The 56,962-nt window shown below is 73.6% G+C and carries 46 protein-coding genes, 1 tRNA gene and 1 pseudogene (2 of these 48 running past the window's edge); 24 read left to right on the forward strand and 24 right to left on the reverse strand.

From position 1 onward, the window contains the following. The 4 genes and pseudogenes from ABTY40_RS07730 to ABTY40_RS07745 form a co-directional block, all read right to left on the reverse strand. Nucleotides 1-572, reverse strand: partial view of a TolB-like translocation protein gene (locus ABTY40_RS07730; protein WP_352058679.1) — the 5' portion only. The gene continues 454 nt to the left of window position 1, outside the view; the window shows 572 of its 1,026 coding nt (coding positions 1-572); the start codon lies at nucleotides 570-572; its stop codon lies beyond the left edge, outside the window. Nucleotides 573-799: 227 nt separating this feature from the next. Continuing rightward, nucleotides 800-2,104, reverse strand: a pseudogene (locus ABTY40_RS07735) (MFS transporter); the annotation flags it as partial. Continuing rightward, nucleotides 2,104-3,474 (reverse strand): discoidin domain-containing protein, encoded by a 1,371-nt coding sequence (locus tag ABTY40_RS07740; RefSeq protein WP_352058680.1) that lies wholly within the window; start codon nucleotides 3,472-3,474, stop codon nucleotides 2,104-2,106. The gene ABTY40_RS07740 and the pseudogene ABTY40_RS07735, both read right to left, overlap by 1 nt. Before the next feature lie 399 nt (nucleotides 3,475-3,873). Continuing rightward, nucleotides 3,874-4,233: a cupin domain-containing protein gene (locus tag ABTY40_RS07745; RefSeq protein WP_345280887.1), complete on the reverse strand. Its 360-nt coding sequence runs from the start codon at nucleotides 4,231-4,233 to the stop codon at nucleotides 3,874-3,876. 97 nt (nucleotides 4,234-4,330) lie between these two features. On the opposite strand from ABTY40_RS07745, the gene ABTY40_RS07750 reads away from it, so the two are divergent. Further along, nucleotides 4,331-5,245, forward strand: coding sequence for a pseudouridine-5'-phosphate glycosidase (locus ABTY40_RS07750; RefSeq protein WP_352058681.1), 915 nt, complete (start codon nucleotides 4,331-4,333; stop codon nucleotides 5,243-5,245). Continuing rightward, nucleotides 5,242-6,186, forward strand: coding sequence for a carbohydrate kinase family protein (locus ABTY40_RS07755; RefSeq protein ID WP_352058682.1), 945 nt, complete (start codon nucleotides 5,242-5,244; stop codon nucleotides 6,184-6,186). The genes ABTY40_RS07750 and ABTY40_RS07755 overlap by 4 nt, the downstream gene beginning before the upstream one ends. A 94-nt stretch (nucleotides 6,187-6,280) precedes the next feature. Here ABTY40_RS07755 and ABTY40_RS07760 read toward each other — a convergent pair whose 3' ends face one another. Then, entirely contained in the window at nucleotides 6,281-6,916 is a 636-nt protein-coding gene (locus ABTY40_RS07760) for a nucleoside/nucleotide kinase family protein (protein WP_352058683.1), read from the reverse strand. Between the two features lie 149 nt (nucleotides 6,917-7,065). Here ABTY40_RS07760 and ABTY40_RS07765 point away from each other — a divergent pair, with 149 nt between their 5' ends. Further along, entirely contained in the window at nucleotides 7,066-7,818 is a 753-nt protein-coding gene (locus tag ABTY40_RS07765) for an SDR family NAD(P)-dependent oxidoreductase (RefSeq protein WP_352058684.1), read from the forward strand. Between the two features lie 95 nt (nucleotides 7,819-7,913). Next, a complete protein-coding gene (locus ABTY40_RS07770) occupies nucleotides 7,914-8,261 on the forward strand; it encodes a MerR family transcriptional regulator (protein ID WP_352058685.1) in 348 nt (115 codons plus the stop codon). A gap of 108 nt (nucleotides 8,262-8,369) precedes the next feature. Here the strand turns inward: ABTY40_RS07770 and ABTY40_RS07775 are convergent, their stop codons facing one another. Further along, nucleotides 8,370-9,014 (reverse strand): winged helix-turn-helix transcriptional regulator, encoded by a 645-nt coding sequence (locus tag ABTY40_RS07775; RefSeq protein WP_352058686.1) that lies wholly within the window; start codon nucleotides 9,012-9,014, stop codon nucleotides 8,370-8,372. A gap of 92 nt (nucleotides 9,015-9,106) precedes the next feature. Between ABTY40_RS07775 and ABTY40_RS07780 the strand changes: the two genes are divergently transcribed. From ABTY40_RS07780 to ABTY40_RS07790, 3 genes are all read left to right on the forward strand, one after another. Further along, a complete protein-coding gene (locus ABTY40_RS07780; protein WP_352058687.1) occupies nucleotides 9,107-10,318 on the forward strand; it encodes a pyridoxal phosphate-dependent aminotransferase in 1,212 nt (403 codons plus the stop codon). 121 nt (nucleotides 10,319-10,439) lie between these two features. Next, nucleotides 10,440-10,856, forward strand: coding sequence for a plasmid transfer protein KilB (gene kilB, locus ABTY40_RS07785; RefSeq protein ID WP_352058688.1), 417 nt, complete (start codon nucleotides 10,440-10,442; stop codon nucleotides 10,854-10,856). A 12-nt stretch (nucleotides 10,857-10,868) separates the two neighbouring features. Then, entirely contained in the window at nucleotides 10,869-11,558 is a 690-nt protein-coding gene (locus tag ABTY40_RS07790) for a DUF2293 domain-containing protein (RefSeq protein ID WP_352058689.1), read from the forward strand. Nucleotides 11,559-11,605: 47 nt separating this feature from the next. On the opposite strand, the gene ABTY40_RS07795 is transcribed toward ABTY40_RS07790, so the two are convergent. The 3 genes from ABTY40_RS07795 to ABTY40_RS07805 form a co-directional block, all read right to left on the reverse strand. Continuing rightward, nucleotides 11,606-12,424 carry a chaplin family protein gene (locus ABTY40_RS07795; RefSeq protein ID WP_352058690.1) on the reverse strand — a complete coding sequence of 273 codons (819 nt, stop codon included), beginning with the start codon at nucleotides 12,422-12,424 and terminating at the stop codon, nucleotides 11,606-11,608. A gap of 127 nt (nucleotides 12,425-12,551) precedes the next feature. Then, entirely contained in the window at nucleotides 12,552-13,850 is a 1,299-nt protein-coding gene (locus ABTY40_RS07800) for an SWIM zinc finger family protein (RefSeq protein WP_502990512.1), read from the reverse strand. Further along, nucleotides 13,847-16,720, reverse strand: a complete 2,874-nt coding sequence (locus ABTY40_RS07805; RefSeq protein WP_352058691.1) for an SCO1167/SCO6262 family helicase — start codon at nucleotides 16,718-16,720, stop codon at nucleotides 13,847-13,849. Before ABTY40_RS07805 ends, ABTY40_RS07800 begins: the two co-directional genes overlap by 4 nt. Before the next feature lie 253 nt (nucleotides 16,721-16,973). Between ABTY40_RS07805 and ABTY40_RS07810 the strand changes: the two genes are divergently transcribed. Both ABTY40_RS07810 and ABTY40_RS07815 read left to right on the forward strand, forming a co-directional pair. Continuing rightward, nucleotides 16,974-17,309, forward strand: a complete 336-nt coding sequence (locus ABTY40_RS07810; protein ID WP_352058692.1) for a hypothetical protein — start codon at nucleotides 16,974-16,976, stop codon at nucleotides 17,307-17,309. A gap of 109 nt (nucleotides 17,310-17,418) precedes the next feature. Then, the gene (locus ABTY40_RS07815; RefSeq protein WP_352058693.1) at nucleotides 17,419-17,697 is read left to right on the forward strand and encodes a DUF6343 family protein; all 279 of its coding nucleotides are present in this window, start codon (nucleotides 17,419-17,421) and stop codon (nucleotides 17,695-17,697) included. Nucleotides 17,698-17,716: 19 nt separating this feature from the next. Here the strand turns inward: ABTY40_RS07815 and ABTY40_RS07820 are convergent, their stop codons facing one another. The 3 genes from ABTY40_RS07820 to ABTY40_RS07830 form a co-directional block, all read right to left on the reverse strand. Continuing rightward, a complete protein-coding gene (locus ABTY40_RS07820; protein ID WP_345280915.1) occupies nucleotides 17,717-18,091 on the reverse strand; it encodes a tetratricopeptide repeat protein in 375 nt (124 codons plus the stop codon). Between the two features lie 82 nt (nucleotides 18,092-18,173). After that, nucleotides 18,174-18,782, reverse strand: coding sequence for a dephospho-CoA kinase (coaE, locus tag ABTY40_RS07825; protein WP_352058694.1), 609 nt, complete (start codon nucleotides 18,780-18,782; stop codon nucleotides 18,174-18,176). A gap of 31 nt (nucleotides 18,783-18,813) precedes the next feature. Beyond that, nucleotides 18,814-19,752 (reverse strand): PAC2 family protein, encoded by a 939-nt coding sequence (locus ABTY40_RS07830; RefSeq protein WP_345280919.1) that lies wholly within the window; start codon nucleotides 19,750-19,752, stop codon nucleotides 18,814-18,816. A 248-nt stretch (nucleotides 19,753-20,000) separates the two neighbouring features. Between ABTY40_RS07830 and ABTY40_RS07835 the strand changes: the two genes are divergently transcribed. After that, the gene (locus ABTY40_RS07835; protein WP_352058695.1) at nucleotides 20,001-20,951 is read left to right on the forward strand and encodes a right-handed parallel beta-helix repeat-containing protein; all 951 of its coding nucleotides are present in this window, start codon (nucleotides 20,001-20,003) and stop codon (nucleotides 20,949-20,951) included. A gap of 151 nt (nucleotides 20,952-21,102) precedes the next feature. Here the strand turns inward: ABTY40_RS07835 and rpsA are convergent, their stop codons facing one another. Further along, nucleotides 21,103-22,605 (reverse strand): 30S ribosomal protein S1, encoded by a 1,503-nt coding sequence (gene rpsA / locus ABTY40_RS07840; protein WP_030205288.1) that lies wholly within the window; start codon nucleotides 22,603-22,605, stop codon nucleotides 21,103-21,105. A gap of 342 nt (nucleotides 22,606-22,947) precedes the next feature. Here rpsA and ABTY40_RS07845 point away from each other — a divergent pair, with 342 nt between their 5' ends. After that, entirely contained in the window at nucleotides 22,948-23,793 is an 846-nt protein-coding gene (locus ABTY40_RS07845) for a class I SAM-dependent methyltransferase (protein ID WP_352058696.1), read from the forward strand. 84 nt (nucleotides 23,794-23,877) lie between these two features. Beyond that, nucleotides 23,878-26,439 (forward strand): ATP-dependent helicase HrpB, encoded by a 2,562-nt coding sequence (gene hrpB, locus ABTY40_RS07850; protein WP_352058697.1) that lies wholly within the window; start codon nucleotides 23,878-23,880, stop codon nucleotides 26,437-26,439. 86 nt (nucleotides 26,440-26,525) lie between these two features. Here hrpB and ABTY40_RS07855 read toward each other — a convergent pair whose 3' ends face one another. Further along, nucleotides 26,526-28,427, reverse strand: a complete 1,902-nt coding sequence (locus tag ABTY40_RS07855; protein WP_352058698.1) for a lytic transglycosylase domain-containing protein — start codon at nucleotides 28,425-28,427, stop codon at nucleotides 26,526-26,528. A 254-nt stretch (nucleotides 28,428-28,681) separates the two neighbouring features. Between ABTY40_RS07855 and ABTY40_RS07860 the strand changes: the two genes are divergently transcribed. Next, complete coding sequence (locus tag ABTY40_RS07860; protein WP_352058699.1) at nucleotides 28,682-29,596, forward strand: DUF4184 family protein; 915 nt, start codon at nucleotides 28,682-28,684, stop codon at nucleotides 29,594-29,596. 69 nt (nucleotides 29,597-29,665) lie between these two features. Here the strand turns inward: ABTY40_RS07860 and polA are convergent, their stop codons facing one another. Continuing rightward, nucleotides 29,666-32,386 carry a DNA polymerase I gene (gene polA / locus ABTY40_RS07865; protein ID WP_352058700.1) on the reverse strand — a complete coding sequence of 907 codons (2,721 nt, stop codon included), beginning with the start codon at nucleotides 32,384-32,386 and terminating at the stop codon, nucleotides 29,666-29,668. A 132-nt stretch (nucleotides 32,387-32,518) separates the two neighbouring features. Between polA and ABTY40_RS07870 the strand changes: the two genes are divergently transcribed. The 8 genes from ABTY40_RS07870 (at nucleotide 32,519) to ABTY40_RS07905 (ending at nucleotide 42,979) form a co-directional block, all read left to right on the forward strand. After that, the gene (locus ABTY40_RS07870) at nucleotides 32,519-34,801 is read left to right on the forward strand and encodes an FdhF/YdeP family oxidoreductase (RefSeq protein WP_352058701.1); all 2,283 of its coding nucleotides are present in this window, start codon (nucleotides 32,519-32,521) and stop codon (nucleotides 34,799-34,801) included. A gap of 48 nt (nucleotides 34,802-34,849) precedes the next feature. Continuing rightward, entirely contained in the window at nucleotides 34,850-35,344 is a 495-nt protein-coding gene (locus tag ABTY40_RS07875; protein WP_352058702.1) for a PaaI family thioesterase, read from the forward strand. A gap of 245 nt (nucleotides 35,345-35,589) precedes the next feature. Further along, the gene (locus ABTY40_RS07880) at nucleotides 35,590-36,474 is read left to right on the forward strand and encodes a trypsin-like serine protease (RefSeq protein ID WP_352058703.1); all 885 of its coding nucleotides are present in this window, start codon (nucleotides 35,590-35,592) and stop codon (nucleotides 36,472-36,474) included. Between the two features lie 699 nt (nucleotides 36,475-37,173). Then, complete coding sequence (locus tag ABTY40_RS07885) at nucleotides 37,174-38,418, forward strand: branched-chain amino acid ABC transporter substrate-binding protein (RefSeq protein ID WP_352058704.1); 1,245 nt, start codon at nucleotides 37,174-37,176, stop codon at nucleotides 38,416-38,418. A gap of 112 nt (nucleotides 38,419-38,530) precedes the next feature. Next, entirely contained in the window at nucleotides 38,531-39,463 is a 933-nt protein-coding gene (locus tag ABTY40_RS07890) for a branched-chain amino acid ABC transporter permease (RefSeq protein WP_345280941.1), read from the forward strand. 5 nt (nucleotides 39,464-39,468) lie between these two features. After that, complete coding sequence (locus tag ABTY40_RS07895) at nucleotides 39,469-41,241, forward strand: branched-chain amino acid ABC transporter permease (RefSeq protein WP_352058705.1); 1,773 nt, start codon at nucleotides 39,469-39,471, stop codon at nucleotides 41,239-41,241. Between the two features lie 5 nt (nucleotides 41,242-41,246). Continuing rightward, nucleotides 41,247-42,266, forward strand: coding sequence for an ABC transporter ATP-binding protein (locus ABTY40_RS07900; RefSeq protein WP_352058824.1), 1,020 nt, complete (start codon nucleotides 41,247-41,249; stop codon nucleotides 42,264-42,266). Then, the gene (locus ABTY40_RS07905) at nucleotides 42,263-42,979 is read left to right on the forward strand and encodes an ABC transporter ATP-binding protein (protein ID WP_352058706.1); all 717 of its coding nucleotides are present in this window, start codon (nucleotides 42,263-42,265) and stop codon (nucleotides 42,977-42,979) included. Before ABTY40_RS07900 ends, ABTY40_RS07905 begins: the two co-directional genes overlap by 4 nt. Before the next feature lie 86 nt (nucleotides 42,980-43,065). Here ABTY40_RS07905 and ABTY40_RS07910 read toward each other — a convergent pair whose 3' ends face one another. Further along, entirely contained in the window at nucleotides 43,066-43,719 is a 654-nt protein-coding gene (locus ABTY40_RS07910; protein WP_309052391.1) for an ANTAR domain-containing response regulator, read from the reverse strand. 116 nt (nucleotides 43,720-43,835) lie between these two features. Here ABTY40_RS07910 and ABTY40_RS07915 point away from each other — a divergent pair. Then, nucleotides 43,836-43,908 (forward strand) — tRNA-Leu (locus tag ABTY40_RS07915). A gap of 77 nt (nucleotides 43,909-43,985) precedes the next feature. Here the strand turns inward: ABTY40_RS07915 and pyk are convergent. Both pyk and ABTY40_RS07925 read right to left on the reverse strand, forming a co-directional pair. Then, nucleotides 43,986-45,413 carry a pyruvate kinase gene (gene pyk / locus ABTY40_RS07920; protein WP_352058707.1) on the reverse strand — a complete coding sequence of 476 codons (1,428 nt, stop codon included), beginning with the start codon at nucleotides 45,411-45,413 and terminating at the stop codon, nucleotides 43,986-43,988. A gap of 146 nt (nucleotides 45,414-45,559) precedes the next feature. Then, nucleotides 45,560-46,243, reverse strand: a complete 684-nt coding sequence (locus ABTY40_RS07925) for an SIMPL domain-containing protein (RefSeq protein ID WP_352058708.1) — start codon at nucleotides 46,241-46,243, stop codon at nucleotides 45,560-45,562. A gap of 156 nt (nucleotides 46,244-46,399) precedes the next feature. Between ABTY40_RS07925 and ABTY40_RS07930 the strand changes: the two genes are divergently transcribed. Further along, on the forward strand, nucleotides 46,400-48,196 hold the full coding sequence (locus tag ABTY40_RS07930; RefSeq protein ID WP_352058709.1) for a bifunctional metallophosphatase/5'-nucleotidase: 1,797 nt from the start codon (nucleotides 46,400-46,402) through the stop codon (nucleotides 48,194-48,196). A 15-nt stretch (nucleotides 48,197-48,211) separates the two neighbouring features. Here ABTY40_RS07930 and ABTY40_RS07935 read toward each other — a convergent pair whose 3' ends face one another. The 6 genes from ABTY40_RS07935 to ABTY40_RS07960 form a co-directional block, all read right to left on the reverse strand. Beyond that, complete coding sequence (locus ABTY40_RS07935) at nucleotides 48,212-49,627, reverse strand: lysine N(6)-hydroxylase/L-ornithine N(5)-oxygenase family protein (RefSeq protein WP_352058710.1); 1,416 nt, start codon at nucleotides 49,625-49,627, stop codon at nucleotides 48,212-48,214. Further along, the gene (locus ABTY40_RS07940) at nucleotides 49,624-50,994 is read right to left on the reverse strand and encodes a pyridoxal phosphate-dependent decarboxylase family protein (protein ID WP_352058711.1); all 1,371 of its coding nucleotides are present in this window, start codon (nucleotides 50,992-50,994) and stop codon (nucleotides 49,624-49,626) included. Before ABTY40_RS07940 ends, ABTY40_RS07935 begins: the two co-directional genes overlap by 4 nt. 241 nt (nucleotides 50,995-51,235) lie before the next feature. Then, on the reverse strand, nucleotides 51,236-53,722 hold the full coding sequence (gene pepN, locus ABTY40_RS07945; protein ID WP_352058712.1) for an aminopeptidase N: 2,487 nt from the start codon (nucleotides 53,720-53,722) through the stop codon (nucleotides 51,236-51,238). 108 nt (nucleotides 53,723-53,830) lie between these two features. Beyond that, nucleotides 53,831-54,847 (reverse strand): asparaginase, encoded by a 1,017-nt coding sequence (locus ABTY40_RS07950; protein ID WP_352058713.1) that lies wholly within the window; start codon nucleotides 54,845-54,847, stop codon nucleotides 53,831-53,833. Continuing rightward, nucleotides 54,844-55,248: a chorismate mutase gene (locus ABTY40_RS07955; protein WP_352058714.1), complete on the reverse strand. Its 405-nt coding sequence runs from the start codon at nucleotides 55,246-55,248 to the stop codon at nucleotides 54,844-54,846. The genes ABTY40_RS07950 and ABTY40_RS07955 overlap by 4 nt, the downstream gene beginning before the upstream one ends. Before the next feature lie 11 nt (nucleotides 55,249-55,259). After that, entirely contained in the window at nucleotides 55,260-56,147 is an 888-nt protein-coding gene (locus ABTY40_RS07960) for a helix-turn-helix transcriptional regulator (RefSeq protein WP_352058715.1), read from the reverse strand. A gap of 94 nt (nucleotides 56,148-56,241) precedes the next feature. Here ABTY40_RS07960 and ABTY40_RS07965 point away from each other — a divergent pair, with 94 nt between their 5' ends. Beyond that, a protein-coding gene (locus ABTY40_RS07965) for a glycoside hydrolase family 35 protein (RefSeq protein ID WP_352058716.1) crosses the window boundary here: on the forward strand, nucleotides 56,242-56,962 show its 5' portion. It continues 1,040 nt past the right edge of the window; the window shows 721 of its 1,761 coding nt (coding positions 1-721); its start codon is at nucleotides 56,242-56,244; the stop codon falls past the right edge of the window.

The following is a 56,962-nucleotide window of genomic DNA, read 5'->3' on the forward strand; positions in this document are numbered from 1 at the left end:
CGTCCGCCGAGGGTGAGCGGGATCTGTTCCATGTTCTTGACGAGGTAGCCCGTTCGCAGGTCCAGGAGGGAGGTGCGGGTGGAGAAGGCGTTGCCCGCGTAGGAGTCGCCGGTCGCGAAGGTCGTCCAGGAGAGCATCCGCCCGGAGGCGGAGACCCTGGCACGGCTGGGGGTGCCCGGCACGGTGACCCGGCGCACCTCGCGCAGCCGGCGGTCGAGCACGAGCGCGTCGGTGCGGGCCGGGACGCCCGGCCGGCGCCGGAGGCACAGGGCGGTGCCGCCCGCGGTGTGGAACCGGTCGCAGGACGGGCCGCCCGCGATCCGGCCGCCGGGCGCGGCCGGGTCCACGCGCGCGACGCGTCCGGTGGCGGTGTCGCGGACGTGGAGCACGCCGGTCCCCTGGTCGAGCGTGAAGCCGGAGTCTGCGGTCGCCGCGGCGGCGGTACCCCGCTCGGCCGCGGCACGGAGCGTGTAGGCGGTGGCGCCGCCGCCGAGGATCAGGGCCGCGAGGACGATGATCCACGCGCGCGTGCGCCGGGACGGGCCCGGGCGGTCCGGGGCGCTGGGCTTCATGGTCGGGACCTCCTGGTGGGGGCTGCGGGCGACGGCTCACCGGCCGTCACGGCGGAGGGGCCGGGCGACGGCGGGGCGGACGGGGCCGGGGGCGGCTCCGGTACGGGGCCGGGAGGCGGCGGAACGCGCTCCGGTACGGGGCCGGCTTGACGGGGCACGGGCGGTACGGGATTCGCCCCCGGGGCGGACGGGCGGGGCCCGGGCGCGACGGGCTCCGGTACCGGGACGGAGGGGTCCGGTGCCGGTCCGGGCGCCGGATCCGGTCCCGGTGGCCTCCCCCGGCCTCCTCCGGGTCTGTCCCGTGGCAGCAGGCGGCCGGCGCAGCAGAGGGCGGCCGTGAGGGCCAGGGCCGCGCCGGCGAGGGCGGTACGGGGGCCGCTCACCGTCCACAGGGCGCCGAAGGCGATGCCCGCGCCGACCCGGGCGAGGGCCTGAGCGGTCTGGACGAGGGCCAGGCCGCCGGCCCGCCGCCGCTCGGGGAGCAGCGGCCCGGCGAGGGCCATGAGCACCCCGTCGGTCGCGGCGTAGAAGGCGCCGAGCAGAAGCAGGACGCCCCCGAGGACCAGCGGGCCGGGCAGGGGCGCGAGGAGCAGCCCGTAGGCGAGGAGCAGTGCCCCGTGCCCGTACAGGAAGGGCCGTCTCCGCCCGCTCCGGTCGGCCCGGCGTCCGACCGGGACGGCGAGCAGCAGGTAGACGCAGGCGGCGCCGAGCGGGAGGAAGGGGAACCACGTGGCGGGGAGGTCGAGCCGCCGCTGGAGGAGCAGGTAGAGGAAGGCGTCCCCGACGGTGGCCGCTCCGAGCAGCGCCGCGCACAGCACGGTCCGCCGGTAGGCGGGCGAGCGGAGGGCGGCGAAGGCCCCGCCCCGCTCACGGGGCGGGCGGACCGGCGTCCGCGGGTCCCGCCGCCCGGGCACGAGCAGCACCCACAGGAGAACGCCGAACGCCCCCACGCAGAGGCTGACCGCGAAGACGGCCTCGTACGCGTCGGCCGTCGCCCACAGCAGCGCGAAGGCGGCCAGGGGGCCGAGGAGGGCTCCGGTGGTGTCCATGGCCCGGTGGACGCCGAACGCGCGGCCGAGGTCCTCGGGCGGGGTGTGGAGGGTGATGAGGGCGTCGCGCGGGGCGGTGCGGACGCCTTTGCCGAGCCGGTCGGCGGTGAGGGCCGCGGTGAGCCAGCCGGCGGCTCCGGCCGCGCCGCCCGCGAGCAGCAGGCCGAGGCGGGAGCAGGCGGAGAGGGCGTAGCCGAGCCCCGCCACCTGTTTGTGGCGGCCGCCCCGGTCGGCGGTGTGGCCGCCGAGGAGCCGGACGAGGGCGGTGGCGCCGGTGGTCACTGCGTCGAGCAGGCCGAACTGGAGCGGGGAGAGGCCCAGCCCGAGGACGAGGTAGAGCGGCAGGACGGCGGTGACCATCTCGGAGGAGATGTCGGTGACGAGGCTGACCGTGCCGAGGGCGAGGACGGTGCCGGGGACGTGCCGCCGGACCCCCGAGGAGGCCGGCGGCACGTCCGGGCGACCGGTGGTCGCGAGGTACATCAGTGGCAGCGGTAGGTCGGGGCGGAGTCCTTGACCTGGTTGTCGACTCCGACGAACTGCCAGGTGTAGGTGGTGTCGGTGAGGTCCAGCTTCAGCACGCCGTAGGGGCCGCTGATCCGCTTCTGGCTATGGGGCTGGACGGTCTCGATCGGGTATGGGGAGGCGCCGCCCATTCCGCCGACGATCTCGACGATGCCGTCGGCGGTGGCCCGGCCGTCGGGGTCCTGCGGGGCGAAGCGCTCGTAGTGGTGGTCGTGCCCGTTGAGGACCAGGTCGGCCTTGGCGTCGTAGAGGATCCGCCAGACCGGCCGGGAGACGGGGTCGTTGCCGTGGCCGCCGGAGGAGTAGAGCGGGTGGTGGAAGTAGGCGGCGACGCAGCCCTTGGTGGTGCGGGCGAGGTCGTCCTTGAGCCACTGGATCTGGGCGGGGTCGTCGAAGGAGTTGGAGTCGAGGGCGACGAAGTGCCAGTTGCCGTGGTCGTAGCTGTAGTACGGCTTGCCCTGCGGGTAGGCGATCGCGCCGAAGTAGGACTTGTAGCCGGCGAGGGGCCCGGCCGGGTCGTAGGTCTCGTGGTTGCCGGGGACGGGCCGGGTCCTGGCCTTGAAGGCGCCCCAGGTCTTGTCGTAGTAGGCGCGGAAGTCGGAGAGCATCGCGTCGTCGTACTGGTTGTCGCCCATCGTGAGATGGAAGGCGGGCGCGAGGCGCTGCGCCAGCGCGGCCGTCTTGGGGTGGGCGCAGGAGCTGCTGGACGCGGTGCACCGGTCGGCGATGTCCCCGGCGGCGACGACGGTGAAGGCGCCGGTGGGCGGGGGTGTGCCGCCGCTGGTGCCGTAGACCTCCAGTTCGTACAGCGAGTAGCCGTACGGCGTCCCGCGCGAGGTGCCGTACACGCGCAGGTAGCGGCCCTGTCCGGTGAGGCCGGTCCAGTCGTCGGTGCCGCCGTTGCCGGCGCTCTCGGTGGCGAGGGTGGTCCAGGCGACGTTGTCGGCGGAGATCTCGACGCGGTAGGTCCGGGCGTACGCGACCTCCCACACGAGACGGACCCGGGAGACGGCGGCCGAGGGGCCGAGGTCGACGGTGATCCACTGCGGGTCGGAGCCCTCGGCGCTGGCCCAGCGGGTGGTGGTGACGCCGTCGACGGCCTTCTCGGGGCCGAAGGTGGCGTCCTCGACCGAGGAGGAGGTGGCGGGCCGCCCCTGGGAGATCAGCGGGTCGGCGACGGCTCCGGCCCGGCCGGGATGGGCGAGGAGGAGACCGCCGACGAGGGCGAGGACGGCGGCGAGGAGGAGGGTCGGACGGACGGTGGAGCGGCGGACACGGGTGGGGGGGACGGGGGTGGGACGGGATGGGGCTGAGACGAACGGGCGCATACCCGGGCTCCCTGGCCTGAGGGGTGGCGAGAGCTGGACACCGGTGCGGAGCACGGCCGGCGTGCGCGGGGCACGGGCGCCGGCCCCCGGCGGGCCGGGGGTGCGGCGTCCGGCCCGTGGGGTGAAAGGGGCACCCCACGGGCGGGGCCGTGCACGGCGGCCGGGTCAGAGCTCTCGCTGAGCGCGTCACGTCCCGGGGAGGGGCCGCCGCGCCGAGCCGCCGCCGGGGATGCTAGCGGATAGGAAGGTTTCCTTCCAGGCCCTCCGCAGGCCTCCGCCCCGGCCGCAGGCCGAAGGCGGGAAGTCCGGGGCGGAAGGGCCGGAAGGGGAGCACGGGACCGACGGAGACGGGCGGACGGAAAGGTGCGGGGCGGTCAGCGGGCCGTCGCGCCCGGCGGGTCAGAGACTGATGTGGTACGCCTTGCGGAGCGTCTCGTGCACCGTCCAGGTGGTCCGGTCGCCCTTCCGCAGCACGCAGGCGTCACCCGGCCCGATCTCCAGGGTCCGCCCGCCCTCGACCTCGACCGTCGCCCGCCCGCCGACCACCACGAACAGCTCGTCGGCCTCCGTGTCCGTGACGACCCCGGGGGTGATCTGCCAGATGCCGCGCACCTGCGTGCCGTCGGCCGACTCCCACAGCACCTTCCCCGAGACCTCGGGGGCCCCGGAGACGATCTGGGCGGGGTCGAGCGGCTCGGGTTCGAGTACCGCGTCCGGAATGTGCACGGCGAAGGAGGGCAGGTCATGAGTGGTCGTCATGGGCGGTGACTGTAGCGGTGGCGACGGGCGGGCCGGGAGGGTGTCCGGTGTGCGCCACCGAGGTTTGCGGGGCTCGCGCCCGCGCCAGGGATGGAGCATGCCCACACAGGTGTCCGAAGAGGTACGGGAGGCGCTCCACGAGGGCCGTCCCGTCGTCGCGCTGGAATCGACGATCATCGCCCACGGTCTGCCGCGCCCGCGCAACCTGGCCGTGGCCGTCGAACTGGAGGAGGCGGTACGGGCCGGGGGCGCCGTCCCCGCGACCGTCGCCGTCGTCGACGGCACGGCCCGGGTCGGCCTGGACCGGGCCCAGCTGACCCGGATCGCACAGGACCCGGCGGTACGGAAACTGGGGCACCGGGACCTGGCCCCCGCCCTGGCGGCGGGCGCGACCGGCGCCACGACGGTCTCGGCGACCGCCCTCCTGGCCGACGCGGCCGGCATACGCGTCTTCGCCACCGGGGGACTCGGCGGGGTCCACCGCGAATGGCGCGAGACGCAGGACGAGTCCGCCGATCTGCGGCTGCTCGCCCGGGTCGGGATCACCGTGGTGTGCGCGGGCGTGAAGTCGATCCTGGACGTCCCGGCGACGCTCCAGCGACTGGAGACCCTGGGCGTGACGGTCGTCGGGTACGGCACGGCCACCTTCCCCGGCTTCTACCTGGCCTCCTCCGGCGAGCCGGTCGACTGGACGCTGCGGAGCCCCGGGGAGGTGGCGGAGGTGATGCGGGCGCGGGACGGCCTCGGCGCCCCCTGGTCGGCGCTCGTGGTGGCCAACCCGGTGCCGGAGGCGGAGCAGTTGGACCCGGCGCTGCACGACCGGGTGCTCGCGCGGGGCCTCGCCGAACTGAAGGAGAAGGGCGTCACGGGCCAGGCGGTGACGCCCTTCCTCCTGGAATATCTGACGACCCACACGGACGGCGCGTCCCTGGAGGCCAACCTGGCGGCCGTGCGCGGCAACGTCCGGCTCGCGGCGCGCATCGCCGGGGCGTACGCCGCGGGCGGGCGGTGAGCGCCACAGGCGGCGCGCTCCTGGTCGTCGGGGACGTGGTCACGGACGTCGTCGCCCGGCACCGGACCCCGCTGGCACCCGCCACGGACACGGCGGCGGAGATCCGCACCCTGCCGGGCGGAGCGGGCGCCAACGCCGCCTGCTGGGCGGCTCGTTCGGGGGGAGCCGAGGTGCGGCTGCTGGGCCGGGTCGGTACGGACGCGGCCGTCTGGCACGAGCGGGCCCTGCGGCGCGCGGGCGTGCGGCCGGTTCTCGTACGCGACCCGGAGGCGGCGACGGCCACCGTGATCGCCCTGGTGGACGCCTCGGCGGAGCGCACGTTCCTGACCGACGGCGGGGCGGCGCTGCGTCTCTCCCCCGGCGACTGGTCGGCGGGGCTCCTGGAGGGGGTGGCCCGGCTCCACCTCTCCGGTTACCTGTTCTTCACCGCCCCGAGCCGGGAGGTCGCCCTGCGGGCGCTGCGGGACGCCCGGTCGGCGGGGGTGCCGGTGAGCGTGGACCCGGCGTCGGCGGGGTTCCTCGCCGGCCTCGGTCCCGACCGGTTCCTCGCCCGGGCCGCGGGCGCGGAGACGCTGCTGCCCAACGCCGGCGAGGCACGCCTGCTCGCCGGCCGCTCCTCGCCCGACACGGCGGCGGCCACGCTCAGCCGGCGCTTCCCCCTGGTCGTCGTCACCCTCGGCGCGGGGGGCTCGCTGGTCGCCGAGGACGGCGCGGTCACGGCCCGCGTCCCGGCGCCCCCGGTTCCCCCGGACCGACTGGTCGACTCGACCGGTGCCGGTGACGCCTTCACCGGCGCCTTCCTGGCCGCCCGCCTCGCGGGCGCGACGCCCGCCGAGGCGGCGGAAGCGGGTTGCCGCGCGGGCGCGGAGGCGGTCACCCGGGTGGGCGGCCGACCGGAGGACGGTACGGGGGGCGAGGGCCGAACCGGCGGCACGGCGTGAACCGGTGGTACGGCGACCCGCGGCACGGCTCCGGCGCCGCTCCCGCCACCGGAGCACGCCGCCCCGCGCGCACCGCGACGTCGGCGGTGCCGGCCTACCGGTCGATCCCCGTCCACGCCGGGTGGCGCGGGTCGTCCGCGCGCACGACGACATCGGCGGTGCCGGCCGGGTCGACCTCGGTGGCGTACCGGGCGAAGGCGGGCAGGGTCCAGGCCTCCTCGGTGCGCCGGGCGAGAGCGGCGGGCGAGAGGCGCAGGTGGACGGTGAGGTCGAAGGGGAACCAGTGGCCGAGGAGGAACGGCCCGTGCACGATCAGCACGCCTCCGGGCGGCAGCGTCACGTACGGGCTGCGGGTGGCGCGGTCCCGTTCCGGGTCCCAGAGGTCGGGCAGCACCCGTCCGGTGCCGCCCGGCTCCAGGGGCGTGAAGACCTCCCGCCAGAGGGCCCCGGTGTCGACCCAGTCGCCGTAGTACGCGTCGGGGTCCTGCTTCCCGTGCTCGTACCGGAGCGAGGCGGGCCGCAGGAAGCCGTCGGTCGCCACGACGTGGACGGCCCGGCCGCGCGCCCTCAGCTGTTCGGCGAGGTTCGCGGCCAGCTCGCCGCCGGGCGCGGCCGGGGGCCCGTCGAGCCCGACCTTCAGCCAGTCGCTTCCGTCGCGCGGGGTCACCCGGTCGAGGTGGGCACCGAGCCGGCCCGCCAGCCGGCCCCAGGTGATCGGCTCGTATCGCATTCCGCCCATCCTGCCCGTTCCTCTCCTCCGGTCCGCCACCGCCCCCGGACGCGGGGCGGCCACCGGCGGCCGCTCCGCACGACGGACGCCCGCCTTCCCGCGGTCACATTTGACCTTGCCACTGGCGTCAGGGTTCGACCATCGGGTCCATGAACACCACCTCACCCACCAGGGTCGTCGTCGTCACCGGCGCGGGCACCGGCATCGGCCGGGCCACCGCGCGCGCCTTCGCCGGGCAGGGAGCGGCCGTCGTCGCCGTGGGGCGCAGGCCGGAGCCGTTGCGCGAGACGGCCGAGGGCCACCCCGGCATCCACCCCCTGCCTCTCGACGTGACGGCGGAGGGAGCGGCGGAGGAGATCGTCCGCACCGCGCTCGCCGGCCACGGCCGCCTCGACGTCCTCGTGAACAACGCCGGCATCGCGGGCGGCGGCCCGCTCGGCACCCTCGACCGGTCCACCCTGACGCCGCTCCTGGAGACGAACCTCGTCGCCCCGGTGCTGCTCACCCAGGCGGCCGTCCCGGCACTGCGGGAGTCGCGCGGCGTGGTCGTGAACGTGACGACGGCGATCGGGCAGCGCGGCTGGCCGGGCAGCTCGGTCTATCCGGCGACCAAGAGCGCCCTGGAGACCCTCACCCGCTGCTGGGCGCTGGACCTCGCGCCCGCCGGAGTCCGGGTGGTGGCGGTCGCCCCCGGCGCGATCGAGACACCGATCGGGGAGCACATGGGGCTGTCGCCGGAGCGTCTGCGGGCGGTGCGGGAGTGGCAGCTCGCCCATACGCCGCTGCGGCGGCTCGGCCGGCCGGAGGAGGTGGCGTGGGCGGTCACCGCGCTCGCCGCGCCCGAGGCCGCCTATCTGACCGGGACCGTCCTGCCGGTCGACGGCGGCGCCCTGGTCACCTGAGCCGTACCGGCCGTTGAGCCGTTCCAGCCGTACCCACCGCCCACGCGCCGCCCCCGTACCCACCCGGTGGTAAAAAAGCGCGGGAGGTGGCGCGCGTGCGCATCGGTGAACTGGCCCGCAGGACGGGTGCGTCGGCGCGGGCCCTGCGCCACTACGAGCAGGCGGGTCTCCTCGCCTCCTCCCGGGCGGCCAACGGCTACCGGGTGTACGAGGAGTCGGCGGTGGTCCGGGTGGCCAACATCCGCCATCTGCTGGACGCCGGGCTCACCCTGGAGGACGTCACCGCCTTCCGCGAATGCCTCGACGGGGACCTCGCCTCTGCCCCGCCGTCCGAGGGGGGCCTGCGGATCGCGCGTGAGCGGCTGGCCGTCCTGGACGCGCGAATCGCGGCGCAGACGGCGGCCCGGGACCGGCTCGCCGCCGCCCTGGCCGCCCGGACCTGAGCGGTCCCCTCCGGCCGGCCCCTTGGGCGCCCGCGCCACCGTGGGTCCCGGGAGTCGCCCACCACCGGTTCCTGAACGGCCCCTCCACCCGGTTCTGCCGGGTGCCGCTCAGCCCGCGCCCGCCGTGGCCGGTTCGGCTTCCGCCCCGGTCCGGCGCAGCTCGGCCAGGCCGCTCTCCAGGGCCTCCGCCAGCGTCCGCTCCCCCGCCGCGAGGGCCCGGCAGGTCGCCGCGTTGGTGCGGAGCCGTACGTCGGGGGCGTCGGCCGCCCCGTCCCCGTACGCCACACCGCCGTCGGCCCCGATCCGTACGTGGAACTCCCCTTCGTCCAGGGTCACCTGCACCACGCCGGGGCCCAGTTCCGCGAGCGGTCCGAGGAGCGGGACGGCGAACCAGTGGGCCCGGACGGCGTCGGTCGGGCGCGGTTCGGCGAGGTCCGGCGCGCCCCAGTCGGCCAGGGCGCGCAGGACGGGGAGCAGGTCTCGTCCGCGCGGGGTGAGTTCGTACACCGAGGCCGAGGCGGGGGGCGGCAGACGGCGGCGGGTGACGAGTCCGGTGGCCTCCATGTCCTTGAGGCGGCCGGCGAGCATGTCGGTGCTGACGCCGGGCAGATCGGCGTGCAGGTCGGTGTAGCGGCGCGGTCCGGCGAGGAGTTCACGGACGACGAGCAGGGTCCAGCGGTCGCCGACCAGGTCGAGGGCGTGCGCGGCGGCGCAGTGCTGGTCGTAGCTCCGGCGGCGTGGCTGACGTGGCATGTCCCGCAGTCTAGACATGTTGTTGGACTTTCCAAGCTCGAACTTGGTAAAACCAAGCACCAACAGTTTCCGGGGACCTGGGGAGTGCGGACATGGAGTTCCGGCAGTCGAGCAAGCTGAGCGAGGTCTGCTACGAGATCCGCGGCCCGGTCATCGAACACGCCAACGCGCTGGAGGAGGCGGGCCACAGCGTCCTGCGCCTCAACACCGGCAATCCGGCCCTCTTCGGCTTCGAGGCCCCGGAGGAGATCGTCCAGGACATGATCCGGATGCTCCCCCAGGCCCACGGCTACACGGACTCGCGCGGCATCCTCTCCGCCCGCCGGGCCGTCGCCCAGCGCTACCAGGAGATGGGCGTGCCCGAGGTCGACGTGGACGACGTCTTCCTCGGCAACGGCGTCTCCGAACTCGTCTCCATGGCCGTGCAGGCCCTGCTGGAGGACGGCGACGAGATCCTGATCCCGGCCCCGGACTTCCCGCTCTGGACGGCGGTCACCACGCTCTCCGGCGGCAAGTCCGTGCACTACCTGTGCGACGAGTCCTCCGACTGGTATCCGGACCTCGACGACATGGCGTCGAAGATCACCGACCGGACCCGCGCCGTGGTCCTCATCAATCCCAACAACCCCACGGGCGCGGTCTACCCGAAGGAGGTCGTCGAGGGCATCCTCGACCTGGCCCGCCGCCACGGACTGATGGTGTTCGCGGACGAGATCTACGACCGGATCGTCTACGACGACGCCGTCCACCACCCGGCCGCCTCGCTCGCCCCCGACCTCGTCGTCATCACCTTCGGCGGCCTGTCCAAGACCTACCGGGTGGCCGGATTCCGCTCCGGCTGGCTGGTCGTCAGCGGCCCGAAGCAGCACGCGAGGAACTACCTGGAGGGCCTCACCATGCTGGCCTCCATGCGGCTCTGCGCCAACGCCCCCGCCCAGTACGCCATCCAGGCCGCGCTCGGCGGCCGCCAGTCGATCGACGAGCTGACCGCCCCGGGCGGCCGGCTGCGCGAACAGCGCGACCGGGCCTGGGAGAAGCTCAACGAGATCCCGGGCGTCTCCTGCGTGAAGCCGAAGGGCGCTTTGTACGCGTTCCCGCGCCTCGACCCGGCCGTGCACCGGATCCACGACGACGAGAAGTTCGTGCTCGACCTGCTGCTGCGCGAGAAGATCCAGGTGGTGCAGGGGACGGGCTTCAACTGGCCGAGTCCGGACCACTTCCGCATCCTGACCCTGCCGCACGCCGACGTCCTCGACGCCGCGATCAGCCGGATCGGGCGCTTCCTCAGCGGCTACCGCCAGTGACGCCCGGCCCTCCGGCTGTCATGATCGGAGGGTGGGGGATCCACGGATCCGGGTCGGCGCACGGGAGGGACGACCGGTCATGGACGCGGCACTGACAGCGGTGGCGGGAACACTTCTGGGTGTGATCGCGACGCACTGGTTCCAGGGGCGGGCGGCCGAGCGCACGGCCGCACTCGCCCGGAGCGAGCAGCTCCGGCAGGAGCGGATCGCCACGTTCAGCGAGTTCGCGGGCGCGCTGGTCGACTACCGGCACAGCCAGAACGACCGCTGGTTCCGGGCGGCGGAGGCGCCGGGCTCCGAGGAGGCCGAGGAGTCCCGGTTCGCCTCCTACCGGCAGCGGACCGCGGCCCGGCAGGCCCTGTTCCGGGTCCAGCTGGTCTGCGACGACCCCGAGGTCCGGCGTCTCGCGGAGGCCGCCTTCGAGGAGACCCACTGCATGCACGAGGCGGCCGACGCACAGGAGCGCACCCGCCGCTCGGACCGGGCGAAGCAGGCACTGGCCCGGTTCGTCACCGCCGCCGCCCCCGGCCTGCGCTGAAGGAGGCCGGCCGTGGACCTGGTCGCTCCCGTCGTCGTCGAGCCGCTGCGCGGGCGCCGCTGCTCCGAGTGCCGGCAGGGGCCGCTGCAGCGGATGATCGTGGAGTTCAACGCGCCGGTCTGCCTGGACTGCGCGGATCTGGGGCACCTGGTCTTCCTGCCGCGCGGCGACACGGCCCTCACCCGGCGCGCGCGGGAGAACAGCACGCTGTGGGCCGTGGTCGTCCGGCACAACCGGCGCCGCACGCGGTACGAGCGGCAGGGACTGCTCGTCGAGGAGGAGGCGCTCGCCCGGGCCGAGGCGGCCTGCCTGGCGGACGCGGAGGCGCGGGCCAGGCGACGGGCCCGGGACGCGGAGCGGCGCGCGGTCCGCGACGCCGGGATCACGGCGGCCCTGGAGGCGGAGATCCTGCGGCTGTTCCCGTCGATCCCGGCGGAGCGGGCGAGGGAGGTCGCGGTGCACGCCTCGGTGAAGGGCAGCGGCCGGGTGGGACGCACAGCGGCGGGCCGGGCTCTGGACCGGGGCGCCGTCACGGCCGCGGTGCGGGCGTCCGTACGGCACGTCGACACCCCGTACGACACGCTGCTCATGGGGGGCGTGCCGCGTCACCAGGCCCGGACGAGGGTCGCACCCGCCATCGAGGCGGTGCTCCGGGCCTGGCGGTACGGCGGGCAGGACGGCCACGGCCGCGACCAGGGCTGACGGCTGGGGAGCCGAGGGGGCGCGGCCGGGGCGGACGTCCCGGACCGTCAGGCCCGGTCGGCCGTCTCGGTGTCGCCGGCGCGGCGGGCGCGGCGGTACAGCAGGGCGCCGCCGAGGAGCAGCGCGGCGCTCGCCGGGAGGACGTAGCCGAGGGCGTCGGCACCGGTCGCGGCCAGCGCGGGACCGCTCGCCTCGCCCTGCGGCGCGGGCGCCGGGCGCGTGACCTCGTCGTCCTGCGGCACCGGCACGTTCCGCACCGGGGCGGGGGTCTGCGGGCGCGGCTTCGGGTTCTCGACCGGCTGCTCGGGCAGCTCCGGCTTCGGCGGCGTCACCGGGCCGTTGACCGAGGTGTTGCCGAAGGCCGGGTTGCCGATGCCGACCACGTTGAGGGAGTTGCCGCTGACGTTGACCGGCACGTGGACGGGGGCCTGGACGACGTTCCCGGAGAGCACGCCGGGCGAACCCTGGGCCGTGCCCTCGGCGGTGGCGCCGCCGCCGTTGGAGGATCCGCCGTGGGAGGAGCCCCCGCCGTGGGAGCCGCCCTGCTCCCCGCCGCGCGGGGTGCCGGGCAGGTCCTTGTGCGCGCGGCCGCCGCTCTCCTCGCCGTAGCCGGCGGGCTCGGCGGAGCCGTTCGCACAGCTGTTGCCGAAGGCCGGGTTGAGCAGTCCGACGACGTTCACCGTGTTGCCGCAGACGTTGACCGGGACGTGCACCGGTGCCTGCACCGTGTTGCCGGACGCCACTCCCGGCGAGCCGACCGCGGCGCCCTGTGCGCCGGAGTCGGCGTGGGAGACGCCCGCCGAGAGAGCGAGCGCCCCACCCGTGACCATCAGTGTGGCCAGACCACTTCGGCGAATCTGCCTCATGGCTTCCTGCCTTCCGGAGGTGTACACGGGCGAGTGCCCGTACCCGAATAAACGCGCCGAACACGTTTGCCGGATCCACCCGTTGGCGTGATTCACTCCATCGAGTGGGGTTGCGTTCACCTGTCCGTCACCCGCCGAGGAGATCGGTGAGGGCTCCGACCGGATCGGCGTCGGGGGCGCCGCGCGGCCACCAGTCCTCACGGCCGGGGTCCGACTCGTACCCGTACCAGAGGCCGTCACGGCCGAGGCGGAGCTGGAGGGCGTCGGTGCTCAGCCGGTTGCGCCAGGGGCGGAAGGCGGGGAGGTCGGCGGCGAGCAGCGCGGGTCTGGCCCGGTCGAAGGGACCGGCCGGCGGGTCCCAGGGCTCCTCCAGGACGGCGAGGCCCTCGGCACCGCCCTGCCGCCAGGCGGCGACGGCGCGCGCGAGGTCCGTGGAGGTGCGGCCGAGGGCGTGGGCGAGATCCCGGTAGAGCGCGCGGGTCGAGGCGGTGAGCCCGGAGCCGGGGTGCGCGGCGGCCAGCCGTACGGCGTCCTGCCAGGGCGTCAGCGCGGCGACCGGGTCGGTGCCGGTGAGGAGGAAGGTGTGGGCGCGGGCCGCGGCCTCGGTGGCGAGGAGGTCGAGGGCGAGCGGGTCGGGGGCCTCGGGGTCCGGCGGGAAGACGGCGGGGCGGCCGGGCCGGTCCGGGACCGGCAGCGGCGGGGGCGGCGACGGGAGTCCGGCCCCGGCCGAGGCGGCGTCGAGGGCCTCGCGCGCGGGCACGGTGGGCAGGGGCGGCGCGGAGGAGGAGGCCTCGGCGGCGGACAGGGCCGCGTTGCGCCGGGTGAACTCGGCGAGGAGTTCCCGCTCCCCACGCCCCCGCATGAGGAAGAGGACGAACGGGTCCTCGTCGAGCAGCCGGGCGGCCTGGTAGCAGAGGGCGGCGGCGTGCTTGCAGGGGTAGCCGTCGTCCGGGCAGGAGCAGTCGGGAACCAGGTCGCCGGGGGCGGGCAGGAGTCCGGTGACGGCCTCCAGGGCGTGCGGCACGTCCTTGTCGAGGAGCGCGGCGATGTGTTCGGGGCGGGCGGTGACCTCGTCGAGGAAGCGTTCCCAGCCGTCGTCGCCGAGGGTCCGCATCCGGATCTCGGTCCGGTACGGGCGGGGCCGGCTGCCGTGGACGTAGGCGACGACCCGGCCGGGGGTGACGGTGATCGCGTCGACGTGGCCGCGCCCGGCGTAGGCCTTGCCCCGCGCCAGGCGGGCCGTGTCCAGGGCGGTGTTCTCCAGGGCCTCCACCCAGGCGTTGCCCCACCAGGTGGCGGCGAACCGGCCGTCGTCCCCGGTCCGGGGCGCCACCTGCGGGAAGGAGCGGCGCCGGTCGTCGTGGCGGGCGGCCGCTTCGCGCGCGGCGCCGGGCCGTCGGGCGCCGCGGCCTCCGATGCGGTTCACGAGGGCCTCCTCAGGGACACCAGGTCCGCGAGTTCCCGGTCGGTGAGTTCGGTGAGGGCGGCCTCCCCCGAGCCGAGGACGGCGTCGGCCAGGGCCCGCTTGGCGCGGAGCATCTCGGCGATGCGGTCCTCCACGGTGCCCTCGGCGATCAGCCGGTGGACCTGGACGGGCTGGGTCTGGCCGATCCGGTAGGCCCGGTCGGTGGCCTGCTCCTCGACGGCCGGGTTCCACCAGCGGTCGTAGTGCACGACGTGACCGGCCCGGGTGAGGTTGAGGCCGGTGCCGGCCGCCTTGAGGGAGAGCAGGAAGACGGGGACCTCGCCGGACTGGAAGCGGTCGACCATCCGCTCGCGCTCGGCCACCGGTGTGCCGCCGTGCAGCAGTTGGGCGGGGACGCCACGGGCGGCCAGGTGGTCGGCGAGGAGCCTGGCCATCGTCACGTACTGGGTGAAGACGAGCACGGACCCGTTCTCGGCGAGGATCGTGTCGAGGAGCTCGTCGAGGAGGGCCAGCTTGCCGGAGCGGCCGGCCAGCCGGGGCGTGCCGGCGCCGCGCGGGGCCTCCTCCTTGAGGTACTGGGCCGGGTGGTTGCAGATCTGCTTGAGGGAGGTCAGCAGCTTCATGATCAGCCCGCGGCGGGCCATGCCCTCGGCCTCCCCGATGAGCGTCATGGTCTCGCGGACGACGGCCTCGTAGAGGCTGGCCTGTTCACGGGTGAGGGGCACGGGGTGGTCCGACTCGGTCTTCGGCGGCAGTTCGGGGACGATGCCGGGGTCGGACTTGCGGCGGCGCAGCAGGAAGGGCCGTACGAGCCGGGCGAGCCGCCGCACCGCCTCGTCGTTGTCGATCTCCTCGCTGTTCTCCACGGCGCGGGCGTGGCGGGAGCGGAAGGTCTTGAGCGGGCCGAGGAGGCCGGGGGTGGTCCAGTCGAGGAGCGCCCAGAGTTCGGAGAGGTTGTTCTCCACGGGGGTGCCGGTGAGGGCGACCCGGGCGGGGGCCGGGATGGTGCGCAGGGCCCGGGCGGTGGCGGAGAACGGGTTCTTGACGTGCTGGGCCTCGTCGGCGACGACCATCCCCCAGCGGTGGGCGGCCAGTTCGGCGGCGCTGGTGCGCATGGTGCCGTAGGTGGTGAGGACGAATCCGCCGCCGGCTCCGTCGAGGCTGCGCTCCGCGCCGTGGAAGCGGCGGACGGGCACGCCGGGCGCGAACTTGTGCACCTCGCGCTGCCAGTTGCCGAGGAGGGAGGCCGGGCAGACGACCAGGGTGGGCGCGGAGTGGGCCCGGCGCAGGTGGAGGGCGATGAGGGTGACCGTCTTGCCGAGGCCCATGTCGTCGGCGAGGCAGCCGCCGAGACCGAGCGAGGTCATGAGGTCGAGCCAGGCGAGGCCGCGCAGCTGGTAGTCCCGCAGGGTGGCCGTGAGGCCGGGTGGGGCCTGCACGGCCTCGGGGCCGGCGACGAGGCGGTCGCGGAGGGTGGCGAGCGCGCCGACGGGGACGGCGGGAACGGTCTCGCCGTCCACCTCCGCCGTGCCGGTGAGGGCGACGGCGAGGGCGTCCACCGGTTCCAGGAGGCCCAGCTCCCGCTTGCGCGCCTTGCGGACGAGAGCGGGGTCGACGACCACCCACTGGTCGCGGAGCCGGACGACGGGCCGGTGGGCCTCGGCGAGGAGGTCCATCTCGCGCTCGGTCAGCGGATCGCCGTCGAGGGCGAGCTGCCAGTTGAAGCGGAGCAGTTCCTCACTGTCGAAGAAGGAGGTGCCGTCCGTCGCGGAGCCCGGGGCCTGGCGGGCGGGGCGGACGACGGCCGAGGCGCTGAGGGACCGGGCGAGTTCACGCGGCCAGTGGACGGCAACCCCGGCGTCGGCGAGCCGGGCGGCGGCCGGGCCGAGGAGTTCGTACAGCTCGTCCTCGGTGAGGGCGAGGACGTCGGGCACGTCCCGTTCCAGGAGCCGGGCGAGCGGCGGCCAGACCCGGGCGGCCCGGCGCAGCGCGAGGAGGGCGTCGATCCGGGCGCGCGGTCCGAAGTGCTCGCCCTCCCCCGCCCAGAGGCCGGCGGCGTCGATGACGAGGGTCGGGTCGGCGAGGCTGTGCACCTGCAGGAGGGCGGCGGCCGCCTGGCGCTCCGCGCCGTCACCGCCGCTCTCGCCGCCCCCGGCGGGTGCCCCGTCGGCGATGTCGAAGAGTTCGTATCCGGACAGGTCGAGGCGGAGCGAGACGCGTACGCCCGCGTCCATGCCGGCCGCGGCCTCGGCGGCCCAGGCACGCGCGCGGGGAAGGTGCTGGGGTTCGCGTGCGGCGAAGGGGGCGCCGACCGCGTGGGCGGCGGCCGGTGTGCGGGGCAGGGTGTCGGCGACCGCGTCGAGGAAGGCGCGGACGAGGGCCTCGGGCTCGGGCAGCCGCAGCGGGCCCCGGCCGGGGACGGGCACGGGCACGGGGTGCGCCTCGTACGGCATGGCGGCGGCGACGGCCCGCAGGTGGGCGATGTCGTCGGCGTCCAGGGGACCGGCCCGCCAGGCGTCCAGGTCGTCGGCGGTGAGGCCGGGCAGCATACGGCCCCGGGCCGCGACGTGCAGGGCGTGCAGCGCGGCGGCGCCCCAGCAGGCGGTGGCGGGATGGGCCGCCGGGTGGTGGCGCGCCGCGGTGAGGAGGGGCAGGGCGGTGCCGATGGGCAGGGTCACGGCGGGGACGGTCGCGGCGCGGGCGCCCGCCCCGTGCCGCCGGACGACGGTCAGCTCGGCGGCCTGGGCCCCGGGGGCGTCCGAGGGGCCGGGCAGGGCGGCGCCGTCCGGGGCCCAGTAGGCGACGCGGCCCTCGCGCGGCAGGGCGGCGGGCAGGAACACGGCGGCTGCGGTCGTCCACGTGTGGGTCATGCCGGTCCCTCCTTCCCGCTCCTCGGTGCCGGTGCGTCCGGCCTGGTCCCTGCGTCGGTCGTACGCCTCGGTCACGACCTTACGGGTGGGGTACGACAACGGCCCCGCCCGCCGGTTCGCCCGGGCGGCCCAGCAGCGGATGCCGGGAGCCCGGGCGGGCGGCAGGGTGGCGGCACCAGGGGTCGCGTCCGCCTGCCGACCTCGCCCCGCGCGCCAGCCGCCGGGACCGTCGCCCGACAGAAGAGGAACCGCCATGTCCGTTCGCCGGCGTCTCACGACCGCCACCGGGGCCGTGCTGCTCACTTTCGCGGTCGCGGGCTGTTCCGGCCTCGGCCGCAGCGCCGTGGGCACCCTCACGTACGAGACCGGGAACGGGGCGAAGGTCATGGTGACGAGCCCCTCGGTGAAGGGCTGTCACCGGCTGGCGCCGGCGGGGGCGACGGACGTCGACAACGAGACGCTGGTCGACATCATCCTCTACCAGGCACGGGACTGCCGGGGGACGGAGTCCACGTACCTCCCCAGCAACAGCGGCAACTCGATCACTCCGGGCGGGCAGCCCTGGCGCAGCTACAGCGTGGTCCACTGACCTCGCGCGCCGGCGGCCGTGCCCGTCGGGGCACGGCCGGTTTCCCCTCCGCCCGCGCGGAGGGATCCTGGAGGTGTCCGCGGGGGAACCGACGGGAGACACGGCGGTCATGCGTACCGGAAGTGAGCCGGCGACCGCGCGCAGCGCCCTGCGCCTGCGGTTCTGGCTGAGCGCCTGGGGCCTGGTGTGGGCCGTTCTCGGGACGGTCGCGTTCGCGCTCGTGGGGCGCCCCGGCTGGGCCGCCGCGTGCGGGGTGCTGTTCGTGGTGGTGACGGTGGACCTCGTCCTGGTGCTGCGCCATCTGCGGCAGGGCCCGCACTGGCAGCCGGGCCGGGACGTCCCGCCCTACGAGCCGGACCACGGCGGACGGGGCGGGCGGGACCGCTGACGCGGGCCTCCCCCGGCCCTCACTCCTGGGTGCCGGTGCCGAAACCGGCGGCCTGCAGGTACTCGGGCCTGGGGTCGAGCGCGGCGGCGAGGCGGAAGTGCCGGGTGGCCTGGGCGGGCTTCCCGGAGCGCTCGAAGGTGCGGGCGAGGGCGAAGTGGGCGAAGGCGTTGTCCGGCTCCCGCTCCAGGACCAGCTCGAACTCCAGCTGCGCGGGCCGCAGCTGGGCGGCGGCGAAGAAGGCCCGGGCCCGCAGCAGCCGCGCGGCGGTGTTCTCGGGGTGGGCGGCGATCACCGAGTCGAGCAGCTTCACGGCTCCGCGCGGGTCCCGCGCGGCGAGCAGTTGCTCGGCGGCGCGGAAGTCGATGACGTGCGTTTCCGGGTTCCTGTCGGCCACGATGGCATCCTTCCCTCGATCGGATGCTTGAACACCGAACCTGTCGGCCGCATTCCGGGCCGCGGCGCCGTCCCGGCCCGTCCTACCGGACGGTTCCGGCGGCGCGGAGCCGCAGCTCGTCCCAGACCTCGCGCACCTGGGGCTCCAGGGCGTCGAGGGGGCCGTCGTTGTCGATCACCAGGTCCGCGATCGCGCGCCGCTGCTCCCGCGTGGCCTGGGCGGCCATCCGGGCCCGGGCGTCGTGCTCGGCCATGCCCCGGAGCCGTACGAGCCGGTCGAGCTGGGTCTCGGGGGAGGCGTCCACCACGACGACCAGGTCGAAGAGGGGCGCGAGCCCGTTCTCGGTCAGGAGGGGTACGTCGTGGACGACGACGTCCCCGGCACCGGCCGCGCCCTCCAGCTCGGCCGACCGGTCCCGGACCAGCGGGTGGACGATCGCGTTCAGGGTGGCGAGGCGCTCCGCGTCGGCGAACACGAGGGAGCCGAGCTTGGGCCGGTCGAGCGTCCCTTCTTCGGTGAGGATCCCCTCCCCGAAGGCCTCCACGACGGCCGCGAGGCCCGGCGTTCCGGGCTCGACGACCTCGCGGGCGATCCGGTCCGCGTCGATCAGCACGGCCCCGTACGAGACGAGCAGCCGGGACACCTCGCTCTTGCCGGCGCCGATCCCGCCGGTCAGGCCCACCTTCAGCATGAGCGGCAGCTTAGGGGGTGGCTCCGGGACGCTACACGTCGCCCTCCCGCTCGGCGAGGAAGCGCTCGAACTCGCGGCCCAGCTCGTCGGCGGACGGCAGGTCGACGGGCTCCGCGACGAGACTGCCGCGGGTCTCGGCCCCGGCCACCGCGTCGTACTGGTGCTCAAGTCCCTGGACGAGCGAGACGAGTTCCTCGTCGCCCTCCCTGATCTGGCGGTCGATCTCGGTCTGGGTGCGGCGGGCCTCCGAGCGGAGCGCGTGGGCGACGCCGGGCAGCACCAGGCCGGTGGCGGCCGTGACGGCCTCCAGCACGGTCAGGGCCGCGTCCGGGTACGGCGAACGGGCCACGTAGTGCGGGACGTGGGCGGCGACCCCGAGCGTGTCGTGTCCGGCCTCCATGAGCCGGTACTCGAGCAGGGCCTCGGCGCTGCCGGGCACCTGCGCCTCGTCGAAGGGGCTGCGGTACCCCGGCATGAGGTCGGTGCGGCTGCCGTGCGGCGTCAGGCCGACGGGGCGGGTGTGCGGCACGCCCATGGGGATGCCGTGGAAGTTGACGGAGAGGCGCACACCGAGGCGCTCCACGATCTGCCGGACGGCTGCGGCGAAACGCTCCCACTCGACGTCCGGCTCGGGGCCGGAGAGGACGAGGAAGGGGGCGCCGGTGGCGTCCTGGACGAGGCGGACCTCGATGGACGGCGTCTCGTACGCGGTCCAGCGGTCGCGCCGGAAGGTCAGCAGGGGCCGGCGGGCGCGGTAGTCCACGAGCCGGTCGTGGTCGAAGCGTGCCACCAGCTGGTTCGGAAGGGTGTCGAGCATGCGGCCGATGATCTGCTCACCGGTCTCACCGGCGTCGATGTAGCCGTCGAAGTGGTAGAGCATGACCAGCCCGGCCGATTCCTGAGCCAGGGCCACGTCCACCACGGCCAGGCCCTTCGGGTCCCATACGTACAAATCCTGGGGATCAAGCACGATTACCGCTCCTCCTCGTGTCCTTCTGGGGAACGCGGGGCGCGGCGCGGTGATTCCCGGCGGAGCGATCTTCCACCGGACCGAGGGCTTCCGGTCCGCGGGCCGCCACCCCGACAGAGGCCCTGTCCCCCGACTGGTCCAGACCTTGACAGCCGGAGTGCCCCTCCCTACCGTCTCGGGACAGCACCGTTCAGCATCTCGACCTCTGTGCACATACTCGAACCAGCCCTCTTTCGGAAGGCAGCCCCATGCGCACGAGAACGCTGCTCCTCTCCCTGCTCCCGGCGCTCCTCGCCGTCCCGCTCCTCCCCTCCTCCCCCGCCGCCGCGGCGACCGTCGAGGTCTCGACCACCGCCCAGCTCAGGACGGCACTCGCCAACGCCCGCCCCGGCGACACGATCCGCCTCGCGGACGGCACGTACACGGGGAACTTCAAGGCCACGACGCCGGGCACCGCCACGGCGCGGATCGTCCTCACCGGCTCCTCGCGGGCGGTGCTCACCGCCGGCGGTGGCTACGGGCTGCACCTCAACGGCGCCTCGTACTGGACGGTCGCCGGAATCACGGTGACCGGTGGCCAGAAGGGGATCATGACCGACGCGGCGGACGGGGTGGTGATCGACGGGGTCACCGTGCACGGCCTGGACATGGAGGGGGTGCACTTCCGCAACTCCAGCCGGAACGGGATCCTCAAGAACTCGCGCGTCTACGACACCGGGAACGACGGGCGCGGCATGGGCGAGGGGGTGTACGTCGGCAGCGCCAACACGCTCTCCGACCGCAGCGACAACGTCCTGATCATCGACAACGTGATCGGGCCGGACGTCGGGGGCGAGAGCGTCGACATCAAGGAGGGGACGACCGGGGCCCGGATCATCGGCAACACCTTCGACGGGCGCGGTCTGACCGGTGTCCACTACGACGACTCGTGGGTCGACGTGAAGGGCAACAACGTGCTGGTCGAGGGCAATCGGGGGGTGAACACGACCAACAACGGCTTCGAGACGCACAGCCAGCAGAGCGGCTGGGGGTGCGGGACGGTCTTCCGCGACAACCACGCGGACCTGACGGGCGCCACCGGCCCGAAACGGCTGGCGATCCATGTGGCCCACCAGTCCGGCAGCTGCCGGACGACGGTGTACGCCTCCAACACGGTGACCGGCGGGTACGGGCTGACGAACATCGCCGTCACGCCCTGAGAGCCGGTCGGGCCTCGTGCCCCAGGATCCCGCCCCGGGGCCGCGTCGCGACCGGTTCGCGGCCCCGTCAGGGAACGACCGAGGCCCGCTCCCCCGGAGGGGAACGGGCCTCGGTGCGCTAGCGGCTAACGCCACTCAGCGGTGAGCCTGTTCAGCTCTGGCCGCCGGCCAGCTTCTCGCGCAGGGCGGCGAGGGCCTCGTCCGACGCCAGGGCGCCGGAGTTGTCGTCCGACTCCGAGGAGTAGGAGCCACCCGACACGCCCGCCGGGGCACCGGCCGGAGCGGCGGCGCCACCCTCGGCAGCGGCGGCCTCGTCGGCCTCGCGGGACTTGATGACCTGAGCCTGGTGCTGCTCGAAGCGAGCCTGCGCCTCGGCGTACTGGGTCTCCCAGGCCTCGCGCTGAGCCTCGTAGCCCTCGAGCCAGTCGTTGGTCTCGGGGTCGAAGCCCTCGGGGTAGATGTAGTTGCCCTGGTCGTCGTAGGACGCGGCCATGCCGTACAGGGTCGGGTCGAACTCGACCGAGGCCGGGTCGGCACCGAAGGACTCGTTGGCCTGCTTCAGCGAGAGGCTGATGCGACGGCGCTCGAGGTCGATGTCGATGACCTTGACGAAGATCTCGTCGTTGACCTGGACGACCTGCTCCGGGATCTCCACGTGGCGCTCGGCCAGCTCGGAGATGTGGACCAGACCCTCGATGCCCTCGTCCACGCGGACGAACGCACCGAACGGAACCAGCTTGGTGACCTTGCCGGGGACGACCTGGCCGATCTGGTGCGTACGGGCGAACTGCTGCCACGGGTCCTCCTGCGTCGCCTTCAGCGACAGGGAGACACGCTCGCGGTCCATGTCCACGTCGAGAACCTCGACGGTGACCTCCTGGCCGACCTCGACGACCTCGGACGGGTGGTCGATGTGCTTCCAGGACAGCTCGGAGACGTGGACCAGACCGTCGACGCCACCCAGGTCCACGAAGGCACCGAAGTTGACGATCGAGGAGACGACGCCGGAACGGACCTGACCCTTCTGGAGGGTCGTGAGGAAGGTCTGGCGGACCTCGGACTGGGTCTGCTCCAGCCAGGCGCGGCGGGACAGGACCACGTTGTTGCGGTTCTTGTCCAGCTCGATGATCTTCGCCTCGAGCTCCTTGCCCACGTAGGGCTGGAGGTCGCGGACACGGCGCATCTCGACCAGGGAGGCCGGGAGGAAGCCGCGGAGGCCGATGTCGAGGATGAGACCACCCTTGACGACCTCGATGACGGTACCGGTGACGATGCCGTCCTCTTCCTTGATCTTCTCGATGGTGCCCCAGGCACGCTCGTACTGGGCGCGCTTCTTCGAGAGGATCAGGCGGCCTTCCTTGTCCTCCTTCTGGAGAACAAGGGCTTCGATCTCGTCGCCGACCTTGACGACCTCGTTCGGGTCGACATCGTGCTTGATCGAGAGCTCGCGGCTCGGGATGACACCTTCGGTCTTGTAACCGATGTCGAGCAGGACCTCGTCCCGGTCGACCTTCACGATGACGCCGTCGACGATGTCGCCGTCGTTGAAGTACTTGATCGTCTCGTCGATCGCGGCGAGGAAGGCTTCCTCGTTACCGATGTCGTTGACCGCAACCTGCGGGGTGGTGGCGGTGGTCTCGGTGCTGCTCGTCATGTGGGAAAGGGCTCCGGTTACGGACAGAAAGTCGTAGGTACTGCTACGCCGTGAGCCCGTATCGCACTGAAGAAGCCGGACAGCCGATGAAGCGCCTACCCGACGAACGGGGGCGCCTCGTAAACCGAGGGGACCGCAACAGGTGCGAGCGCGGCCTGCTCCGTCTGAGGCGCGCAGGCCCGCAGCGCAACCTTTAGCATACGGGGACGGCCGGACAGGGTCAATGCGCGAAGCGCGCAGCCGGGGCAGATCGCCGCATCCCGGAGCCATTTTCCGTCCCCCGCACGACCGGGCGGGCCCGCCGTACGGCGGTACTGAGCGCAAACTACATCGACGGGCGAGATGAACCAAGAGTACGAGCACGAAGACCCGCACGGCACGGCCGAGGACGCCGCCGCGGCCACCCGGCGTGACGCCGGGGAGGCGGAGAGCAGCCGCGCGAGCCGGGGCTGGTGGGACCGGAACGCCGACGAGTACCAGACCGAGCACGGGGCCTTCCTCGGTGACGACCGGTTCGTCTGGGGCCCCGAGGGGCTCGACGAGGCGGAGGCGGGGCTGCTCGGGCCGGCCGCCTCCCTGAAGGGGCGCGACGTCCTGGAGATCGGAGCCGGCGCGGCGCAGTGCTCGCGCTGGCTGGCGGCGCAGGAGGCCCGGCCGGTGGCGCTGGACCTCTCGCACCGGCAGCTCCAGCACGCCCTGCGGATCGGCGGGGACGTGCCGCTGGTGGAGGCGGACGCCGGGGCGCTGCCGTTCCGGGACGGCTCCTTCGACCTGGCCTGCTCGGCGTACGGCGCGGTGCCGTTCGTCGCCGATCCGGTCCGGGTCTTCCGCGAGGTGCGGCGGGTGCTGCGGCCGGGCGGGCGCTGGGTGTTCTCGGTGACCCATCCGATCCGCTGGGCCTTCCCCGACGAGCCGGGGCCGGAGGGCCTGTCGGTGGCGGCCTCGTACTTCGACCGGACGCCGTACGTGGAGCAGGACGAGGAGGGCCGGGCCGTGTACGTGGAGCACCACCGGACCCTCGGGGACCGGGTGCGCGACGTGGTGGCCGGCGGGTTCCGGCTGGTGGACCTGGTGGAGCCGGAGTGGCCGTCCTGGAACAGCCAGGAGTGGGGCGGCTGGTCGCCGCTGCGCGGGAACCTGATCCCGGGCACGGCGATCTTCGTCTGCGAGCGGGGCGACGAGGGGTAGCCGAAAAGTAGGACGATCCCATCAAGGGCGGGGCCTGTGGACAGCGGGCTCCGCCCTTCCGCGTTCGCGTACGAGACTGAGTGCGTGATCCGAAACGACGCTCTCGACCTGCTTCCCGTCCGTCATGCCGTCCCCGAGCTGCTGACCGCGCTCGAGGAGCGCGGCACGGCGGTGCTGCACGCGCCTCCCGGCACCGGTAAGACGACCCTGGTGCCCCTCGCGCTCGCGGGACTCATAGGGGACGGGCCGCGGCGGCGGGTGCTGGTGGCCGAGCCGCGCCGGATGGCGGTGCGGGCGGCGGCGCGGCGGATGGCCTGGCTGCTGGGCCAGGAGGTCGGGGAGGCCGTCGGGTTCTCGGTGCGCGGGGAGCGGCGGACCGGGCCCGCGACCCGGGTGGAGGTGGTGACCACGGGCGTGCTCCTCCAGCGGCTCCAGCGGGACGCCGAGCTGCCCGGGGTGGACGTGGTGCTGCTCGACGAGTGCCACGAGCGGCATCTGGACGCGGACACGGCGATGGCGTTCCTGGTGGACGTGCGGGCGACGCTGCGCCCGGATCTGGGGCTGATCGCGGCGTCGGCGACGAGCGACGCGGAGGCGTGGGCGCAGCTCCTCACGGTGCAGGACGGCGGCGCAGCGCCCGCGCCGGTGGTGTGGGCCCGGGGTGAGGGGCACGGCTGCGGCATCTCCTTCGTCCCGCCGCCGGCCGGCATCCGTCCCCCGCACGGGACGTGGGTGGACCCCGCCTTCCTGAGGCACGTCGCCGCGACGGTCCGGCTCGCGCTCCGGCGGGACCAGGGCGACCTGCTGTGCTTCCTGCCGGGCACCGGGGAGATCGCCCGGACGGCGGGTCTCCTCGCGGACGTCGACGCGGAGGTGCTCCAACTGCACGGGCGCGCGCCGGCCGCGGTGCAGGACAGGGTGCTGCGCGGCCGGGAGCCGGGCGGGAGGCGGCGGGTGATCCTGTCGACCTCGGTGGCCGAGTCCAGCCTGACCGTGCCGGGAGTGCGGATCGTCGTGGACTCCGGTCTGGTGCGCGAGCCGAGGATGGACCACGCGCGGGGGCTGGGTTCGCTGGCGACGGTGCCCGTGTCGGTCGCGGTGGCGACCCAGCGGACGGGCCGCGCGGGGCGTGAGGCGCCCGGTTCGGTGTACCGGTGCTGGTCGGAGATCGACGACGCCCGGCAGGTCCGCCACCCGTCCCCCGAGATCGCGGTCGCCGATCTGACGGGGTTCGCCCTGCGGGTGGCGTGCTGGGGCGATCCCTCGGCGGCCGGCCTCGCGCTGCTCGACGCGCCCCCGGCCGGGTCGATGGCGGCGGCGCGTGCGGTGCTGACGGCGATCGGCGCCGTCGACGCGGAGGGCCGGGCGACCGATCGCGGTGCCCGGATGGCCCGGCTCGGACTGCCTCCCCGGCTGGCCCGCGCCCTGCTGGACGCGGCTCCCGAGGTGGGCCTGCGGCGTGCGGCGGAGGTGGTGGCGTTGCTGAGCGAGGAGCCGCCCCGGGAGTACGGGGACGACCTCGCGGCCGCCTGGCGGGAGGCCCGGAGGGGTGGCGACGGGTACGGGGCGCGGTGGCGGGCGGAGGTCCGGCGCCTGGAGCGGTCGGTCGGCGAGGCCGGCCGCGGTGGGGCACCCGTCGAGACCGGGCGGGCCGGGGGAACGGGCGAGGACGCGGTGGCGGGCCTGGTGACCGCGCTGGCCTTTCCCGAGCGGGTGGCCCGGCGCCGTGAGCAGGACGGCTTCCTGATGGTGTCGGGAGGCGGGGCCCGGCTCCCGGAGGGCTCCCGGCTGGCTGCGGCGCCTTGGCTGGCGGTGGCCGTCGCGGACCGGACGGTACGGGACGCGACGGCCCGGGTGCGGCTGGCCGCCGTGCTGGACGAGGGGACGGCCCGCCGGGCCGCGGGGCATCTGTGGAGCGAGGGCGAGGAGGTCCGCTGGGAGGACGGGGACGTGGTGGCGCGCGCGGTGGAGCGGCTGGGCGCGGTCGAGCTGACGGTCCGGCCGCTCGGGCAGGACGCCGGCTCCGGGCTCGTGCGGGAGGCGCTGCTCGACGGGCTGCGCCGGGAGGGGCTGGGGTTGCTGCGCTGGTCCCGGGAGGCGGTGGAGCTGCGTGAGCGGCTGGCGTTCCTGCGCGGTGCGGTGGGTGAGCCGTGGCCGGACGTGTCGGACGAGGCGCTGATCGAGCGGGCCGGGGAGTGGCTGGAGCCGGAGCTGTCCCGGGCGCGGCGCCGCGCCGATCTCGCGCGGCTCGACGCGGGGGCGGCGCTGCGCACGCTGTTGCCCTGGGCGACGGGCGAGGCCGGCCGGCTGGACGAGCTGGCCCCGGAACGCATCGAGGTGCCGAGCGGTTCGCGGATACGCGTCGACTACTCCGGCGAGCGCCCGGTGCTGGCGGTGAAACTCCAGGAGATGTTCGGCCTGGCGCGGACCCCACGCGTGGCGGGGGTCCCGGTGCTGGTGCACCTCCTCTCCCCCGCCGGGCGCCCCGCCGCCGTGACCGCCGACCTGGCCTCGTTCTGGCGCGAGGGCTACCGCTCGGTGCGCTCGGAGCTGCGCGGACGGTACCCGAAGCACCCCTGGCCCGAGGACCCCTCGACCGCGGAACCGACCCGGCACACGAAGGCGCGGCTGGGACGGGAAGGCTGAGGCGGACGAGCTGACGCGCGCGGAACCGCCCCCCGTCCCGGGGGGACGAGGGGCGGTGCGGCCGGGGGCGGGTGGCCCCGGGTGGGTCAGGGGGTGGGGGTCGGGGAGGAGGAGGCCGGCGGCGTGGTGCCGGTGCTTCCCGAGGGGACCGGGGAGGTCGTCGACTGCTCCGGGGCCGGCGTCGGAGTCGGAGTGGGCGTCGGGGTGGGCGTGGGGGTCGGCGTCGGGGTGGGGGCGGGCGCGGTGACGGTGAGGGTGATCCGCTCGGTGCCGCCGCCGGGGGCGGTCAGCAGCAGGACGTAATCGCCCGCCTTGTCCCCGGCGAGGATCCCGGAGAGGGAGAGCAGCCCGTTCGCGTCCGTCTTGAGGACACGCGTACGCACCGGGTTTCCGGCGGCGTCCTTGGCGAAGTACGGGCCGTCGGCGCTCTGCGTCGTGCCGGTCGCGGAGGCCGTGATCACCGCGGTGACACTGACGCCGGGGGCGAGGACGCCCTTGTCGGTGGCCTTGACCTGCAGCCGCTGGGCGAAGGAGGTACCGGTGTCGGCCGTGAGGGGGTCACCCGCGAGACGGACGAGGGCGTCCGCCTTGCGCACGGTGACCGTCGCGGTGAACTCGGCGGCGGGCAGGCCGCGGCCGACGACGGTGGCGCGGACGGTGAACGTGCCCGTCTTCTCCCCCGCGCGGAGGGCGGGCGCGACGGCCACGCCGGAGGCGCCGGTGGTGACGGTGGCGGTGGTGCCGCCTGTGGCGAAGCGGCTGTCGGTGGTCCCCGTGATCGAGAACCGGATGCCCACTCCGGCGACCGGGACGCCGGCGGCGTCGGTGGCCACGACCTTGGGGGCCGTGGCGAACACGCTCTCGGTGGGGGCCGTCAGGGTCGCGCCTGCCACGGCCTTGACCCGCGCGACCTGGGCCGGGCCCACCGGGTCGCTGGTCGGCGGCTTGGCCGGGGTCGTCGGCTTCGCCGGCCGGGTGGGCGTGGGCTTCGCCGGGGTGGTCGGCGCGGTCGTCGGCGCAGTGGTGCTCGGCGGCGCGACCGGGGTGCTGGGGCCGGGCTCGGGGCTGCCGGTGCCGGGCGCCGGGCGGATCGGCGTGGGAAGGAACGGTGCGGTGGGCGAGGGACGGTGGCGCTGGTCCCGGCCGTCGCTGCGGTCGATCGGCAGGACACCGGTGCCGTCCGGGACGGTGTGCGTACCGCGCTTGTAGTACTCGAACCAGGAGAGGACTGTGTTCAGGTACTCGGTGGAGCGGTTGTAGCTGAGGACCGCCCGGTCGAGGTCGGCCTTGAGCGCCAGGTTCCGCTCCTGTGCGCAGAGGTAGAGGCCCGCCGCCTGCGCGGCGTCGTAGATGTTGTTCGGGTCCTTCTTCCCGTCGCCGTTGGCGTCCTGGCCCCAGACGGCCCAGGTGGACGGGATGAACTGCATGGGACCGACGGCGCGGTCGTGGACGCGGTCACCGTCGTAGGCGCCCCGGTCGGTGTCGCTGATGTTGGCGAATCCGACACCGTTGAGGGCGGGGCCGAGGATCGGCGCGAAGGTGGTGCCGTTGGCGTCGACGCGGCCGCCGCGGGCCTGACCCGATTCGACCTTGCCGATGCCGGCGAGCAGCTGCCAGGGCAGGTTGCACCCGGGGTCGGTCGCCCGTATGGACTGTTCGGCGCGCTTGTAGGCGGAGAGGACGGAGGCGGGTATGCCCGCCTCCGCCGGGCCGGTGACGACCGGCGGAAGCTTCGGGGTGACGCCCGGCTTGTTGGGCGTGTTCAGCGGCGGCAGGTCGGTGAAGTAGACGGAGTCGCCGGTGGCCGAGTCGTCACCGGGCGGCGTGGTGGTCTCCCCGGCGCCGATCGCGTGGTCACCGCCCGCGTTGTCGGTGGCGGGCGGCGCCAGTTCCGGTGCCTGCGACGCGGCGAGCGCCGCGACCGCCGCGGCGACCACCGCACCGCTCGTGGCACTCCTCCTCAGCCGGCGGCCGAATTGCGCTGCCATACCCGTGGTCCCCTCCCCGTCGACTGCTCTCGCGCTCCCCGCGCGCAAACCTCCGGCGACTTTATGCCAACTCCGTACCGGCGGGTACCACACCCCGCCCTGGTTTCACGCTTTCGTCACCTCCCGGCCGCCCGGCACCGGTCACGCGGAACCGGAAGGGCCGTCACCGCCCTCTTGGACACCGGGAGTCCGGCCGCACGAAACGGCCGGTCGCACCTCACCCGTCGCCGTCCCGCGCCGTCAAGGAGCCACCGTTGCCGTTCACGCTGAGCCACGCCGCAGCCGTGCTGCCCGCGATGCGGCGGAACGGGGTCGCGCGCGGCCCGCTGGTCGCCTCCGCCCTCGTGACCGGATCCTTCGCGCCCGACATGACCTACTTCGCGGCCACGGCGGTGCCCGAGGCGATGGTCTTCGGCGATGTCACCCACTCCCCCGCCGGGATCGTCACCGTCGACGTGCTGATCGCGGCGGTTCTCGTCACGCTGTGGCTGGCGGTGCGCGAACCGCTCGCGGCGCTCCTTCCCGAGCAGTGGCGCGGGCGGGTGTACGGGGCGGTGCGCGGCGCCGTCTGGCGGGAGCGCCGTCCGGTGGCGCTCGCCGGCTGGTTCGCCCTCTCCGCCGCGCTGGGCGCGACGACGCACGTGGTGTGGGACACCTTCACCCACGTCGACCGCTGGGGGACGCGGACGATCCCCTTCCTCGGCGAGGTCGTGGCCGGGTTCCCCGTCTACACGTACGCCCAGTACGGGGGTTCGGCGCTCGCGCTCGGGGTGCTGGGTTGGTTCGCGGTGCGGCTCCTGCGGGAGGCGCCGGAGCTCCCGCTGCCGGCGGGGGTGGCGGTCCCGGGCCGGCGCGGACGGCTCCTCGCGCTCGGGCTGCTGGGCGGCTGCGTCCTGGCGGGGATCGCCCACCGGGTGCTGCGCTGGGCGGCGTACTGGGGCTGGGACCGGATCGAGACGCCGCTGGACGTCATCCCGACCGCCTGTTTCGGGGCGGGCGCGGGGCTCGCCGCCGGGCTGATGCTGTACGGCCTGTACGGGACGGGGGCGCGGTTGCTGCGGCCCGCGCGGCCCGGACCGGACCGTACGGCGCCGGCCGCCGGCGGGGCGTCCTCGCCGGAGGAGGTCCCGGTGGGCGACGCCGAGCGCTCCGGCCCGGGAGCGCGCTGACGCCCCGGCCCGGCCGCCCCGCCGCCGGTGCGTACGGACTGCCCCGTGCGCACCGGCGGCGGCCGGCTGTCAGTGCGCGGCGGAGTCCCAGTCGGGGCCGACGCCGACGGAGACGTCGAGCGGGGCGCGCAGGTCGGCCGCGGCGGACATCTGCTCGCGGACCAGGGCCTCGACCTGCTCGCGCTCGCCGGGGGCGATCTCCAGGACGATTTCGTCGTGGACCTGGAGGAGCATCCGGGAGGAGAGGCGTGCCTCGGTCAGCGCCCGGTCGACCCGCAGCATGGCGACCTTGACGATGTCGGCGGCCGTGCCCTGGATGGGGGCGTTCAGCGCCATGCGCTCGGCGGACTCGCGGCGCTGCCGGTTGTCGCTGTTGAGGTCGGGCAGGTAGCGGCGGCGGCCGAGCATGGTCTCGGTGTAACCGGTGGCGCGGGCCTCGTCAACGACCCGGCGGAGGTAGTCGCGGACCCCGCCGAAGCGCTCGAAGTAGGTGTCCATGAGGCCGCGGGCCTCGCCCGGGTCGATGCCGAGCTGCTGGGAGAGGCCGAAGGCGGAGAGTCCGTAGGCCAGGCCGTAAGACATGGCCTTGATCTTCCGGCGCATCTCGGCGTCGACGGCGGACCGCTCCACGCCGAAGACCTGGGAGGCGACGGTGGTGTGCAGGTCCTCCCCGGAGGTGAAGGCCTCGATGAGGCCCTCGTCCTCGGAGAGGTGGGCCATGACCCGGAGCTCGATCTGGCTGTAGTCGGCGGTCATGAGGGCTTCGAAGCCCTCGCCGACGACGAAGCCGTGGCGGATGGCGCGGCCCTCGTCGGTGCGCACCGGCACGTTCTGCAGGTTGGGGTCGGTGGAGGAGAGACGGCCGGTGGCGGCGACGGTCTGGCTGAAGGTGGTGTGGATCCGGCCGTCGGCGGCGACGGTCTTGATCAGACCCTCGACGGTGGAGCGCAGCCGGGCCTGCTCGCGGTGGCGGAGCATGATGACGGGCAGTTCGTGCTCGGTCTGGGCGGCGAGCCAGGCGAGCGCGTCGGCGTCCGTCGTGTAGCCGGTCTTGGTCTTCTTGGTCTTCGGCAGGTTGAGCTCGCCGAAGAAGACCTCCTGGAGCTGCTTGGGCGAGCCGAGGTTGAACTCGTGGCCGACGGAGGCGTGGGCCTCCTTCACGGCTTGCTGGACGGCTCCGGCGAACTGCTGCTCCATGGCCTCCAGGTGCTCGCGGTCGGCGGCGATGCCGTGCCGTTCCAGGCGGGCGAGGAGGGCGGAGGTGGGCAGCTCGACGTCGTGGAGGAGGTCGCGGGCCCCGACCTCGGCGAGCTTCTCGTCGAAGGCGGCGGCCAGGTCGAGCACGGCGCGGGCCTGGCTCATGAGGGCTTCGGCCTCGGCGGTGTCGTCGGCGCCGAAGGCGAGCTGTCCGTCGGCGGTGGCGGCGGGGGCGAGCTCACGGCCGAGGTATTCGACGGAGAGGGCGTCCAGGGCGAAGGAGCGGCGGCCGGGCTTGACCAGGTAGGCGGCGAGGGCGGTGTCCATCGTGACGCCCGCGACGGTCCAGCCGTGCTCGGGGAAGACCCGCATGGCGCTCTTGGCGTTGTGCAGGGCCTTGGGGCGGTCGGGGTCGGAGATCCACGCGGCCCAGGCCCGCTCGTCGGCCTCGTCGAGGGTGCTCGGATCGAACCAGGCGGCCGCGCCGCCGGCGGCGGCGAGGGCGATCTCGGTCACGTTGCCCGTGCCGAGGGCCCAGCTGTCGACGGTGGCGACGCCGAGGGGCTGGTCGCCGTGGGCGGCGAGCCAGGGGGCCAGCTCGCCCGCGCCGAGGACGGTGAAGTCGAGGTCGACGCCGGCGGCCGGCGCGGGGGCGGTCTCCTCCGCGGTGCCGGGGTCGACGGCGAGGAGCCGCTCGCGCAGCGAGGGGTTGCGGATCTCCAGGGTGTCGAGGACGAGGGCGACGGCCGTGCGGTCGTACGGCTCGCGGGCGAGGTCCGCGACGGTCTTCGGCAGCTCGACGTCCCGGACCATCTCGGTGAGGCGGCGGTTGAGCTTGACCGACTCCAGGTGGTCGCGGAAGTTCTGGCCGGCCTTGCCCTTGACCTCGTCGGCGCGCTCGACCAGCTCGGCGAAGGAGCCGAACTGGTTGATCCACTTGGCGGCGGTCTTCTCGCCGACGCCGGGGATGCCGGGGAGGTTGTCGGACGGGTCGCCGCGCAGGGCGGCGAAGTCCGGGTACTGGGAGGGGGAGAGTCCGTACTTCTCCTGGACCTTCTCCGGGGTGAAGCGGGTCAGCTCGGAGACGCCCTTGGTGGGGTAGAGCACGGTGATGTGGTCGCTGACCAGCTGGAAGGAGTCGCGGTCGCCGGTCACGATGAGGACCTCGAAGCCCTCGGTCTCGGCCTGGGTGGCGAGGGTGGCGATGACGTCGTCGGCCTCGTACCCGTCGACGGCGAAGCGGGGGGCGCGCATGGCGTCGAGCAGCTCGCCGATCAGCTCGACCTGCCCCTTGAACTCGTCGGGGGTCTTCGAGCGGTTCGCCTTGTACTCGGGGAACTCCTCGGCGCGCCAGGTCTTGCGCGACACGTCGAACGCGACGGCGAAGTGCGTGGGCTGCTCGTCGCGCAGGGTGTTCGCCAGCATCGACGCGAATCCGTAGATCGCGTTCGTCGGCTGTCCCGTCGCGGTCGTGAAGTTCTCCGCGGGCAGTGCGAAGAACGCCCGGTACGCCAGCGAGTGCCCGTCCATGAGCATGAGCCGGGGGCGCTTCTCTTCGGTCTTCTCGGTCTTCTTCGATGCTGTCTCGGCCACGGGACGATCCTCCCACGGACCACTGACATTCCCGTCCAGCGCCCGTGGGCGCCGGGCGGGGCACCGGTTGTCGGTGGTACGTGACAGGATCGGAGGCGTACGCCACAGGACGACCGCTCGAGGGAGAGCGCGATGGTCAGCAAGCCGCCCGCCGGTGACCCGGTCCAGGACGCGCCGCGCGTCGGCCCGCCGCAGCACGCAGCCGCCGGCCTGCCCGCCGTCGGGCACACCCTGCGGATCGCCCAGGAGCAGATGGGGCCGCTGCGTACGGCACGGACCCTGCTCAAGGTGAATCAGAAGGACGGCTTCGACTGTCCCGGCTGCGCCTGGCCGGAGGAGGAGAAGCGTCATGTGGCCGAGTTCTGCGAGAACGGGGCGAAGGCCGTCGCCGAGGAGGCGACGCTGCGCCGGGTGACACCCGCGTTCTTCGCCGCGCATCCGGTGGCGGAGCTGGCCTCCCGCAGCGGTTACTGGCTGGGGCAGCAGGGCCGGATCACGGAGCCGGTGTATCTGCCCGAGGGGGGCGACCGGTACGAGCCGGTGACCTGGGAGCGCGCGTTCGCGATCATCGCCGAGGAGCTGCGGGCGCTCGGCTCCCCCGACGAGGCGCTGTTCTACACCTCGGGGCGGACGAGCAACGAGGCGGCGTTCCTGCTCCAGCTGTTCGCGCGGGAGTTCGGCACGAACAATCTGCCGGACTGTTCCAACATGTGCCACGAGTCGTCCGGGTCGGCCCTGACGGAGACGCTCGGTGTCGGCAAGGGCAGTGTCTCGCTGGAGGACCTGCACCGGGCGGACCTGATCATCGTGGCCGGGCAGAACCCGGGGACGAACCACCCGCGGATGCTGTCGGCGCTGGAGCGGGCGAAGGCGGCCGGGGCGCGGATCATCTCGGTGAACCCGCTGCCGGAGGCGGGTCTGGAGCGGTTCAAGAACCCGCAGACCCCGCAGGGCATGCTGAAGGGCGCCGCGCTCACGGACCTCTTCCTCCAGATCCGGATCGGCGGCGACCAGGCCCTGTTCCGGCTTCTGAACCGGCTGGTCCTGGAGACGCCCGGCGCGGTCGACGAGGCGTTCGTGCGGGAGTACACGCACGGGTTCGAGGAGTTCGCGGCGGCCGCCCGTGAGGCGGACTGGGAGGAGACGCTCACCGCGACCGGGCTGACCCGCGCGGAGATCGGGAAGGCCCTGGAGATGGTCCTCGCCTCCGAGCGGACCATCGTCTGCTGGGCGATGGGGCTCACCCAGCACAAGCACGCGGTGCCGACCATCCGTGAGGTGGTCAACCTGCTGCTGCTGCGCGGGGCCGTGGGGCGGCCGGGTGCCGGGGTCTGCCCGGTCCGCGGCCATTCGAACGTGCAGGGCGACCGCACGATGGGGATCTTCGAGCGGCCCGCGCCCGCCTTCCTGGACGCCCTGGACAAGGAGTTCGGGATCGTCTCGCCCCGCCGTCACGGCTTCGACGTGGTCCGTTCCATCCAGGCGCTGCGGGACGGCGAGGCGAAGGTGTTCTTCGCGATGGGCGGCAATTTCGTGGGGGCGTCGCCGGACACCGAGGTCACCGAGGCGGCGATGCGCAACGCGCGGCTGACCGTCCACGTGTCGACGAAGCTGAACCGCTCGCACGCGGTGACGGGCCGGCGGGCGCTGATCCTGCCGACGCTCGGCCGCACCGACAGGGACGTGCAGCGGTCGGGGCGGCAGGTCGTGACGGTGGAGGACTCGATGGGGCTCGTGCACGCCTCGCGGGGCAATCTGCCTCCGGCGAGCCCGCACCTGCTCTCCGAGCCGGCGATCGTGGCCCGGATGGCGCGGGCGGTGCTGGGCGCGGAGTCGGCCACCCCGTGGGAGGAGTTCGAGGCCGACTACGGGGCGATCCGGGACCGGATCGCGCGCGTGGTGCCCGGTTTCGAGGACTTCAACGCCCGGCTCGCGGCGCACCCGGGCGGTTTCGCGCTGCCGCACGCGCCGCGCGACGAGCGCCGGTTCCCGACGGCGACCGGCAAGGCCAACTTCACGGCCGCGCCCGTCGAGTACCCGAGGGTGCCGGAGGGCCGGCTGCTGCTCCAGACGCTGCGCTCGCACGACCAGTACAACACCACGATCTACGGTCTGGACGACCGCTACCGGGGGATCAAGGGCGGCCGCCGGGTGGTCCTGGTGCACCCGGAGGACGCGGCGGCGCTGGGCCTGGCGGACGGGGCGTACGCGGATCTGGTGAGCGAGTGGACGGACGGCGTGGAGCGGCGGGCGCCCGGGTTCCGGGTGGTGCACTATCCGACCGCGCGGGGCTGTGCGGCGGCGTACTACCCGGAGACGAACGTGCTGGTGCCGCTGGAGGCCACGGCCGATGTGAGCAACACCCCCGCGAGCAAGTCGGTGATCGTGCGTCTGGAAGAATCGGCCCCCGCCTAAGCGTTTGCTCAGGCGGATCGAGCCGTACGAGGACGAACGGAGCCGGCCATGGGTGAGCAGCAGCACGTGAAGTTCCCGCAGGAGGTCATCGAGGAGTACGCCGCGCTGGGCGTGGACCTGCCGGCCCTGTTCTCGGCCGGGCACCTGGGGAACCGGATGGGTGTGCAGATCCTGGAGGCCTCGGCCGAGCGCGTCGTCGGCACCATGCCGGTGGAGGGCAACACCCAGCCGTACGGGCTGCTGCACGGCGGCGCGTCCGCGGTGCTCGCGGAGACCCTGGGGTCGATCGGTTCCATGCTGCACGGCGGCGTGTCGAAGATCGCCGTGGGCGTGGACCTCAACTGCACCCACCACCGCGGGGTGCGCAGCGGGCTCGTCACGGGGGTCGCGACGCCGGTCCACCGGGGCCGGTCCACCGCCACGTACGAGATCGTGATCACCGACGAGCAGGACAAGCGGGTCTGCTCGGCCCGGCTCACATGCATGCTGCGGGAGGTCACCGCCAAGGACGCGGGCGACCTCCCGGAGGCCGGCCGGGCCTGATCCCACGCCGGGCGGCTCGGCGCACGACCCGGCCGGGTGCGATCCCGGCCCGCGGCCGTACCGGCCACGCCCGCGGACCCGACCGTACGTACGCCCGAGGGGGCGGTGCCATGGCGCACCGCCCCCTCCGGCGTTCAACTCCGCCTCGTTCCCGCCCTCTTGCCCGGCGCGGCGACAGGCGCTTCACTGGCGAACCTCCCCCCACAGGAGAACACCCGTTCCACTCACCCACCGAGGGGTTCTTCGTGACCGCCGTTCGCACCACCTCCGCGATGACCGCCGTCACCGCCGCCGCCTGCGCCGCCGTGATCGCCACCGCGATCCCGTCCGCCGCGATCAACTCGTACAACGCGGCTCCCGCTCCCGAACGCACCGAGGTCGGCGCGCTCGTCGCGACCTGGGACGACGACGGGAATCCGGTGACGCCCGACCGGGTCGACTGGGTCTGCTCGGGCACCATGATCGACGCGGACACCTTCCTGACCGCCGCGCACTGCACCACCGACTGGCCGGACGACGTCCGCTTCCACGTCTCCCTGGACCAGGACGTCCAGGCCGGCCTGGACCGGGCGGCCGCCGAGCACCCCGGCGACCCGGCCGCGGTCGCACGGAGCGTGGCCGTCGAGGGCACCGCCCACAACCACCCGGGCTACCCGGGTCCGGCCTCGGACACCCACGACATCTCCGTGATCGAGGTCCCGGCCAAGGCCATGAAGGCCCGGTGGTCCTTCACGCCGGCGAGCCTGCCGAAGGCCGGCGCCCTCGACGCGCTCGGCGCCCAGGGGCTGAACTCGACCTCCTTCCTCGTCGCCGGGTACGGCACGCGGGAGGCCGAGCGCGGGCCGGGCGGGCACACCCACCCGGGCGGCGGCGTCCGGATGAAGGCCCCGGTCACCTTCAACGCGCTCAACGAGGCGTGGCTGCGGCTCGGCATGACCGCCCCGCAGGGCAACGGCGGTGCCTGCTACGGGGATTCGGGCGGTCCCAACTTCGCGACGCTGGGCGGGCGGCTGACCCTGGTCGCCACCACGATCACCGGTGACACGCCCTGTTACGCCACGAACGTCACGTACCGGCTGGACTCCGCCGGTGCCCGCTCCTTCCTGAAGCCGTTCGTACAACTCCCTTGACACGAGGGACCCTTCGGCCGGTCAGGGTCGCGCTCGCCGCGGCCCTGGCCGGCCGGCTGCCCCCTGACCGCCGGCTGCGGCGCGGTCCGAGGAGCGGCAGTCCGGGCGGGCGGCGGCGGAGGGCCTCGTCAACCGTGAGGCGCGGGCCGACGCCGCGAGGCGGCCGGCGGGGCGACGGGAAGCTCGGAGAACGGGCGGCCACCGGGGACGGCGAGCGCTCCAGGGGAATCATCCCGGCCGGACCGGCGACCACGATGATCACCCTCCGTAACATTCCCGCAATGCGCGGCCGGGCCACCCCCACCTGCCCGTCCGTCCGCTGGAGCCGCGCCCGGTGTCCGATATCCGGAGACCCCACCCGGGCCGCCGTCAGGAGCAAGATCCGCTCAAGCCCCTTAGCGGAACTGCGGGTTCTCAGTATGTGAACACCGCACTACCGACCGCTGTGCCCGCATTTGCCCACCGCTTGCACACGGCATCCGCCCGTCGGCATAACAAGACAGTCACATCCTGACCTCGGCGCTCCCCGCCGTTCCCCAGCTGCGCCTAGAGTCACGGCCAGTCACCGCGCCGCCGGGCGCCTCCACTGCACGGCCCTGCTCGACCCAGTACGGCCCGGCATCGAAAACGGCACCTCTAGCTTCACGCTTCACGGCACCGCCTCAGCTCGAGGGGGCCGCGCCAGGGAAAGGATTCTTCGTGCGACACCGTTCACTGCTCATCCTCACCAGCGTTCTCACCACCGGAGCGCTCACCCTCACCGCCTGCGGTTCGCGCGACGACAAGGGCGGCTCCGGCAGCGGTGACGGCAACGGCGGCGGTGGCACGACCGTCGTCATCGGCGTCGACGCGCCGCTGACCGGCTCGCTCTCCGCGCTGGGCCAGGGCATCAAGAACTCCGTGGACCTGGCGGTCAAGACCGCCAACAAGGACAAGGTCGTCCCCGGCGTCACGTTCAAGATCGAGGCCCTGGACGACCAGGCCACGCCGGCGACCGGCAAAGCCAATGCCCTCAAGCTCGTCGGCATGAAGGACGTCCTCGGCGTCGTCGGCCCGCTGAACTCCGGCGTCTCGCAGTCCATGCAGGCCGACTTCGACAAGGCCAACCTGACCCAGGTCTCGCCGGCCAACACCAACCCGGCGCTCAGCCAGGGCGACAACTGGGGCAAGGGCGAGAAGAAGCGTCCCTTCAAGACGTACTTCCGCACGGCCACCACGGACGTCGTCCAGGGCAAGTTCGCCGCGAACTACCTGTTCAAGGACGCCGGCAAGAAGAAGGTCTTCGTCGTCAACGACAAGCAGACCTACGGTGCCGGTCTCGCCGCGATCTTCAGCGACGAGTTCAAGCGCCTCGGCGGCACCGTCGTGGGTACGGACTCCGTCACGGTGAAGGAGACCGACTTCTCCGCCACCGCCAACAAGGTCAAGGCCTCGGGCGCCGACTCCGTCTACTTCGGCGGCCAGTACCCCGAGGGCGGTCTGCTCTCCGACCAGATCAAGAAGGCCGGCGCCAAGGTTCCGACCATGGGTGGCGACGGCATCTACGACCCCGAGTTCATCAAGGCGTCCGGCGAGGCCAACGACGGCGACCTCGCCACCTCGGTCGGCTTCCCGGTCGAGAAGCTCCCGACCGCCAAGAAGTTCATCGACGACTACAAGGCGGCCGGCTACAAGGACGCGTACGCGGCCTACGGCGGCTACTCCTACGACGCCGCCTGGTCGATCATCCAGGCCGTCAAGGCCGTCGTCGAGGCCAACAACGGCAAGCTGCCCGAGGACGCCCGCGCCAAGGTCACCGAGGCCATGGCCAAGGTCTCCTTCGAGGGTGTGACCGGCAAGGTCTCCTTCGACGAGTTCGGTGACACCACCAACAAGCAGCTCACCGTCTACCAGGTCAAGAACGGTGCCTGGGCCGACGTGAAGTCCGAGACCTTCCAGGACTGACCTCCGGCCCCGCCCCGCATTCCCACCCGCACCACCTGAACCAAGCCGCGCGAGGGCGCAAACAGCGCCCTCGCGCGGTCTCATATCCGACACGCTCATCGGAGGCCTTGCGGTGAACGAACTGCCGCAGCAGCTGGCCGACGGCCTTGCCCTGGGGGCCCTCTACGGCCTCATAGCCATCGGCTACACGATGGTTTACGGCATCGTCCAGCTCATCAACTTCGCCCATGGCGAGATCTTCATGATCGGAGGCTTCGGTGCCCTCACGGCGTACACGATCCTCCCCGACGGCACCGCTCTCGCCATCGCGATACCCGTGATGCTGGTCGGCGGCGCGCTCGTCTCCGTGGCCGTGGCCACCGCCGCCGAGCGTTTCGCCTACCGGCCGCTGCGCGGCGCCCCCCGCCTCGCCCCGCTGATCACGGCCATCGGTCTGTCGATCGTGCTTCAGCAGCTGGTCTGGGGCCTCTACCCCGGCGCCAAGAACCCCGTGAAGTTCCCGGAGTTCAAGGGCGACAGCTTCCAGATCTTCGAGGGTCTGGCCATCTCCCGGGCCGACGCCTTCGTCCTCGTCGCCGCCCCCCTGTGCATGCTCGCCCTCGGCTTCTTCGTCTCCAAGAGCCGCAGCGGCCGCGCCATGCAGGCCACGGCCCAGGACCCCGACACGGCGAAGCTCATGGGCATCAACACCGACCGCATCATCGTGATGGCCTTCGCCATCGGTGCCGCGTTCGCCGCGGTCGCGGCGGTCGCCGAGGGGCTCGACAAGGGCCAGATCCGCTTCGAGATGGGCTTCCTGCTCGGCCTCAAGGCCTTCACCGCCGCCGTGCTCGGCGGCATCGGCAACATCTACGGCGCCATGATCGGCGGCGTCGTCCTCGGCCTGGCGGAGACCCTCTCCATCGCCTACGTCGAGCACATCCCCGGGATGTCGCAGTTCGGCGGTGGCGCCTGGAAGGACATCTGGGTCTTCTCCCTCCTCATCCTCGTGCTGCTGTTCAGACCACAGGGTCTGCTCGGACAGCGCACAGCGGACAGGGCGTGATCGTGATGACGACCGACCTCACCAAGACCCCCGGAGAGCCCGGCACCCCGGCCGGCACGGCGGAGCGGCCCGCAGCCCCCCAGGGCCCCGGCGTCCTCCACCGGATCATCGCCGGCGGTGGCCTCGCCACCGTCGCCTCCACCTTCCTCGCCTGGACCTACACCACCGAGTTCCCCGGCAACCTCACGGTCACCGGCTACCCCGGCGGCCTCCAGGTCCTCACCCTCGTCGCCGGCATCCTGGTCACGCTGTTCGCCCTCTCCGGGCTCGGCGTCAAGGGCCTGCGCTGGCTCTCTCCGGCGGGCTCGACGAAGGCGCTGCGGCTCCTCGCCCTCGCCGCGCTCGGTACCACCTGGTACACCGTGATCGCGATCGCCGTGCAGCTCGGCGGCCTCGTGCACCTGGAGCCCGGCGGCTGGGTGGCCGCCGTCGTCACGCTGGTCCCGCTGGCGGCCTTCCGGCTGGCGGACGACACCCGCAAGCCGGCCCGGCCCCGGGAGATCCCGTCCTGGGCGGAGATCCTGGTCCTCGTCGCGGCGTTCGCCGTCGGCATGTACGCCGTCACGTACGGCATCTCCACCGAGTACGGCGAGCTCTTCATCGGCTACCTGATCCTCGCCGGCTTCGCCGCGGCGGCGCTGAACAAGTCCGGCCTCATGGCCCGGGTCTCGGCCATCGCCTCGAAGAACAAGCAGGTCGCGGCCATCGCGGCGTTCGTGGCCGCGGCCGTGTTCCCCTTCACGCAGACCACCGACACGTTCACCGTCATCGCGGTCAACATCCTGATCTTCGCGACGGTCGCGCTCGGCCTCAACGTCGTCGTCGGTCTGGCGGGTCTGCTCGACCTCGGATACGTGGCCTTCCTCGGCGTCGGTGCCTACACGGCCGCCCTCGTCTCGGGCTCCACCGCCTCCGCGCTCGGCATTCAGCTGCCCTTCTGGGCCGCGGTGGTGCTCGGCGCGATCGTGGCGCTGGTCTTCGGCGTCGTCATCGGCGCGCCGACCCTGCGGCTGCACGGTGACTACCTGGCCATCGTCACCCTGGGCTTCGGCGAGATCTTCCGCATCACCGTCAACAACATGGACGGCGACAACGGACCCCAGATCACCAACGGCCCGAACGGCATCCCGAACATCCCGGCCCTGAACCTCTTCGGCTACGACTTCGGCCAGACCCACACCATCCTGGGCCTGGAGATCAGCAGCTACGCCAACTACTACCTGCTGATGCTGCTCGTGATGGTCTTCGTCGTCCTGGTCTTCAGCCGGGCGCAGGACTCCCGCATCGGCCGTGCCTGGGTCGCCATCCGCGAGGACGAGACCGCGGCCACCGCCATGGGTGTCAACGGCTTCCGGGTCAAGCTGATCGCCTTCGCCCTCGGCGCCACCCTCGCGGGCGTGGCCGGCACCGTCCAGGCCCACTTCCAGGGCACGGTCCTCCCCGAGATGTACCTGTTCGCCGGTCCCGTCGCCCCGAACTCCGCGTTCCTCCTGGCGGCCGTGATCCTCGGCGGCATGGGCACCATCCGAGGCCCGCTCCTCGGCGCGGCGCTGCTCTTCCTGATCCCCGAGAAGCTGGCCTTCCTCAAGGACTACCAGCTGCTCGCGTTCGGCCTCGCGCTCATCCTGCTGATGCGCTTCCGCCCGGAGGGCCTCATCCCGAACCGGCGCGCTCAGCTCGAGTACCACGAGCACGACGAGAACGCCGACCAGCTCGGCGTACCGGAGCCGCGGCCCGCCGCCGATCCGATCGCAGGAACCTCGAAGGCGGGGGCGTGAACGCCATGACGACCACCACCAAGGAAACCGCCACCGGCACCGCCACGGCCGCCCCCGTCCTGGAGGCGAGCGGGGTCACCATGCGCTTCGGCGGCCTGACCGCCGTGCGCGAGGTGGACCTGACGGTCCGCGAGGGCGAGATCGTCGGTCTGATCGGCCCGAACGGTGCCGGCAAGACCACCTTCTTCAACTGCCTGACCGGCCTGTACGTCCCCACCGAGGGCCAGGTCAGCTACAAGGGCACGGTCCTGCCGCCGAAGCCGCACCTGGTCACCAAGGCCGGCATCGCCCGTACCTTCCAGAACATCCGTCTCTTCTCCAACATGACGGTCCTGGAGAACGTCCTCGTCGGACGGCACACCCGGACCAAGGAGGGCCTGTGGTCCGCGCTGCTGCGCGGCCCCGGGTTCAAGAAGGCGGAGGCCGCCTCGCGCGAACGGGCCATGGAGCTCCTGGAGTTCGTCGGCCTGGCGAGCAAGGCCGAGCACCTGGCGCGCAACCTCCCGTACGGCGAGCAGCGCAAGCTGGAGATCGCCCGCGCGCTCGCCAGTGACCCGGGTCTGCTGCTGCTCGACGAGCCGACGGCCGGCATGAACCAGAGCGAGACCCGCACCACCGAGGAACTGGTCTTCGCGATCCGCGACCGCGGCATCGCGGTCCTGGTCATCGAGCACGACATGAAGTTCATCTTCAAGCTGTGCGACCGGGTGGCGGTCCTCGTCCAGGGCGAGAAGCTCGTCGAGGGCACCTCCGAGGTGGTCCAGGGCGACGCGCGCGTCGTCGCCGCGTATCTCGGTACGCCGTACGAGGGCGCCCCGGGCGCCGAGGAGGCGGCGGAGGTCGAGGCGGCCGAGGCCCACGCGGCCGAGGAGGCCCAGGAGACCGCGGCCACCACCGCCCCGGAGGACGGCACCGAGGCCGGCGAGGACGCGGCCCCGGAGGACACCGCGCCCTCCGACGACACCCCCGCCGGGACCGGCAAGGCCTCCGGCGCGGACAGCACCACCGAAGGAGACTCCAAGTGACCGCGCTTCTGGAGGTCGAGGACCTCAGGGTCGCCTACGGCAAGATCGAGGCCGTCAAGGGCATCTCCTTCTCCGTCGAGGCGGGCCAGGTCGTCGCCCTCATCGGCACCAACGGCGCCGGCAAGACCACGACGCTGCGCACCCTCTCGGGTCTGCTCAAGCCCACGGCGGGCAAGATCGTCTTCGACGGCCAGGTGCTCAACGGCATCCCGGCCCACAAGGTGGTCGCGCTGGGCCTGGCGCACTCCCCAGAGGGCCGGCACATCTTCCCCCGGCTCACCATCGAGGAGAACCTGCAGCTGGGCGCGTTCCTGCGCGGCGACAAGGACGGCATCGCGCAGGACATCCAGAAGTCCTACGACCTCTTCCCGATCCTGGGGGAGCGCCGCAAGCAGGCGGCGGGCACCCTGTCCGGCGGTGAGCAGCAGATGTTGGCGATGGGCCGTGCCCTGATGTCCCGGCCCAAGCTGCTGATGCTGGACGAGCCCTCCATGGGTCTGTCGCCGATCATGATGCAGAAGATCATGGAGACGATCGCGACCCTGAAGTCCGAGGGCATGACCATCCTGCTGATCGAGCAGAACGCGCAGGCGGCCCTGTCCCTGGCGGACCAGGGCTACGTCCTGGAGGTCGGCACGATCAAGCTGTCCGGCACCGGCCGGGACCTGCTCGTCGACGACGAGGTCCGCAAGACGTACCTCGGCGAGGAGTAGCCGCCCGTACGAGACGAGAAGGCCCGCCCCGCAGCGTCGCGGGGCGGGCCTTCTTCCGTGCGTACGCGGGTACGACGGGCGGGCGGTCACTGGCCCTTGGCGGCCTTCTTCTCCTCGGCGTCCTCGATGACGGCCTCGGCGACCTGCTGCATCGACATGCGGCGGTCCATGGAGGTCTTCTGGATCCAGCGGAAGGCGGCCGGCTCGGTGAGGCCGTACTGGGTCTGGAGGATCGACTTGGCGCGGTCGACCAGCTTGCGGGTCTCCAGGCGCTGCGAGAGGTCGGCGACCTCCTTCTCCAGGGCGCGCAGCTCGGCGAAGCGGGAGACGGCCATCTCGATGGCGGGCACCACGTCGCTCTTGCTGAACGGCTTCACCAGGTACGCCATGGCGCCGGCGTCCCGGGCCCGCTCGACGAGTTCGCGCTGCGAGAAGGCGGTGAGCATGAGGACCGGGGCGATGGACTCGCCGGCGATCTTCTCCGCGGCGGAGATGCCGTCGAGGACGGGCATCTTCACGTCGAGGATGACGAGGTCGGGCCGGTGCTCGCGGGCGAGCTCGACGGCGGTGGCTCCGTCACCGGCCTCGCCGACGACCGTGTAGCCCTCTTCCTCGAGCATCTCTTTGAGGTCGAGGCGGATGAGCGCCTCGTCCTCGGCGATGACGACGCGGGTCGTCAGCGGCGGGACGTGGGACGCCTCGGCGTCGTCGGCGGGCTGGGGCGACTCGGGGGCGGTCACGCGGGCTCCTCGTTCGATGGCCTCGTTCCGGAGGCGGATACAGCTCCCCATGAGCCTACCCACCTCCTGTAAGGTAGGGGCACGGCGGGTGATCATCGGCCTTTGTTTCAAAGGGAGCCCCGGTAGCCCAGCGGTAGAGGCAGTGGTCTCAAACACCATCCAGCGTGGGTTCGAATCCCACCCGGGGCACATTACCTTCGATTCCTAGGACTGAGATCCTCCGGGGACCGGCCCGGACGGGGGCCGGTGGACGGCGGACCGTCCCGTCACTTCAGCGGTTCCCCGATGTGATGCACCCGGACCAGGTTGGTCGAGCCCGGGACGCCCGGCGGGGAGCCCGCCGTGATCACCACGATGTCGCCCTTCCGGCAGCGGCCGATCCGCAGGAGCTCCTCGTCCACCTGCGCCACCATCGCGTCCGTGGAGTCGACGTGCGGGCCCAGGAAGGTCTCCACGCCCCAGGTCAGGGTGAGCTGCGAGCGGGTGGCCGGGTCCGGGGTGAAGGCGAGCAGGGGGATCGGGGAGCGGTAGCGGGACAGGCGCTTGACCGTGTCGCCGGACTGGGTGAAGGCGACGAGGAACTTGGCTCCGAGGAAGTCGCCCATCTCCGCCGCGGCGCGGGCGACCGCCCCGCCCTGGGTGCGGGGCTTGTTGCGCTCGGTCAGCGGCGGGAGGCCCTTGGCGAGGACGTCCTCCTCGGCGGCCTCCACGATCCGGCTCATGGTGCGGACCGTCTCGACCGGGAAGCGGCCGACGCTGGTCTCGCCGGAGAGCATCACGGCGTCGGTGCCGTCGATGACCGCGTTGGCGACGTCGGAGGCCTCGGCACGGGTGGGCCGGGAGTTGTCGATCATCGAGTCCAGCATCTGGGTGGCGACGATGACCGGCTTGGCGTTGCGCTTGGCCAGCTTGATCGCGCGCTTCTGGACGATCGGCACCTGCTCCAGGGGCATCTCGACGCCGAGGTCGCCGCGGGCGACCATGATGCCGTCGAAGGCGGCGACGATCTCCTCGATGTTCTCGACCGCCTGCGGCTTCTCGATCTTGGCGATGACGGGGAGCCTGCGGCCCTCCTCGTCCATGATCCGGTGGACGTCCTCGATGTCCCGGGCGCTGCGGACGAAGGACAGGGCGATGACGTCCGCGCCGGTGCGCAGGGCCCAGCGCAGGTCCTCGACGTCCTTCTCGGAGAGGGCCGGTACGGAGACGGCGACGCCGGGCAGGTTGAGGCCCTTGTGGTCGGAGACCATGCCGCCCTCGACGACGCGGGTGCGGACGCGGGGGCCCTCGACGCCGGTGACCTCCAGGGTCACCCGGCCGTCGTCGACGAGGATGCGCTCGCCGGCGGTGACGTCCTCGGCGAGTCCGGCGTAGGTCGTGCCGCAGAGGTGGCGGTCGCCCTCCATCGGCTCGACGGTGATGGTGAACTCGTCGCCGCGTTCAAGGAGTACGGGGCCCTCACGGAATCGGCCGAGCCGGATCTTCGGGCCTTGAAGGTCGGCGAGGACGCCGACGCTGCGGCCGGATTCGTCGGCGGCCTTGCGGACGCGCTGATAGCGCTCCTCGTGCTCGGCGTAGGTGCCGTGGCTGAGGTTGAGTCGGGCCACGTCCATTCCGGCCTCGATCAACGCCTTGATCTGGTCGTATGTTTCGGTGGCGGGCCCAAGGGTACAAACGATTTTCGCTCGGCGCATGAGGCGAGCCTAGGCCTTACCGACCGGTAGGGAATGGGGGCGGCATGACGACTCAACAACCTTTCCATGAAAGGTTGTTGACAAGACTTGAATCTGTGCGGCGGGGTGCTCCGATGAGCGTTTTCCGGGGTCCGGGACCCCTCGTCTCACAGTGCGGGCGGAGCCATCGTGAAGCGGGCGACCACCGCGGCCGTCACCGTCTGCCGCTGCGGTTCGAGGTCCAGCGGCGGAGGCCCGTCGGGCGCCCCCGCCGCGTACCCGACCATTTCCGCCCCGAAGGCGGCGCGGCCCGCGAAGGAGGGCTCCCCGAGCCCGGCGTCCGAGAGTTCGAGGAGTGAGGCGAGCGAGGTGCCGAGCGCCTCCGCGTAGGCCCGCGCCCGCTGGACCGCCTCGGTCACCGCGAGCCGGCGCGCCTCCGCGTACACCGGGGACGCCGGGCGCAGCCCCCACCAGGGGCCCTCGACGGCCGTCTGCTCCAGATCCGCCAGCCGGGTCACCAGTTCCCCGAGGACGGTGAAGTCCGACAGCTCGGCGGTGATCCGCACCCGGCCCCGGTAGGCGTGGACACGCTCGCCGCGTCCCTTGCGGGCGGTCTCGGGGGCGATCGAGAGGCTGCCCGTCTCCACCTTCTCCACGGCCGGGCCCTGGCCCTTGACCAGGTCGAGCACCTGGGCGTTGCGCCGGGTGAGGTCGGTGAGCGCCGTCTGCCGGTCGGGGCCCCTGGCGGTGACGGTCACCCAGATCCGGGCCACCTCCGGGTCGACCTCCAGACGCCCCTCGCCGCGCACCGTCACCTGCGGCGACTCCGGGGTCGCGTGCCGTTCCGTCACGTCCTGCCTCCTTCGCCTCGGCGGCGGGAGCCCGCCGCACACTTTCCCACTCCGTAACCCGAAAGGCCTGTCGCACGCCAGGACGCCTGGGTCAGAATCTACGCGCGTTGTGCGTCATCGAGCCGACGCCCGCGCCGTACCAGTCAAGGAGAGCACATGCCGTTGAACCGCCGGACCTTCCTGGAGAGCTCCGTCGCCGTGGGGGCCGGAGCCGCCCTCACGGCCGGGGTCGCCGCCCCCGCCGAGGCCCACGGTCCCCGCCCCAGGCCGGCCAAGCGGTACTCGTTCACCGTCATGGGCACCACCGACCTGCACGGCAACGTCTTCAACTGGGACTACTTCACGGACAAGGAGTTCGACGACAAGGCGCACAACGACGTCGGCCTCGCCAAGATCTCGACCCTGGTCAAGCAGGTCCGCGCGGAGAAGGGGCGCCACAACACCCTCCTCATCGACGCCGGTGACACCATCCAGGGCACCCAGCTGTCCTACTACTACGCCAAGGTCGACCCCATCACCCGCGCCGGCGGTCCGGTCCACCCCATGGCGCAGGCGATGAACGCCATCGGGTACGACGCCGTCGCCCTCGGCAACCACGAGTTCAACTACGGCATCCCCGTGCTGCGGAAGTTCGAGGAGCAGTGCGACTTCCCGCTGCTCGGCGCCAACGCGCTCGACGCGAAGACGCTGCGCCCGGCCTTCCCGCCGTACAGCATGCACCGGCTGCGCACCCCGCACGGCAGGGACGTCCGGGTCGCGGTGCTCGGACTGACCAACCCGGGCATCGCCCTCTGGGACAAGGCCAACGTGCAGGGCCGGATGGTCTTCCCCGGCCTGGAGGAGCAGGCGGCGAAGTGGGTGCCGAAGCTGCGCTCGATGGGCGCCGACGTCGTGATCGTCTCCGCGCACTCCGGTTCCAGCGGCACCTCCTCGTACGGTGACCAGCTGCCGTACGTGGAGAACGCCGCCGGGCTCGTCGCCGAGCAGGTGCCGGGCATCGACGCGATCCTCGTCGGCCACGCGCACACCGAGATACCCGAGTACCGGGTGGCGAACAAGGAGACGGGCAAGGAGGTGGTCCTCTCCGAGCCGCTGAAGTGGGGCCAGCGGCTGACCCTCTTCGACTTCGACCTGGTGTGGGAGAAGGGCCGCTGGACCGTCGCGAGGGCCGGTGCCCGCGTGCTGAACTCCAACACCGTGGAGGAGGACCCGGAGATCACCGGGCTCCTCGCGGACGAGCACGCCGAGGTCGTCGCCTACGTCAACCAGGTCATCGGCACCTCCACCGCCGCCATGTCCACGGCCGAGGCGCCGTGGAAGGACGAGCCGATCATCGACCTGATCAACGTGGTGCAGGCGGAGACGGTGAAGGCGGCCCTCGCGGGCGGCCCCCACGCGGACCTGCCGGTGCTGTCGCAGGCCTCCTGCTTCTCGCGCAGCGCCCGCATCCCGGCCGGCCGGATCACCATCAAGGACGCGGCGGGTCTGTACCCCTTCGAGAACACCCTGGAGGCCCGTCTGATGACGGGCGCCCAGCTCAGGGAGTACCTGGAGTACTCGGCGAAGTACTACGTCCAGACCCCGGCGGGCGCGCCCGTCGACACCGCGAAGCTGACCAACGCGGCCGGGACACCGGACTACAACTACGACGCCGTCTCCGGTCTCACCTACGAGATCGACATCGCCCGGCCGGTGGGGCAGCGGATCGTGAACCTGTCCTTCGAGGGCAGGCCGCTCGACCCGGCGGCCCGCTTCGTCCTCGCCGTCAACAACTACCGGGCCGGCGGCGGCGGCGCGTTCCCGCACGTCGCCCAGGCCCCGCAGCTGTGGGCCAACTCCGAGGAGATCCGCAACACCCTCATCCAGTGGGTGCGGGCGAAGGGGACGGTCGACCCGGGGCAGTTCGCGTCGGCCGGCTGGCGGCTGACCCGGGACGGCGTGCCCGTCTTCTGATCCCCCGCTCCCCCGTCAGTTCTGTACGAGAGGCGTCAGCTTCCGGTCCTGGGCCGGAACGCCGGGCGCCTCTCGCGCTTCCAGGCCGAAGCTCGTGAACGCGGTGCGGCGGGGCAGCGGGTACGGCTCCTTGCCGGTGAGCGTGTTGAGGATGACGGCGCTGCGCCAGGCGGCGAGGCCGAGGTCGGGGGCGCCGACGCCGTGGGTGTGCCGCTCCGCGTTCTGGACGAAGACGGCGCCGGTCACCGAGGGGTCGAGGACGAGCCGGTACGAGGCGTCGATCCGGGCCCGGCCCGCGGCGTCGTGCCGCAGGTACGGGTCGAGCCCGGCGAGCATCCGGTCCACCGGGCGCTCGCGGTAGCCGGTGGCGAGCACGACGGCGTCGGTGGTGAGGCGCGAGCGGGTCCCCTGCTGGACGTGTTCGAGGTGCAGCTCGACCCGGGTGGTCGCGACGCGTCCGGCGGTGCGGACCCGGACGCCGGGGGTGAGGACGGCCTCGGGCCAGCCGCCGTGGAGGGTCCTGCGGTACAGCTCGTCGTGGATGGCGGCGATGGTCTCGGCGTCGATGCCCTTGTGCAGCTGCCACTGGCGCGGCACGAGTTCGCCGCGCACCGGTTCGGGCAGGGCGTGGAAGTAGCGGGTGTAGTCGGGGGTGAAGTGCTCCAGGCCCAGCTTGGAGTACTCCATGGGGGCGAAGGCCTCGGTGCGGGCGAGCCAGTGGATCCGCTCGGCGCCGGCGGGCCGGGCCCTGAGCAGGTCGAGGAAGATCTCGGCGCCGGACTGGCCGGAGCCGATGACGGTGACGTGCCCGGCGCGCAGCAGCGTCTCGCGGTGGGTCAGGTAGTCGGCGGAGTGGAGGACGGGCACGCCGGGGGCGTCGGCGAGGGGCCGCAGCGGCTCGGGGACGTACGGTTCGGTTCCGACGCCCAGGACGACGTTCCTGGTGTACGCGCGGCCCAGGGCCTCGGCCCCGCCGGCCGGGTCGATCTGGCTGAAGTCCACCTCGAACAGGCGCCGTTCGGGGTTCCAGCGGACGGAGTCGACCTGGTGGCCGAAGTGCAGGCCGGGGAGCCGCTCGCTGACCCAGCGGCAGTAGGCGTCGTACTCGGCGCGCTGGATGTGGAACTTCTCCGCGAAGTAGAAGGGGAAGAGGCGCTCGCGGTGGCGGAGGTAGCTGAGGAAGCTCCAGGGGCTCGCCGGGTCGGCGAGGGTGACCAGGTCCGCGAGGAAGGGGACCTGGAGCGTGGCGCCCTCGATGAGGAGGCCGGGATGCCACTGGAAGGCGGGGCGCTGTTCGTAGAAGGCGGTGGCCAGGCCGCCGGGGACGCCGTGGGCGAGGGCGGCGAGGGAGAGGTTGAACGGGCCGATGCCGACGCCCACGAGGTCGTGGGGGCGGTCGTGGTCCTGCGGGGCGGGGGTGCTGCCGGTCATCGCGGTGTGCTGCCTTCCACGAGGGCGACGAGCCGTGCCAGGTCGTCGGGGGTGGTGTGGGGGTTGAGGAGGGTGACCTTGAGCCAGAGGCGGCCGTCGGCCGTGGCCCGGCCGAGGACCGCGCGGCCCTCGGTGAGGAGGGTGCGGCGGAGGCCGGCGACGGCGGTGTCGTCGGCTCCGGTGGGGCGGAGGAGCACGGTGGTGAGGACGGGGCGGGCCCGCAGATCGAGTCCGGGGGCCTTCTCCACCAGGTCGGCGAGGTGCCGGGCCTGCTCCACGCAGCGGTCGACGAGGTCGCCGAGCCCCGCCCGGCCGAGCGCGCGGAGGGTGACGGCGGCTTTGAGGACGTCGGGGCGGCGGGTGGTGCGCAGGGAACGGCCGAGCAGGTCGGGGAGGCCGGCGTCGGTGTCGTCACCGGCGTTGAGGTAGTCGGCGGTGTGGCCGAGGGCGGTGAGGTCGGCGGGGTCGCGGACGGCGAGCAGTCCGGCGGCGGCGGGCTGCCAGCCGAGTTTGTGCAGGTCGACGGTGACGGTACGGGCCCGGTCGAGACCGGCGAGGAGGTGGCGGTGGGTGCGGCTGAAGAGGACGGGGCCGCCGTAGGCGGCGTCGACGTGGAGGTCGGCGCCGTGGGCGGCGCACACGTCGGCGAGGGCGGGGAGCGGGTCGATCAGGCCCTCGTCGGTGGTGCCGGCGGTGGCGGCGACGAGCACGGGGCCGGGGCGCTCGGTGAGGGCCTCGGTGAGGGCGGCGGGTTCGAGGACGCCCCCGGGGGTGGGGACGGTGATCGGTTCCGGCAGGCCGAGGAGCCAGGCGGCGCGGCGCAGGGAGTGGTGGGCGTTGGCGCCGGCGACGAGGCGTACGGCGCCGTGGCGTTCGCGGGCGAGGAGCAGGGCGAGCTGGTTGGACTCGGTGCCGCCGGTGGTGACGAGCGCGTCGGGGCGGTCGGCGGCCGGGAAGACCTCGACGGCGAGGGCGGCGGTGACCTCGGCCTCCAGGGCGGAGGCGGCGGGCGCCTGGTCCCAGGAGTCGAGGGACGGGTTGAGCGCGGAGGCGGCGAGGTCGGCGGCGGCGGCGAGCGCGAGGGGCGGGGTGTGGAGGTGGGCGGCGCAGAGGGGGTGCGCGGGGTCGGCGGCGCCCTCGGCCAGGACCCGGACCAGGGTGCGGAGCGCCTCGCCGGCGCCGGTGCCGGTGTCGGGGAGGGCCTCCCCCACGGCGGCGCGCACCCGCTCGGCCACGGCCCGGGGGCCACCGGCAGGGAGGGGCCCGCCGCGTACCTCCGCTCCTTCGCGCAGGGCGTCGAGGGCGATGCCCAGGAGGCGGCTCAGGGGCGTGGGGGCGGAGGCGAGGGGCGGGGGTGCGGCACGCATGGACGACAGGGTGCCGGGACGAGGCCGGACATGTCCGGCGAGAACCCGCGCGTGACCCGAAAGGGGGACACGGGCGTGGCGGTGGGGCGGGGCGGGAGGTACGGGCGCGGGGCGGCCGGCGGTCCGGGGCGGGGCTTCCGTGACGTGGCCGGGGGGGACGGACGGGGCTCCGGGGATGTCGCCTGGGGACGCCGGCCGCCGGTGCGGTACGGGGGCCGGGCCCCGTACCGCACCGGCTGGGTCAGGCCTCGCGGACGCGCAGGGCGCGGCGGAGGTCGTCCAGCTGGTCCACGAGCTTGCGGCGGAGGGCCGGGATCATGGTGTCGCCGGCGAGGTGGGACTCGCCGAGGGCCAGCGCCGCCGCGTCGACCGCGTGCGCCGGGAAGGCGTGGCTGCCCGCGGCCTCGGCCATGGCGGCGCCCCGGCGGTCGGCGAGCGCGACGGCGTCGGGGTAGAAGCGGGTGACGTACTCCCGTACCAGCTCGGCCTGCTCGGGCTGCCAGAAGCCCCGCGCGGTGGCGGTGAACAGGTAGTTGGACAGGTCGTCGGTGTCGAACATGGCGGACCAGGCGGCCGCCTTGGCCCCGGCGTCCGGGAGCGCGGCCCGGCAGCGGGCGGCGCCCTCCTGGCCGGTGGCGCTGGGGTCACGCTCCAGCTCGGCGGCGATGGCGGCCTCGTCGGTGGCGCCGAGGACGGCGAGCCGTGCCAGGATGCGCCAGCGCAGCTCGGGGTCGAGCTCGGGGCCGCCGTGGACCGTGCCCTCGTCCAGCCAGGAGGCGATCTGGTCGGGGGTGGTGGCGCTGTCGATCAGGGTGCGGACGGCGGTGAGGCGCAGGCCGGGAGAGTCGCCGTCCTCGGTGCGGCGCAGCAGGGCGCGGGCGATCTCGCGGAGGGTGGCCAGGGCGGCGGGGCGCTCCTCGGCGGCGACGTACCGGTCGGCGATCTGGGTGCGTGCGAAGCCCAGGACGCCCTGGACGAGGGCGAGTTCGCTCTCCTCGGTGAGGTGGGCGCGGGCCGCCTCCAGGTACTCGCCGGGGGTGAGGACACCGTCGCGGACCATGTCGCGCAGGGCGTTCCAGACCACGGCCCGGGTGAGCGGGTCGGGGAGCCGGGAGAGGCCGCGCAGGACGGACTCCTCGGAGGCCTTGTCGAAGCGGAGCTTGGCGTAGGTGAGGTCGCCGTCGTTGAGGACGACGAGGGCGGGGCGAGGGCCGGTCAGTTCGGCCGGCCCGTCCTGGGGGACGTCGAGCTGGCGGCGCTCGCGCAGGACGAGCGCGCCGGACGGGTCGCGGTCGTAGACGCCGGCGTCCACGCGGTGCGGGCGGCCGCCGTCGCGGTCGACGGTGAGCTGCCAGCGGGCGCCCTCGCCGGTGAGGCGGGGGGTGAGGACGTCGACGCCGGTGGTGCGGAGCCACTGCTCGGCCCAGCCGTGGACGTCGCGGTCGGTGGCGGCGGCCAGGTTGTCGATGAAGTCGGCGAGGGTGGCGTTGCCGAACTTGTGGCGCTTGAAATGGATGTTGATGCCGGCGAGGAAGTCGCTCTCGCCGAGCCAGGCGACGAGCTGGCGCAGGGCGGAGGCGCCCTTGGCGTAGGAGATGCCGTCGAAGTTGAGGAGCGCGGAGGCGGTGTCCGGGACGGCGTCGGGGTCGGGGGCGACGGGGTGGGTGGAGGGGCGCTGGTCGGCCTCGTACCCCCAGGCCTTGCGGGTGACGCCGAAGTCGATCCAGGTGTCGGCGAAGAGGTCGGAGCAGGCCTCGTTGACGGTCTGGTAGCCCATGTACTCGGCGAAGGACTCGTTCAGCCAGATGTCGTCCCACCAGCGCAGGGTGACGAGGTCGCCGAACCACATGTGGGCCATCTCGTGGGCGATGACCATGGCGCGGGTCATCCGCTCGGTGTCGGTGACGGCGGAGCGGAAGACGAACTCGTCGCGGAAGGTGACGAGGCCGGGGTTCTCCATGGCGCCTGCGTTGAACTCGGGCACGAAGGCCTGGTCGTACGAGTCGAAGGGGTACGGCTCGTCGAACTTCTCGTGGTACCGGTCGTAGCAGGCCCTGGTGACGGCGAGGATCTCCTCGGCGTCGGCGTCGAGGTGGGCGGCGAGGCTGCGGCGGCAGTGGATGCCGAAGGGCAGCCCGGCGTGCTCGGTGCGGACGCTGTGCCAGGGGCCGGCGGCGACGCAGACGAAGTAGGTGGAGAGCAGCGGGGTGGGAGCGGCCTTCCAGCGGCCGTCGTCCTGCCGTTCGGTGAGGCTGTTGGCGAGGACCGTCCACCCTTCGGGGGCGGTGACGGTGAGTTCGAAGACGGCCTTCAGGTCGGGCTGGTCGAAGGCGGCGAAGACGCGCTGCACGTCCTCCATGAACAGCTGGGTGTAGACGTACGACTCGCCGTCGGTGGGGTCCGTGAAGCGGTGCATGCCCTCGCCCGTCCGGGAGTAGCGCATGGTGGTGCGGACGCACAGCTCGTGCTCGCCCTCGGTGAGGGTGAGCGGCAGCCGGTTGCCGTCGAGGGAGGCGGGGTCCAGCGGCTTCCCGTCGAGGGTGGCGGAGTGCAGGGTGACGGGCTTGAGCTCGACGAAGGTGTCCCCGGCGGTGCGGGCGGTGAACCTGACGAGGCTGGTGGACTCGAAGGTCTCGTCGCCGGTGGTGAGGTCGAGGTCCACGGTGTAGTGGTGGACGTCGAGGAGCTGGGCACGGGTCTGCGCTTCGTCGCGCGTCAGTACGGACATGGGCCCTATGCTGCCCGATCGCTCCGGCTCGGGGCAGAGGGTGGTCCGGGATGGGCGGGAGGCCGGGACGGGACGGTGCCGGGACCGGGTACGGGGTGGGGCCGGCGGTCAGGCGAGGCCGGAGCCGTCGAGGTGGGCGAAGGCGGCGGCGATGCGGGGCCGGTCGTATCCGGCGGGTCCCGCCGCGCCGCTGGAGAGGAGCGCCTGGAGCAGGATCCGGGCCTTGGGCGGGTCGAGCGGCCCGGCCGGGATCAGCCCGTGGCCGATCAGGTCGTGTTCGGAGCCGGGGCCCCGGTAGGTGCGGGCCAGGGTGGTGCCGGAGCCGGTGCGGGAGGCGAGGACGACCGGGATGCGGCGGGCGAGCGCGGCGAGCGGTTCGACCAGCCAGGCCGGGGCGTGGCCGGCGCCGAAGGCGGCGACGACGAGTCCCCGGAAGCGCTCGTCCACGGCGTCGAGGAGTTCGCCCCGGTCGCCCTGGGAGAGGGTGACGAGGGCGACGCGGACGGCGGGGTCGAGGGTCAGCGGGCGGGGCGTGGCGGGCACGGCCGGGCGGAGCAGGACGCGGGGTTCGCCTTCGACGACGGCGCCGAGGGGGCCGGCGCCGGGCGAGGCGAGGGTGGTGAGGGAGGTGGTGTGGGTCTTGCGGGCGTGGCGGGCGGCGTGGATCTCGTCGGCGAGGACGACGAGGACGCCGAGGTTCCGGCAGGCGGGGTCGGCGGCGACGGCGAGGGCGGCGGCCAGGTTGGCGGGGCCGTCGGCGCCGGGCAGGTCGGCGCGGCGCAGGGCGCCGGTGACGACGACCGGCCGCTCGGTGGTGCAGAGCAGGTCGAGGAGGAACGCGGTCTCCTCCAGGGTGTCCGTGCCCTGGACGACGACGACGCCGCTGCCGGCGGCGACGGCCGCGCGGACCTCGGCGGCGAGGGCGGCCAGGTCCTCGTGGGTGAGGGAGGAGCTGGGGACGCGCCGGAAGTCGCGCAGCTCGATCTCCTCGGGGGCGAGCCCGGCGGGGGCGGGGTGCGAGGGGGCCCCGAGACCGGCGAGGACCTCGGCGCCGGTCAGGCGGGTGGCGCCGTCGCCCCGGGCGGAGATGGTCCCACCGAGGGTGAAGACCGTGACGCGGGTCATCGGAGGGTGCGGCCGGCGTCGGGGGCGGTGACCGGGCCGGCGGGCGCGGAACCGGCGGTCCCGCTCGCGGCGGCGCCGGTCCCGGTCGCGGCGGCCCCGTCGGCGATCGTCTCGTGGTGGCGGATGACCTCGGCGATGATGAAGTTGAGGAGCTTCTCGGCGAAGGCCGGGTCCAGTTTGGCGCTCTCCGCCAGCTCCCGCAGGCGGGTGATCTGGCGGGCCTCGCGGGCCGGGTCGGCGGGCGGCAGCTGGTGCTTCGCCTTGAGGACACCGACCTGCTGGGTGCACTTGAAGCGTTCGGCGAGCATGTGGACCACCGCCGCGTCGATGTTGTCGATGCTCTCGCGCAGGCGGGTCAGCTCGGCCCGTACGGCCCCGTCGATGTCGGTGGTGTCGCTCATGGTCAGCGAGCCTATCCGGACCTCGGCAGGATCGTCGGCGGGTGTTCGGGATCCGGAACGCGGGTGCTCCAGCCGCCGTGCACGGCCCGCCCCTGCTGCGCGCGGAAGCGGATGGGCGCGGTGCCGACCCGGCGGGTGAAGAGGCGGGAGAAGTAGGCGGGGTCGTCGTAGCCGACGCGGCGGGCGACGGCGGCGACGGGCAGGTCGGTGGCGGCGAGCAGTTCCTTGGCGCGGCCGAGACGGACGGTGAGCAGGTAGTCCTTGGGGCTGCACCCGGCGGCGCGGCGGACGGCGGTGCGCAGCTCGGCCGCGGTCATGCCGTGCCGGGCGGCGTGTTCGGCGACGGTCAGCGGCCGGCAGGCGTCGCGGGCGAGAGCGGCGAGGACCGGGTCGCCGTCGGCGTTGGTGTCGGCGCGGGCGCGGCGCAGGGCGACGAGGAGTTCGTGGACGGCGGCGCCGGTCTCGGCCTCCAGGAACGGATTGCCGGGGCGGGCGGCGCGGGCGATGCGGCCGATGGCGGCCCGGGCCGGGGCGGCGTCGGAGAGGGGGACGACGGGCCGGTCGGGTTCGATGTAGCCGAGTTCGGTGTACGTGGCGGTGGCGGGGCCCGCGAAGTCGACGAACGCCTCGTCCCAGCCGGTGCCGGCGTCGGCGGCGTAGTGGTGCGGGACGCCGGGGGTGAGCCAGAGGAGGGCGGGGGCGGTGACGGTGGCGCGCCGTCCGTCGGCGCCCCGGTACCAGCCGCCGCCCGCGGAGACGACGACGGCCACGTGATGGTCGAGGGTGCGGGGCCCGACGGTCGGCAGGGCGCCGTGCTGGAGTCCGACGCCGAGGCAGACGAGGCCGAGGCGGTGGTGGACCGGGCTGGGTGTGAAGTAGCGCATCCAGGTGTGGTACATGGACCGGCCCTCCCCGGCGTGCGGATCCTGATGTCCAAACTGCGACGATCTTTGTCCATGGACCGGCCCGCCGCCAGAGGGCGAGGGTGACGCCATGAGCGCGTTCGCTGTGGGTGACGAGGACTTTCTGCTCGACGGGCGGCCGGTGCGGCTGCTGTCGGGGGCGCTGCACTACTTCCGGGTGCACGAGGGCCACTGGGAGCACCGGCTGGGGATGCTGCGCGCGATGGGCCTCGGCTGTGTGGAGACGTACGTCCCGTGGAATCTGCACGAGCCGGAGCCGGGGCGGTACGCGGACGTGGCGGCCCTCGGCCGGTTCCTGGACGCGGTGGAGCGGGCGGGGATGCGGGCGATCGTGCGCCCGGGGCCGTACATCTGCGCCGAGTGGGAGAACGGCGGGCTGCCGCACTGGGTGACCGGTCCGCTGGGGCGGCGGGTGCGGACGCGGGACCCGGAGTTCCTGGCGCCGGTGGAGTCCTGGTTCCGGCGGCTGCTGCCGCAGGTGGTGGAGCGGCAGGTGGACCGGGGCGGGCCGGTGGTGCTGGTGCAGGTGGAGAACGAGTACGGCAGTTACGGCAGTGACCGGGGCTATCTGGAGTGGCTGGCGGAGCTGTTGCGGGAGTGCGGGGTGAGCGTGCCGCTGTTCACCTCGGACGGGCCGGAGGACCACATGCTGACGGGCGGCTCGGTGCCGGGGGTGCTGGCGACGGCGAACTTCGGCGCGGGGGCGCGGGAGGGGTTCGCGGCGCTGCGGCGGCACCGGCCGGCGGGGCCGCTGATGTGCATGGAGTTCTGGTGCGGCTGGTTCGACCACT

Source organism: Streptomyces sp. NPDC126503 (genome assembly GCF_040302405.1).
Classification (GTDB): domain Bacteria; phylum Actinomycetota; class Actinomycetes; order Streptomycetales; family Streptomycetaceae; genus Streptomyces; species Streptomyces gulbargensis.

Excerpts from the sequence above, each read along its gene's own strand:
- rpsA (WP_030205288.1), bottom strand. The coding sequence starts at position 22,605 with ATGACGAGCAGCACCGAGACCACCGCCACCACCCCGCAGGTTGCGGTC.
- ABTY40_RS07950 (WP_352058713.1), bottom strand. The coding sequence starts at position 54,847 with ATGACCCGCGTCACGGTCTTCACCCTCGGTGGGACCATCTCCGCCCGG.
- ABTY40_RS07815 (WP_352058693.1), top strand. The coding sequence starts at position 17,419 with ATGCGTACCGGAAGTGAGCCGGCGACCGCGCGCAGCGCCCTGCGCCTG.
- ABTY40_RS07835 (WP_352058695.1), top strand. The coding sequence starts at position 20,001 with ATGCGCACGAGAACGCTGCTCCTCTCCCTGCTCCCGGCGCTCCTCGCC.
- ABTY40_RS07870 (WP_352058701.1), top strand. The coding sequence starts at position 32,519 with ATGGTCAGCAAGCCGCCCGCCGGTGACCCGGTCCAGGACGCGCCGCGC.
- coaE (WP_352058694.1), bottom strand. The coding sequence starts at position 18,782 with ATGCTGAAGGTGGGCCTGACCGGCGGGATCGGCGCCGGCAAGAGCGAG.
- ABTY40_RS07765 (WP_352058684.1), top strand. The coding sequence starts at position 7,066 with ATGAACACCACCTCACCCACCAGGGTCGTCGTCGTCACCGGCGCGGGC.
- ABTY40_RS07935 (WP_352058710.1), bottom strand. The coding sequence starts at position 49,627 with ATGACCGGCAGCACCCCCGCCCCGCAGGACCACGACCGCCCCCACGAC.
- ABTY40_RS07750 (WP_352058681.1), top strand. The coding sequence starts at position 4,331 with ATGCCCACACAGGTGTCCGAAGAGGTACGGGAGGCGCTCCACGAGGGC.
- ABTY40_RS07740 (WP_352058680.1), bottom strand. The coding sequence starts at position 3,474 with ATGCGCCCGTTCGTCTCAGCCCCATCCCGTCCCACCCCCGTCCCCCCC.
- ABTY40_RS07795 (WP_352058690.1), bottom strand. The coding sequence starts at position 12,424 with ATGAGGCAGATTCGCCGAAGTGGTCTGGCCACACTGATGGTCACGGGT.
- ABTY40_RS07955 (WP_352058714.1), bottom strand. The coding sequence starts at position 55,248 with ATGAGCGACACCACCGACATCGACGGGGCCGTACGGGCCGAGCTGACC.
- ABTY40_RS07780 (WP_352058687.1), top strand. The coding sequence starts at position 9,107 with ATGGAGTTCCGGCAGTCGAGCAAGCTGAGCGAGGTCTGCTACGAGATC.
- ABTY40_RS07875 (WP_352058702.1), top strand. The coding sequence starts at position 34,850 with ATGGGTGAGCAGCAGCACGTGAAGTTCCCGCAGGAGGTCATCGAGGAG.
- ABTY40_RS07805 (WP_352058691.1), bottom strand. The coding sequence starts at position 16,720 with ATGACCCACACGTGGACGACCGCAGCCGCCGTGTTCCTGCCCGCCGCC.
- ABTY40_RS07930 (WP_352058709.1), top strand. The coding sequence starts at position 46,400 with ATGCCGTTGAACCGCCGGACCTTCCTGGAGAGCTCCGTCGCCGTGGGG.
- ABTY40_RS07960 (WP_352058715.1), bottom strand. The coding sequence starts at position 56,147 with ATGTACCACACCTGGATGCGCTACTTCACACCCAGCCCGGTCCACCAC.
- ABTY40_RS07940 (WP_352058711.1), bottom strand. The coding sequence starts at position 50,994 with ATGCGTGCCGCACCCCCGCCCCTCGCCTCCGCCCCCACGCCCCTGAGC.
- pepN (WP_352058712.1), bottom strand. The coding sequence starts at position 53,722 with ATGTCCGTACTGACGCGCGACGAAGCGCAGACCCGTGCCCAGCTCCTC.
- ABTY40_RS07745 (WP_345280887.1), bottom strand. The coding sequence starts at position 4,233 with ATGACGACCACTCATGACCTGCCCTCCTTCGCCGTGCACATTCCGGAC.
- ABTY40_RS07760 (WP_352058683.1), bottom strand. The coding sequence starts at position 6,916 with ATGCGATACGAGCCGATCACCTGGGGCCGGCTGGCGGGCCGGCTCGGT.
- ABTY40_RS07810 (WP_352058692.1), top strand. The coding sequence starts at position 16,974 with ATGTCCGTTCGCCGGCGTCTCACGACCGCCACCGGGGCCGTGCTGCTC.
- ABTY40_RS07845 (WP_352058696.1), top strand. The coding sequence starts at position 22,948 with ATGAACCAAGAGTACGAGCACGAAGACCCGCACGGCACGGCCGAGGAC.
- ABTY40_RS07775 (WP_352058686.1), bottom strand. The coding sequence starts at position 9,014 with ATGCCACGTCAGCCACGCCGCCGGAGCTACGACCAGCACTGCGCCGCC.
- ABTY40_RS07900 (WP_352058824.1), top strand. The coding sequence starts at position 41,247 with ATGACGACCACCACCAAGGAAACCGCCACCGGCACCGCCACGGCCGCC.
- ABTY40_RS07895 (WP_352058705.1), top strand. The coding sequence starts at position 39,469 with ATGACGACCGACCTCACCAAGACCCCCGGAGAGCCCGGCACCCCGGCC.
- ABTY40_RS07855 (WP_352058698.1), bottom strand. The coding sequence starts at position 28,427 with ATGGCAGCGCAATTCGGCCGCCGGCTGAGGAGGAGTGCCACGAGCGGT.
- pyk (WP_352058707.1), bottom strand. The coding sequence starts at position 45,413 with ATGCGCCGAGCGAAAATCGTTTGTACCCTTGGGCCCGCCACCGAAACA.